Here is a 57671-nt window from a genome sequence, read left to right as displayed (position 1 = left end):
TCGGACGTCTCGCCTCGAAAAAAATCATCTCGGCGGGGCGTTGGAAGGGGGCTAGACCGTGGAGTGGGTGGAGGTGAACTCGACCGGAGCGGCGAGCGACCCGGAATCGGATCGACGCAGAGCAAAACACGTTAGGTGATGCATTCTAGCGCCGAAATTCCCGACTCGCAAGTCGCCCGGAGGAGACGACTTCCGCAATCGGCCGCAGCGCCAGAGACAAAAAAACGATGCTCGACGCGGTTAGGGCCGAGAGAGCCGAAATCGCTGTCCGTCCAGCCGGACTGAGCCAACTCTACCCGACCAACCGCGCGGCGGCAAACCGGCCACACTGTTCAGACGACCTTCCGAGCGATTTGGTTCCGACACGTTCGGCATCGGCGGCAAGAACCGTACAACCGGCGGCCCGGCGGAGATTCTTTTTCGAGAAATCGTCCAGAAAGCCGACGCCTGGGCCGATAACTGATCTGGTCCTTCGTGCCCGCTCCGAGTAGAAAGAGGCCCGCCAGCCGTGAATGAGCCCTCGCGAGTTTCTCGATTGCTTCCCCGGCCGTCCTTCGCAGGGCAATCACGGGGAGATCGAGCGCGCAGGGGTTTTGACCCGGCGGCGCCGAAGCCCGACATGAGGTTGGGCTGCGGGGTCAGTGACCTGGGGCTCGTCCAAGGAAGGGCCGGATTCTCCATCCGGCATGCCGCACCCCCTCTCGAATTATCCCCTCTTTCCTCGGCGCATCGCACCACGGCCCTTGCCGTGGTCGAACCCGCCCCCCGGTTGATCGTCCGGGCCCGAGTGGCTCGGGAGCAGATCGACGCGAGGGAACGGGTTGTGGATGCGATCGCCTCTCGTCTCACGTCCTCGCACTCGGTGGTTTCCCGGCGCCGGCCCGTCAGGTCGGTGCCCCCCGCGTCGGGCCGCTTGCCCGACGGCGAGGGAACAATCGCGGCCGATCTGCCCCTTCGATCCGGATCGATCCTGACCCCGCCCCACGAAGGCGGCCAAGGATGGCTTCCGAGAAGACTGAGGTGGATTGCTGCCCGGGAAGAAGGAGTCCTCGCGGCATGACCACCGCCCCCTTGCTGCTGACCTTGGTGCTTGCGATCGTTCCCGGCCCCGGCCCCTCGGCCTCCGCCGTTTCCGGCGGATCGGCCCAAAGTGCCCGAGGACCGGTGATTCTCGATTTTCATGCCGACTGGTGCCCACCCTGCAAGCAGATGCGCCCTCGGGTCGAGACACTGGTCAAGAATCGTTATCCCGTTCAATCCATTGATGTCGATGAGCACCCCGAACTGGTCGAGCGGTACGGGATTGAAGGCGTTCCGACCTTTGTGATCGTCGATGCCGAGGGTCGCGAACTGTCGCGACGCGAAGGACTGGTCGAAACGCGAGAACTCGCCGACCTCTACCGAGACGCCGCGCGTCCGACTCCGGTTCGGGGGGAGACCAATCCTCCGGTTCGGAACGTGTCGAACGCCTCGGCCGGTTCCTCGCGATCGAACCCCGATCCGTGGGCCACGGTCGTGCGGATCACGGTCAAGGACCGCGGATCGCTCGGATTCGGCTCGGGAACGGTGATCGAAAGTTCGCCGGAGGAGTCGATTATCCTCACCTGCGCGCACATCTTCACCGTGAAAGGGCGTCAGCCGAGGCCCGATCAGTTCAATCTGCCAGTCCTCGTGGAGCTGTTTGACGGCAAGCTGGGTGGTCCAGGAGGGCAGACCGTTCGCCCGCTGGGCAAACCGATGCCGGGAGAGGTGATTGACTACGACTTCGACCGGGATGTGGCCCTGGTTCGGATTCGTCCAGGAGCGGTCGTGCCGTCGGCCCGCGTCGTGCCGCAGCACTGGCAGGCGAAGGCTCGGATGAGCATGTACACGGTCGGTTGCTCGCACGGCGAGGACGCGACTGCCTGGAACACGGTCATCTTTGCCCCGACGTCGCGGTATCAGGTGCCGGGCAAGCGGAATTACGAGGCGATCGAGTGCCAGCACTCGCCGAAGCAAGGGCGATCGGGCGGCGGCCTGTTCACCGAAGACGGCTATGTGGCCGGCGTCTGCAACTTCGCGTTTGATCCGTCGGTCGGGCGGGGACTGTATGCCTCGCCGAACTCGATCTACGCGATTCTCGACCGCAACAACATGTCTCATCTGTACGAATACCGAGCACCTCGCGGTCCTCAGCTCTATCTGGCCGACAACGCGAACGAGTCAGGGAATCGCCAGGATTCGCAACAGGATTACACGTACCGCTTGCAAAACGGCGGAGAAGACGAGGCCGTTGCGAGTGCGAACTCAGGGCGGAACGACCGAATGCTGAACGTCGATCCGATCGTCGTGCCTCGGCCCGAATTCCTCGGCATCCAGTTGCCGGAGGAGTCCCTCGAACCGGCCCGAGAGGCCCGACCTCGTCCCGCCGTGAAGCCCGAGCTGGCCACGGGACGCGCTGAGCGTCCGGGCCGATCGGCCTGGACGCCGGTCATTCCGGGCAGTTCGTCGAGCGGGCAGGTCGCCTCAAGCGGCTCCGGGACGGCTCGGCAGTCCAATCGGCCTGCATCGAGTGGCGAGGCAGCCTCGAATCCGTCGGGATCGAAGACCGATTCGCGGCGAGCCTCCTCGCGAAGCGGCTGGTCGACCATCGGCAGCCGGGGTCGATGATCCGGACCGTCGCGCCTGGCCTCGACAAGTTCCCTCGCTGGGTATGATCGGCCGACCCACCAGCCGCGGAGACACTCACTCCGCGGCTGGTGGGTCGGCCGTTGGCGTGGAGAGAAACTGGCGCCGAGCGGCTTCGGAGATGGCCACGACTGCCGGATGTTTTAGGCGGCGATCGATCGAGATGGCGTAGAACTGTTCGCGCACCGATTCGATCTGCCCCACGAGCTGGACACCGTACTGATTGCAGACTTCCCGGGCGATGATGGCCGGGGCGGGAAAAAGGCCAAAGCCGGAATGGCCGAAGGCTTTCATCAAGGCGCTGTCCTCGAACTCGCCGACGATCCGCGGTCGGAGATCCTGCGACTCGAACCAGTGTTCGAGGGATCGGCGGACGGCGGTGTGCTCGGCCGGTAGGAGCATGGGAGCCCCGTCGAGGGATTGGGGAAAGCCCGCGGTCAGTTCGTCTGCGAGCCCAGGGGGGCCGAAGATGGCCACGTCACTCTCACCGAGCTGGTGGTTGTAGGCACGGACCGCCGCCCCGGGCGCCAGGGGAACATCAGACAGAACGACATCGAGCCGGTGACGGGCCAGGTCGCCGATCAGTTCCTCGACCGACCCCTCGGAGCAGATGATCCGGACCGGCTCCTCCAGTCGCAAGGCCGGTTCAAGCAGTCGAGCAACGACGAGCTTGGTCATGGCGTCGATGACCCCCACGGCGAGCCGCAAGGGGTGGCCAGCCGGTCGCCCGGAGATCGTGTCGCGCAACTCCCGACCGAGCGAGAAGATCTCGTCGGCGTAGCGATAAGCCACGCGACCGGCGTCGGTGAGGACGAGGCCCCGCCCTTCCCGGGTGAACAAACTGAGGCCCAGCGAGCGCTCAAGAGCACGAATCTGAGCACTGATCGTCGGCTGGGAAACGTCAAGCTGTTCACAGGCCGCGGCGATGCTGCCCTCACGGGCGACCATCCAGAAGTAGAACAGATGGTGGTAGTTGAGCGTTTCCATTGATCCCAGATTAAACGAAGAACCCGATGAATCACAGAGGATTCTTCGACCAAACCAATCGACGATCCATCGAAAATTTCGATGAATCGTTCTCGAAAGTTTCTCTTGTCGTTTGGATTGTGGAGTCCCACAATACGTCAGGATTGAACAATGCGGGTTATCACCCCGTTATCGAACCCGAGCGTCACGAGAGGCGCCATGAGAGTGCTGGTGCAGGGATTGGGGATCGCGGTCGACCCGGCGTTGCGATCGCATGTTGAACGTCGGGTGGGATCGGCGATCGGGCGGTTTAGTCCGAAGGTCGAGCGGGTAACGGTGCGCCTGTCCGACGCGGCCGATTCGGCGGTGCCGGGGGTCCGATGCGGTGTAACGTTGTCGCTTCCCGACGGCCTGGTCAAAGTGGAGGATAGTGGCGACGAGCCGTTCGAAGCCGTGTCTCGGGCCATCGAACGGGCCGGTCGCGCGTTAGTCCGGGAGGTCGAGCGTCAACACGAGGTTCGCGAGGGACTCGGAGTGACCAAGGCATGACCAATCACTGTCGATCGCGAATCAGACCGAAGGCCGTCGACACCGGGTCGGCCGCGTCGGAAGCCAACCAGAGCGGGAGACGACGATGAGCTGGGCGACCGACGACGTGCTCGACGCCTGTACCGAGGCTGCGGGCCTGGAATATGACCCGGTCCTGGGCCGGCAACTGTTTTACCAGTCGGAACGGGAATTTCCGGGGTCCCCCGACCAGGCCTGGCTGGCTCGCCTCTCGATGATGGGCAAGCATTTCGGCCTGCGCATTACACCCTCACAGTGGACAATTCGGGAAGCGATCGCCTCGGCTCGGCCGGACATGCCGGTCGTGACCTTCGTCCCCGGCCAGAACGGCGAACTGGGATCGTGGGTCACCCTGGTCGGACGGAAGGGGAAGAAAGCACGGCTTGCCGCTCCCGAGCGGGGCGGAACGGGTCCGGTCCTCTCTGAGAAGCAACTGGCTCAGCGCCTGAAGCTCAGCGACCCGAAGGCGGTCGTCTCGTGGGTGATGGTCTTGCCTCTCGCTCCATGTCACCCCCTGCGTGATCCCGACGCCGATGAGATGTACGCTCACGGTCACGGACACGGACATGGCGGGGGACACGGGCATGGCGGGGGACACGGACACGGACATGGTCAGGAGATTTCACCGGTTCGTCGTCTGATCGGTCTGTTGCGGATCGAGGCGAAGCGGGACCTCTGGGTGATCGTCGCCTACGCGGTGGGGGTTGGCATTCTGTCGCTGGCGTCTCCGCTGGCGGTCGAGGCGGTCGTGACGACCGTGGCGCTCAACCTGCTCCTGCAGCAACTGATCGTCCTGACCCTGATCTTGCTGGCCTGCCTGGGGCTGGCGGCGATGCTGCGAGCCTTGCAGACCTACATGGTCGAGATCATGCAGCGTCGGATTTTCGCCCGGGTCACGGCCGACCTGGCGTATCGGTTGCCTCGGGTCCGGATCGATGCCTACGACCGCAACCACGGACCGGAACTGGTCAACCGCTTCTTCGATGTGTTGACGGTCCAGAAGGTCGCGGCCCTGCTGATGCTCGACGGCATCTCAGTGGTGCTGGGCGCGGGGATCGGCCTGATCGTTCTGGCCTTCTACCATCCGTTCCTGCTCGGGTTCGATCTGATCTTGCTCATTGCCATGACCGGCATGATCTTTCTGCTCGGCCGCGGGGCGATCCGGACGAGCATTCAGGAGTCGGTGTCCAAGTACGAGGTGGCCGGCGGCCTGGAAGAAATCGCCCGGACCCCTCTGACGTTCAAGGTGGATGGTGGCGCCGACTTTGCGATGGATCGGGCCGATGCGGCCACCCGGCGGTATTTGTCGGCCCGTCGTCGGCACTTTGCGATCGTGATGCGTCAGGTCATCTTCGCCCTGAGCCTGCAAGCGATTGCCAGCTCGGCCTTGCTGGGCCTGGGCGGCTACCTGGTGATTCAGCAACAATTAACCCTCGGGCAGCTAGTGGCGGCGGAACTGATTATCGCCACCGTCTTGCTTTCGTTTAGCAAGCTGGGCAAGCACCTGGAAGCCTGGTACGACTTGATGGCAGCCATGGATAAGCTGGGCGTTCTGGTCGATCTGCCGTTGGAACGGCACGACGGGGAACCCCAGCGAGAGATTCCGGAGCAGGGGGCGCATTTGGTCCTCCGTCATCTGTCGTATTCGTACGAGGGTCACCACTCGGTCCTGCACAACATGGATCTGGAGGTCAAACCCGGCGAGCGCCTGGCGATTATCGGGCCGAGCGGCTCCGGCAAAAGTACCTTGCTCGACCTGATTTACGGCCTCCGCTCCCCGACGCATGGCGCGATCGAGCTGGACGGAACGAACACCCGAGACCTCCGGCTCGAATCACTCAGGGCCGAGGTGGCGATGGTCAAAGGGCTGGAGATCATCGAGGACACGGTGCTCGAAAATGTCCGGGTCGGTCGGCTCTGGCTCTCGCTCAGTGATGTCCGCCGGGCGCTTGACGCGGTGCGGTTGCTGGAAGAAGTGATGGACCTTCCAGACGGTTTGCACACGATTCTTTCGAGCACGGGCGCGCCGCTCTCGCTCGGTCAGTCGCGTCGGGTCATGCTCGCTCGGGCGATTGCCGGAGACCCCCGATTGCTGGTCATCGACGAGGGGCTGGACAGCATCGACCTCGATGCCCGCCGAAAGGTGGTGGAAACCCTGTTCGACCGAAGCGCCCCCTGGACCCTCTTGATCGTCTCGCACGGGCAGGAAGTGGTCACGAACTGCGACCGGGCGGTCATTCTGGCCGACGGACACGTTGAACACACCCTTGAGATGGCCGGCGGTCAGCGTCGAGACCTCGAAGACTGGTTGAAGGAGACGCAGCTATGTCGTCTGAGCTAAGACCCCAGGAGACGGCCGGCGCCACCCGAGCAACGGCCACCCGAACCCTCGACGGGGGCCTGCTGGCGACGGAAGCGACGATGCTCCCGGCCGAGCTCCCGACCCGACGCCCACCGATGCGCCGACCCGCGAGCGGCTTGCCGGCGATCCGTCCTCGACCGGGCCTGCCTGCCAGAGCGTTCGACGCCGGCTCGCGGATGCCCGCCCTGCATCAGGTCGGCACGCCGAAAACCGCGCGCAGGGTCGGGCTGGGGGTGATCCTCGTCTGCGTCGTCTTGCCGTTCGTGATGATCTGGGTGCCCTGGCGTCAGTCGGTCTATGGCGACGGCCAGGTGACCGCCTTCCACCCGCTTGACCGGGAATATCAGGTCTTTTCGCCGATTTACGGACGGGTCGTCGAGTTCTACGTCAACGAAGGGGATCGGGTCGAGGAGGGTCAGATCATCGCCCGGGTCGAGAACATCGACCCGCAGTACATCGAAACCCTGGAACAGCAGAAAGAACTGGCCGTTCAGCAGCTTGCCTTCGCCAAGCAGAAAGTCTCGACGTACGAAGCCGCCCTGGTTCAAAAACAGGCCGAGAAGGAACAGTCGATCTTTGAAGCCGAGGCGATGATCGATGGCGCCGAGGAGAAGATCAATGAGTCCAGGCAAAAAGTCGCCGAAACCGAAACGGACCTGAAGGGCTACAAGTGGAAGTACGAGCAGGTGCGCGCCCTCTATGAGCGCGGCCTGGAGGCAGGCCAGGCGGTCATTGTCGCCGAGCAAACCTATCGGACCACCGAACAGAAGCTCAGGCAGGCCGAAGCGCTCCTGGAACAGGCCAAGCAGGCGCTCGAAGGTTACCAGGCGAAGCGAAACGCCGTGGAAGCCAAGGCGGAAGCCGAGGTTGAGAAGGCCCGAAGCGACATTCAGAACGCCCAGGTCGAGGTGCAGAACTACGAGAACAAGGTTCAGGAAATGCTGGTGAAGATTCGCCAGCAGGAACAGGGGACCAAGGTGGTCACCTCTCAACCGGGGACGGTCCTGCGTATCTTGACGAACGTCGGAGCCGGTGCCCAGGTCAAGGATGGCGACCCGCTGGCGATTATCATTCCCGATACCCCTCGGCTGGCCGCCGAGATTTACTTGCCCGGCCGCGATGTTCCGCTGGTCCACGCAGGCGATCCGGTCCGGTTGCAATTTGAAGGGTGGCCCGCCTTGCAGTTCATGGGCTGGCCGTCGGTCGCGGTCGGCACCTTCCCGGCGAAGGTGGCTCTGGTCGACGCCAGTGAGTCGTTGAAGGGCAGGTTCCGCGTCCTGGCGGTCCCGGATCTGTCGGGTCCGGAAATCAATGTCTACGACCTGAACCAAACGGGCTTTTCGGTCGGCAGCACGGTGACGGGCCTTGAGTCGGGAGCGACCGCAACGGTCTCGGCGGTGGAGGTCAATCCGGACGATCCGAGCGAAGGACGTTTGACGATCAGCGGGATGAGTGGCGAATTCCTGCCTGACGAGCCGATTCAAGATGAGCGGGATGGGCTGGCGAGGGTTCAAAGCCCCTGGCCGTCTCGCGAGTACTTGCGTCAGGGGGCTCGGGCCAATGGTTGGGTGCTCTTGCGAGAGGTCCCGCTCGGCTTCGAGATCTGGCGGCGGCTCAACGGGTTTGCTCCGGTTGTGGCCGATCAGGAGCCTTCCGCCAAGGACGGCGGAGGGGCAAAGGACGACAAACCCAAGGTGAAGAGGCCGAAATGACCCGCAGGATGCGGAGGCTCTTCGTCAGGATCGCGGCCGGAATGATCTCGATCGTCCCGGCCGCGATCGCGCAAGACTATCCAGGGTTCCAGGGACCAGTCGGTTCGCCTGGATCGCAACTTCCCTTTTCCCTTCAGCCCGACCAGACGCCTGGCCCCCCACAGGCAATGGGCATTTCTCCCTTCGGTCAGCCCTTGCCGCCGACCATGCTCTCGAACCCGATGAGCGGGCCGCCTCAGGCGATGGGAGAAACGTTGTTCCGCCCCGGTCAGCAGGGAACGTTCGTCCCCTTCATGCCCGGTGTCGCTCCCGGAGGAGCCTTTCTTCCGGGCCTGTTCCCGGGAATGCAGGCCCCGTCTCCCCCGGCCTTGGGGTCGCAGGATCAAAACCTGCTGCTCCTTCCCGGGCTGTTCGGGAGAGGAGATGAAGCCCCGGGCGAGGCTCCCCCTTCCGACGAGCCGTTCACCTTACCCGAGGTCGATCGGCTTGAAGTCGGCTCGGCAGAAATTCCTCGGGGAGCCCCTCGCATCGACAACCAACCGCCGGGGCCTCCGTTGATGCTTCAGGAGGTCCGCGTGTCCTCCGAGCGTCTCTATCCGCCGTTCCTGGCGGTCTTGGAGAACCGGAACAAGGCCGATGGCTCGGTGCAGTCGTCGATGGGAGCGTTCGACCTGGCGATCAACGCCGACTCGCGCAACTATCCCCTCGGTTATTATGATCGGGCGGTGCATAGCGTCTTCCTGACACAGCCGATCATGAATTCCGGCGGCAAGGCGTTCACCGGCTACCGCCTGGCCTACGGCGATTACCCGACCTATTACAACTACCTCAACACGCTGGGCGGTGGTGCCTTCGTCTCTGGGTTTGAACAACCGCTGTTGCAAAACCTTCGCCTCGACTCGCGGCGAGCCCGACTCTTTCAGGCGGAGATCGAACGGCGACGGGTGGAACCGAGCATCCTTCGAGAGCGGATCACCCTGCTCCGAGACGCGGCGAAAGCCTACTGGACCTGGGTGGCGGCCGGTCAGGTTTACGCGATCAATCAGAACCTCCTGAAGATCTCTCAGACGCAAATGGCCACGTTGATGGAACAGGCCAGGCCAGAGATCGGCCGGGTGTCTCAGATCGACGTGATCGCGTTTCAGAACGTCCTGATCCGGAGACAGCAACAACTCGTGGACGCAAGGCGCAACTTCGAGCAGGCGTCCATCACGCTGTCGTTTTACCTTCGAGACGAGCGTGGGCTGCCCTCCATTCCCGCCGCGGAGAATATCCCGCTGGCCTTCCCCGACGCTCAACCGCCCGATGCCTCGCAGGTCGAGCAAGACGTTGCCGTGGCCCTAAATCTGCGGCCGGAGGTCTTCGATCTCTTGCTCCAGTACGACCGAGCCCGGATCGACCGCGATCTGGCACGAAACCTGATGCTCCCGTCGCTCAACTTCTATGTGTTCACGGAGCAGAATGTGGGTGATCGACAGGTCTCGCTCCGAGGAGACTTCCGGCCGTTCATCCTGGAAGCCTCGATGTTCTTCGAGGTTCCTCTCCAGCGCCGGATGGCCCGGGGTCGTGTGCGATCGGCCGAGGCGGAGATGCGGCAAATCTCGGCCCGAACGCAGTTTGCCCGAGACACGATCCAGAACGATGTTTTGCGAGAAGCGGCCAACCTCCGCGCGGCGTACGAATCGCTGCAATATCTGCGAAACGTCGAGATCGTCACCCGACAACTGGCCGAGGCGGAGCGGACCCGCCTGGAGATCATGGCCACGTCGCCGCTCTTGTTTTTCGTGATCCTGCAACAGCAGGTCCTCGATGCTCAGGTGAATCGCGTCTTGGCCGAAGGGCGGTACTTCTCGGCTCTGGCCGATTACCGAGCCGCCGTGGGCCTCGACGCCGTGACCCCTGAGGTGGCGATGGTCGCTCCGCCGACGATCCTTCCGGAAGTCGATTCGGCCCCCGAGCCCCCCTCGATCCCCAACGCCGCGCTCGGTGCCGACCCGATTCCCGCGCCTCCCGAGTTCCTGCGAGAGGAAGGGGAGATGGTCCCACCCGACGCAGGTGAACCGAACCCGCCCGCGGCCCCCAATCCGGCGGCCCCGGGGCAACCTCCGCAGCTTCCCGACGCCCTTCGTGACCCTGAACCGAATCCTGCCCCTGATCCGATTCCTTGAGGGTCAGGATGAAACCTCGGCTCGACGTGCTTCGAGCGCTTCCCAGCGCTCGAAGCACGAGGCGAGTTCCTGTTCCAGGGTGTCAAGCTGGGCCTTGGCCGCGGCGATCTGCTCACCGTCCTGACGGTAGAACTCGGGAGACGCCATCGCCTCGTGAAGCACGCCGAGTTGGGCTTCGAGTTTCTCAATCTGGGCGGGCAAGGCGTCCAACTCGCGTTGCTCCCTGGAACTGAGCTTCCGAGGGCGAGCCGGACGCGATGCAGCCGCCTTTGACGAGGACGACGACGAGGAGGAAGGACGAGCCTCCTCGGCCGGACTGTCCACCTTGCGCTGCCGGACAAAGTCGTCGTAACCGCCGTCGTACTCGCGGACGATCCCGCCGGCCTCGATGGCCAGGGTGCTGGACACGACGTTGTTGAGAAACGCCCGGTCGTGGCTGACCAGCAGGAGCGTTCCCGCGTACGAAACGAGCAAACTTTCGAGTAGTTCCAGGGTTTCGAGATCGAGGTCGTTGGTCGGTTCGTCAAGCACGAGGACGTTTGACGGCCGGGTAAAGAGCTTCGCCAGGAGCAACCGGCTTCGCTCTCCTCCAGAGAGGACCTTGACCAGCGTTCGGGCCCGGTCGGGGGCAAACAAAAAGTCTTGCAAATATCCGAGGACGTGACGCTGACGGCCATCGACGGTGATGGTCTCGTACTCGCTGACGTTTTGCTGAACCGTCTTTTCCTCATCGAGCGTGGCCTTGAGCTGGTCGAAGTAGGAGACTTCGAGGTTCGTCCCAAGGCGAATGGCCCCGGATTGCGGCGCCAATTCGCCGAGCAGGAGCCGCAGCAGGGTGGATTTGCCCGCGCCGTTGGGGCCAATGATGCCGACCTTGTCGCCTCGCATGATCGTGGTGGTCAGGTCCTGGATGACCGGGCGACCGTCGAAGGAGAAGGAAACGTTCTTTGCCTCGATGACGAGGGCCCCGGAGCGGTCGGCCTCCTGGGCCTGAATCCGGGCAACGCCCTGACGATTGCGACGGGCGCGATGAGCCTCTCGCATGGCCTTCAAAGCCCGGACGCGACCCTCGTTGCGGGTGCGGCGGGCCTCGATCCCCTTGCGAATCCAGGTTTCTTCCTGGGCGAGCTTCTTGTCGAACAGGGCGGCCTGCTTCTCCTCGGCGGCGAGCTGTTCCTCGCGTCGCACGAGGTAGGTGGGATAGTCACAGTCGAACACGTAGATGTGACCGCGGTCGAGTTCGACGATTCGGGTGGCCAGGGTTTCGAGCAAGGCACGGTCGTGGGTGACGAACAGGATCGTTCCTCCCCATCGGAGGAGGAAGTCTTCGAGCCATCGAATCGACTCGATGTCGAGATGGTTGGTCGGCTCATCAAGCAGGAGGATATCAGGGTCGGCCACGAGTGCCGCCGCGAGCAAGGTCCGACGCTTCATCCCGGACGACTGGGAATCGAACGGGGCGTCCGGATCGAGGCCGACGCGGGAGAGGATCGCCAGGACCCGGTGATCGAGCGGGCCGAGGGCGTGGTCATCGTCGGGGAGCCCCTCCGCCACCAGCTCGGCGACCGTGCCGGCGCGTCCCTGGGGAACCTCCTGCGGCAGTCGAGCCACACGAAGGCCCGAGGCCCGAATGATCTCGCCCGACTCGGCGTCGAGGTCGTTGGCAATGAGGCGCAGGAGGGTACTTTTTCCCTCGCCATTGCGGCCGAGAAGGCAGACGCGGTCGCCTCGCTCGACGGACAGATCGACGCCGTCGAGCAACCGAGGACCACCAAAGGACAGCACCACGTTGCGCAGTTGAAGCAAGGGCATAAGGGACTCGGACCCGATCGGCCAGTGAGACGCTTGGAAGACTCCAGCGTATCAGATCCGGGGGGCCGGCTTCGAGGTGAGCTTGGCCAAAGGGTCCGCGACCGATGCCTCAGCTTTCGACTGCGGCGGCGATCCGATCGGGATGCTCGGCATGCGATTCCATGAGATCGCGTCGATCGACCGCACGGCCCCCGGCCAGTCGGACCGCGCAGCCGAGCCCGAGCGCCGCCAGGACGAAAATCTGGAGAAAGACGTCTCGGAGCGAGGCGTTCATGGCCAATCGGACGAGGTTGAGTTGCTCGGGGGACAGCTGCGCGTGGGTCTCGGGCCGGAGGGCCGCGGAAACATCGAGGCCCGAAGTGCCACCCAGCCGCCAGGCCAGTTCGTGGCCGAGGGTCGCGCCCAGCAGACCCACGATCACTGCTCCTCCGATCATCCGAGAGAAGATGACCGCGCCGGTCGCTGCCCCGCGTCGCTCCCAGGGCACCGAGTTCTGCACCCCGAGGATGTAACTCAACGAGGTTGGTCCCATCCCCAGGCCAATCACCGCCATGCCGACGAAGAAGGCGAGCCGACTCGATTCCGGCCAGATCGCTCCGGCGACCAGGCCGAGCGACCCGACGGCAATCAGGATCGAGCCGAGCACCGCCGTCTTGCGGAACCCCCACCGGGGAACAAGCTTCGCGGCGATGAAGACACTGATCGACCAGGCCGCAAACAACGGCATGATCGATCGGCCCGCGTCGGTCGCCGAACCACCTCGGACCCCTTGCACGAACAGCGGAACATAGGTATCAATGCCGATCAGCAAGCCGCCGATCACGAAACTGCCGAGAATCGAGGCTGCGATCGCCGGCTGAGCCAGCAGGTCGATCGGGAGGATCGGGTCGGCCGCTCGGCGTTCGTGGCGAATGAAGACGGTAATCAGACCGGCCGCCAGGACGAGCAAGAGCAGCTCTCCCTCCCAGGATCGGCCCTCACCGCCAAGCACCGCAATCAAAAGGGCGGCCGTACCGCCCGTCAGGAGGGCGGCCCCCGACCAATCGAGCGGCTTCGGGTGCCTCTGTTCGGCGACCGACTCGCGGACCCGGGTCGCCAGAATGAACATCGAGATCAGGCCGAAGGGAACCGAAACGAAGAAGACCCACCGCCAGGAGAGATGGTCGGTCAGCACCCCGCCCAGCGCCGGCCCCGCAATGCTGGAGATCCCCCAGACAGCGCTGAAAAGCCCCTGGACCCTGGCTCGCTCCTCCAGCGAATAGAGATCGCCCAGCAGGGTAATCACGATCGGTGCGACCGCCCCGGCGCCGATCCCCTGGAGCGTCCGCATGGCAATCAACTCGGGCATGCTCCGGGAAAGTCCCGAGAGCATCGACCCCAGCGCGAAGACACCGAGGCCGAAGAGCAACACGCGCTTGCGCCCCAGTCGATCAGCGAGCTTGCCATAGAGCGGCGTCGTGATCGTCGAGGCGAGCAAGTAGGCCGAGAAGACCAGGGCGTAAATCTCAACCCCGTTAAACTTTGCGATGATCGTGGGCATCGCCGGGGAGACAACCGTCTGTTCCATCGCCGCGACCGCCATGGCCAACATCAGGGCGACGGTGATGATCCGACGATTGGGAAACTGGGCTTCCCCGGAACTCGGGCTCGGCTCCGCCTCGCCTTCCACATCCGCAGACATCGTTGCATGCTCCCCTTCGGTCCCGTCCGTGACGTTTCATCATTCTAGGACCGAGGCCAAGGGGGGAAGGTTCAGAAGCGGAGAATTTTCGGAGTGAGGACCAACTGCCGGGACGGCACCGTCCCGATCGAACTGGTGGCGCAGGCAGGACGAGCAGATCACGCCTTGCTCGGGAAACAAGACGGTTCGCTCCTTCGGGGCTGACGATCAGTGAGCCGGGTCGATGAAGAAGCCGAAGACGATGAGAAGGACGAGGAGGATCAGTCCGAACCAGGCGAGGTTGTACTGAAGACTGACCAGGCGGCGAAGGTTCTCCAGGGCTCGCATCAGATGAGGGATGTCGGCCCCTTCGGTCTGGGCGACGAGGAGGAACTCCCGACCGCTTCGCACCGACCAGAAGCCGACCGCCACCAGGAACAGGGCGGACAGGGCGGCCACCAGTGTCCCGCCGGTCCACAGGGGAGTTCCCGGCGGACGATTCAGGAGGCCCGAGAGCAAGGCGATTGCACCAAGAAGAATCGTCAAGATTCCGACGAAGTGCAGCTTCGAACCGAGATCGGCGATCAGATGCCCGTGATCGGGTCTGAACTCGAACGGCTCACGATCAGCGGGTGGCGATTGATCCATGACGGAACCTGTCTCGATCGAAGGAGGCTCGGCCGAGGGTCACGGGTCCGTGAGGAGGCCCCGGACCTGTGATCCCTCGGCATCCGTCGAGTCTTCCGGTGGGGTGCTTCGGACGAAGCCGTCAGAAGTCGAGGGTCCAGGGAGAGCGCATCTCGCGTCGGAGCAAGCCGTTCGCCTCGTCGTCGTCCACGAAGCGCTCCTGCTCGGGGTCCCAGGTCAGCTCGCGACGGAGATTCAACGCAATGTTGTCGAGGTGGCAGACGGAGACGGAGCGGTGGCCGATCTCAACGTCGCAAATCGGGGTTTCCCGGCTGCGGACGCAGTCGAGGAAGTTCCCCATGTGATCGTTCGAGACGTAGAGGCGAACCGCGTCGTCGCCGAGCGGCTCGTCGATCAATGCCTGGTCGCTGGCCTCGATCTTCCCACGATTGACGAAGATCCAGCCGTTCTCGCCGGTAAAGAGGTTGCCGTTCTCGCCGTCGCTCATGGTTTTCAAGACGGTGCCGTTGTCGTAGGTGGCGGTGCAGACGAACCGCTCGGGCATGTCGTACGAGTTCGGCAAGACGGGCCAGGGAGAGCCGTCGGCATCGACCTTCACCGGGCCGGAGCCGTCGTAGCCGAGCGCCCACTGGGCGATGTCGTTGTGGTGGGCTCCCCAGTCGGTCATCTTGCCGCCGGAGTAGGCCTGCCACCAGCGGTACTCGTAGTGGCATCGCTCGGGAACGTAGGCGACCTCGGGGGTCTGGCCGAGCCAGAAGTCCCAGTCAAGCTCGTCGGGAACGCGGGCTTCCTTGAAGGGACCGCCGACCGGGTTGCGGCCGATGCGGGCCTCGACCTCCTTGACCTTGCCGATCCGACCGTTGCGGACCAGTTCGCAGGCCAGGCGGTAGCGGGCGTCGGAACGTTGCTGGCTACCGACCTGGAAGACCGTGTCGTGTTCCCGGGCGGCCTTGACCAGCACCTTCCCCTCGTCGAGGAACAGGGTCAGGGGCTTTTCGCAGTACACATCAACCCCCGCCTTGATCGCGGCCAGGGCGGGCAGGGTGTGCCAGTGGTCGGGCGTGCCGATGGTCACGGCATCGAGTTCTTCGTTGGCGAACAGCTCGCGGTAGTCCTTGTAGACCTTGATGTCGCCGCCGCCGAGGTCCTCGACCGCCTGCTGGGCATGGCTGGAGTCCACATCACAGACCGCAACGAACTTGACCCCCTCGCGCCCGGCAGCCGATCGCATGATTCCCCGCCCCTGGCCGCCGCAGCCGATGGCAGCCATGACGATCGTGTCGTTCGGGCCAATCTTCCGCTTGGGCTTGCTCGTCGCCTCTTCACGAGCGGCCACAACCTCTCGGGCGTACCAGAGGGGCAGGCCCGCGGCAAGAAGCGCGGTGGTCGAAGCCCTCAAGAACCCTCGACGCGACCAGTTGGCATAGCTCATGGGGTTTGATCTCAATGCGGGTCGGGAAAAAGAAGGGGTCGAGTCCCGGATCGGAACGACACAGAGACCGCTCGAAAGTCCCACCTTAGCAGCGCGAGCGGGCCGACGAAAGCAAGCAACGTCCCGCTCGCTTTGGCAGATCAGCGATCGCTCCGACCCTTCAGCCAACGTTTCCGAGCGGGTCGTTCCTTCTCGATCGGTGCACCCTCGCCGGGTTCAACCACCATCGAGGAAGAGCCGACGGCCTCGAAGGTCGCGGGACGCACGGCCGGATCGACCGGAGCAGAGGCCGAGGCGACCGACTCGGCCGACCGAGCCTCCTCGACCTGAAGCTGACCGAGGGCTTTCTGGGCCAGCGCATTGGCAGGATTGACCTCAAGGACGCGCTGGTAGCGCGAGCGAGCCTCGTCGGTGCGGCCGGTCGCGGCGAGGATGTAGGCCAGGTTTGCCTCGGCCGCGCTGGGACCACCGGCTCGGGAGAGGATGGTCATGGCCTCGTCATCCTGGCCCGAGGCGGCGAGGGCCAGGCCAAGATTGGTCAGGACGCGGGAATCGTTCGGTTCCAGCTCCTCAGCCTTGCGAAGCATTTCGATGGCCTCGTCCCAACGTCCCTGAAGATAGGCGCTGTAGCCGGCGTCGTTCCAGGTCCGGTGGTCCTTGGGAGCGATCTGGGTCGCTTGCTGATAGTGGGGAGCGGCGTCAACAAATTTTCCCTGTCGATCGAGCGCGGCGGCCAGGCGGCGGTGGGCGAGGGCCTGGGTCGATCGGTCCACCTTGCGGTCGATCGCCTCAATGGCCCGTCGATACTCTCCTTCGGCCGCCGGGAACTGCCCCCGAGCCTCGAAGACGCGGCCCAGATCGAGATGGACGTTGACCGTCCGCTGCGAGGTCAGCTCGGGCATCGGCTCGGGGTTCGTCGGCGAGTTGGCATTGGAGGACGTGGCCATGCTGTTCATCAAGGCCGATCCCGCCGCCTCGTCGGTTGAGACGCCCGAATAGGAGGGTTCGTCGGCCTTGCGCATTCGGGAGATGGTCTGGCATCCCGAGGACGCGACCACCGAGAGCAACAGGGTGGCCAACAGCAATCGTCGGCACGAGGAATCACGCCGGAGGGCCCGATCGTTGCCTCGGCGGGCAGGCCCGAGGCGTTCCTGACTCGGCGATCGTCCGATCCCCCAGGGCCGGTCGTTCGAGATCGGCGGCGCGGTGCGGCAGGTCATGAAAATGGCCTCGGGTCAGTTCTGGAAATCCGCGTTCGGGAGCGGGGGAACCGGATAGGTTTCCGGGGCTCGGAGCGACCGATCAAGGACGACTCCGTTGTAAATCTCAGACAGATCTCCTCGACCACCGAGGAAGGGAGAACCGCCGACGATCAAGCGATCCGGGTCAAGCATGGTGCCGTTGCTGGCCGCCAGTTCCAGAACGGCCAGCCGACGGGCCTCGGCCAGACCGGGACGGTTCGGGTCGATCTCGACAAGCAACGGACCGTTGTAGCAATGGAGCAGTGAGACCATGCGGCCGAGCCGTCGCAGGCCGCCGGGGTTCAACTGCTCGCTTCCGGACTGGAAGTCGGTGCGATAGAGGGTGAAGCGGTGGATCTCGGCCCTGGCCTGCTGCGCTCCGAAATTCCGATTCACCGACCAGCCGAGCGGCGGCTCGGCGAAACGCTCGTGCTCACCGATCATTCGGTCCTTGATCGTGTAACCGATGTGATGAGCCGTCCGGGCGATCGGGCCGGGCTGATGGAGGTGTCCCGCTCCGGCGTGTGGCCCCAGAATGGACCCCTGACCGTGCACGTGGATCGGCGCGGGCACCGGTGTTCCCGGAACGATCGGAGGAGGAATCTCCAGGGCTCCGGCAGACTTTTCCATCCGCACCGGGGCAGAGGGAAGAATCGAAATCGATTCGGTTGATCCACTCACCGCGGGGGGAAGCGGAGGCAACGGGTCCTGTGCCCGAACCTGGCTCGTCGAGCCGGTGGCGGCGAGGGCCGCGCCGAGCAGGGCCGCGCCGAGCGTTCGTCGATCATCTCGCATGGGTCTTCTCCCGGCCGATGGAAAAGGGTCTGGTCCGAGGATCAGTCCGCGAAGCCGTGCGGCCCGACGACCCACTGGTCTTCACTCTGGAAATGCTTCATGACCTGGAACGGATCGAGATAACTGGTCGTGGATCGGTGTGGGTGGCGGGTTTTCCCTTCGAGGCGACCGAGGAAGTAGAATTCCAGGTCGTTGGGCTCCTGATACAGCTCTCCGGGGCCGGGAGCGGCCTGGCCGTCGATCGGCTCGACGAGTTCGGGCGTCACGAGCACGATCAGCTCGGTTTCATTCGTTTGAATGACGTTTCGGCTAAACAAGGGGCCGAGGACCGGGAGATCGCCGAGCAGGGGAACTCGCTGGGTCGAGCCGTTGGTCCGTGTCGAAAAGAGCCCGGCGATGGCCAGCGTCTGGCCTTCCCGCAGTTGCACCACGGTTCGGGCGCTGCGTTCGGTCAGGCCGGGAACCGCGGTGCCGGCGACGGCGATGCCGGTGTTCTGGTTCAGTTCGGAGAAGATCGGCTGCACGTCGAGCCGGATCGAATCGTCTTCCATGATCGTCGGCAGGAATTCGAGCAAGGCGCCGAAGTCTCGGAACTCGATCGTGATCGTCGCCACGCCGCCGATGCCGATCTGAGGGACCGGGAAGGGGAAGCTTCCCCCGGCCAGGAACCGGGCAGGCTGACCGTCGAGGGTCATCAGGGTCGGCTGGGCGAGAATGCGGACCAGATCGTTCTGCCGCAGAGCATTGAGATAGAGCCGGAAATCGCCGTCGTTGAAGATACCGAACAGTTGCGTGTCGAGCGGGTCGGCAAAGAGCATTTGCTCGATGCCGAGCAACGGCTGAAACTGGGTCACTCCGGCCACGCCGCCGACGACCGAATTGATGTCGGTTCCGTCGGTCATCCGTTGAAAGTTGACACCAAGCTGTCGTAATCCGGTGCGGTTGATCTCGGCGATCTTGACCTTCAGCATCACCTGCCTAGGCCCTCGGACCTTCACGCGGTTGACCACGACCAGGCCCGGCTGAACACCCGAGGGGCTGGCCGCCGCCGGGGGCACGGGGGTTCCGAGCGCTGGTTCCTCAGCGCTAAATCCGAGGTCGCTGGCCACACTGCCGACCGCCGCCTGGCCCGAGAGGCGAAGCTCCGATCGGACCAGTTCCAGCACATCGGCCATCACCTTCGAATTGGCCACTTGCCCTTCGAGGATGACGTTCTGGGCAACCTGACGCACCGTGATGTCTGAGCCTTCGAGAATCGTATTGATCCGTTCTTCGAGCGCCGATTCGTCGATCGACACCACGGCTTCGAGCGTCTGCACGAGGTTCCGTTCCTGATCGATCAGGCGAACGGTCGCCCGGCCAAACCCGACCCCAATCACGTTGAGGAACCGCAGGTCAAGTGCCTCAGGGTCGGTCAGCGGCTGCACCTCGATCACGCCATCGTTGTCGTAACTGATCAACGTGTCGGTCGAGAGGGGTCGGGTGAGCCGAAACAGTTGAGAACGCCCGATGATCAGGTTGACTTCCGAGGGGGGCAGATCCACCGCCTCGATCAGGGTTCCTTGTTCGGGGACCGGAAACGGTTCGGGTTCCTCAGGCTCCTCCAGAACCGAAGGCAGCCCGGCATCTCCGGGAGGAGGGACCGGAGGCGTGTCGGTCTGAATTCGAATCAGGCCGCCCGCCGGCGCTTCGGGAGCGGGGATCACCGGCGGGGCAACGACCGGAGGGGCCGCACTCGGAGGCGCCACCACCGGGGGGACCGCATTGGGAGGCGGAATGTCCGTCTCCTGAGCGTGCAGCCCGGAACCTCCCAGGCAGAGCCCCACCAGGGGGAGCATGACGAAGCATCGCACGGCCCCAAGAACCGGCCGACTTCGGACGTGAGTGTGTCGCACCTGGAACACCCGGTATCCTCCGATGAGTTACCCGGATCGGCCTTCATCGCCATTGATCCGGTCCGGCCGTATGACTCGTGCGGATTCTGTGGACTTTAAGGCCACGATAATCAGTTGATCGACCGGACCTGCTCCCAACTTAAGCCGATCCCGCGCACTTGCCCGACCGGCCCCGAACCCGTCACAATGCGGGACCGGCCTTCACGCGACATCGACCCCGATGGCCGGACTTGACCTTCTCGATCGCATAAAGGCCCGCTCGTGTTCCGGGCCGAGGAATGTTTCATGACCGGTCAGCAGCGGCTTGGGTTCGGAATCGACACACTCGACGCGTTACTCGGCGGCGGATTGCTGCCAGGAACCCTCACGGTGATTGCCGGGGCCACGGGAGTGGGCAAGACCCAGCTCGGCCTTCGCTGGGCCGATCAGGGACGCCTGGCCGAAGGTCATCGCGGCGTCCTCTGCGATCTGACCAGCCGAGGCGACGCACAAAACCACGCCGCCTACGCCCGATCGCAGTTCGACTGGTCGATCACCCCCTACCGAAGCGACACGAACCTCGATCTCGCCTCGGTCTGGGACTTCGACCGCGAGCTCGGCGACTACTTCCACCCGTTCTCGAAAACCGGCCGCCGCGTCACTCGTCGCGACCTCGAATACGACGACTGGCACGCCTGGAAGACCGACCTGGCCCGCGTCTTGCGCAAGTCGGTCGAGTTCTTCTATGCCCAGTTTGTCCGAGGAGTGCGCCGTGTGGTCATCGACGGAATCGAACCGAGCGACCGCATGAGCGAGTCGATCCAGTTCGAGTTCTTCGAGTACCTGTATCACCAGATCCTCCGCAAGGAGGACGACTGGGCTGCCCGCGAGCTGTTCCGCGAACACTATCGGGCCAACGAGCCGAAGGTGATGGCCCACCGCTACGACCACGCCTCAATCGGCTGCCTCTACCTCTACACCACCCCTCACGTCCTGCTCGACGACCTGATGACCCAGCCGATCGGCGAAGGGGACGTCTTCTCCAACGCCAATACGATCATCCTCATGGGCCGCACCCGCCACGAAGGGCGGATGGGCCGCTCGCTTTACGTGGCCAAGCACCGAGGGAGTGCCTGCTCCGACGCCATCGTGCCGTATCGGATCACCGATCACGGGCTGGAATTCGAGCCGAGTTGATCCGATCGATCGGGAAGTCTTCTCAGCGCCGAAGGGGCATTGAGCGAGGGTCCTGGGCAATGACCGCATCCGCGATCGACTCGGGCAAGAACTCGACGACCCAGTAGCGGCCCACCTTCCAGTCCTTTTCGCCTCGATCGGCGTTCACCACGTAGGAATCGAGCCGGTGGAAGCGGTGGTCCTGAGCCGTCGCTTCCATCCAGCGCTGAAACTCGGGCGATTCGAGCGGCGAGTCATACGAATCGACGTGAAAGAGCACGTAGCGAAGCGGTCGATCGGCGGGAGACGAGTCCGCCGGTCGACGGGGAGCGTAGATGGCCTGGTTGCAGAGATAGCTGGCGGAGATGCCGGTGATCCACTGCTTCGGCTCAAAATCAAGGCCGAGGTCGGCCTTCAAACAGGCGATCTCGGCCGATCGCGCCTGCTCGGGCCAGAACCAGCGGGCGAATTCACGGTCGCGGGCGGCGCTGATCATATGATAGGGCGAAGTGACTGCCTGAAGCAGGTTGCCGGCGCCGATCACGAGCAACACCCCCACCGCCAGAACCCGCAGGCGAACGGCCCGCCGATCCGATCGAACGAGCCCCACCAATCGGCCCGCTCCCAGTCCTGCCAGCAGACAGACCGCCGGCGCAAGATGCTGGGCGATCCGGGCCTCTCCACCATAGGGGTAGCGTCCCAGACCCGCTGCCAGCAGGTTCAAGGCAAACGGCAAGGCCAGCATGGCGGCCAGGGCATAGCGCTTCCCTCGAATGAGGGCCAGGAGGCCGACGGCCACGGCGAGCAAGGTGAGAACGCTGCCGCCGTCGTCTCCGCCAATCGGGTAGGCAAGCAGGTTCCCGGCGTGAATCCGGGCGAGCCAGATCACGGTCGCCAGCACGCCCTCGCTCAAGGGAGGGAAGGCGTTCGACCAGTACGGAATCAGATATTCCGTCCGCAGCCATTCGCTCTGCGCCGTCGCCAGATGGAAGTGAAACAGGGCCAGAAACGTCAACGCCGAGGACAAACCCACGCCGACATATGCGGCCCAGATCCGACGGGATCGAGTCTTCCAGACGCTCGGAAGCAGGGCCAGGGCGACCCCTCCGACCACAAACACGGCTGTGAGCGAACCGGCCAGGGCGATCGGCGCCACGATCGCGAGCAACCAGAGCCGGCGCGATCGGTGCGGTTCCTTCAACCAGAGGACCGCGAGCAAGAGAACGGCCGTCGCCGCGAGCAGGTCGGTGGCGTACGACTTCACCTCGTTCCCGTGCCGAATCGGCGAGTAGGCGACCGCCATGATGCCGACGGCAATCGGATACCCCCAGCCGGGAACGCTTCGCTTCACCAGCCGATCGAACAGGACCAGGCCCCCGATCGCGCACACCGTCGGGAACAGGCGAAGCGTCCACTCGTTGTACCCGAGCAGCTTGACGACCGTCAGCTCGGCCCAGAGAAAGAGGATCGGGCAGACCTGCAAGTAGTCGAGTGGCCCGGCCAGGTCGCGGTAGCCTCGGCTGATGAAGTTGACCGCGACGAACGCCTCGTCGTGCCAGAGCGGATAGCGCAGAAGCCATCGGATCAGCCGCAAGGCAATCCCGAGTGCCAGAAACCCGAGGGCCCATCGCCGGATCAATCGGGGATCGGCCAAGGGCCTCTCGGAATCGGTGGGGAGTGACGAACTCACAGGACGACCCCTCCGGGCAGCAGAAGAATCCAGACCGGATCACGCTTGCATTGAACTCGATCAAACCCGCTCGAATCCGAGGCATTCGTTCATAAATTCATCGGAATCTCGGAGTCAAGGCCTTGAACCCTGAGCCGCTGCCGTGATCATGGGGCATCGCGGGTTACCCGTCCTCAAGCTGCCCGGAGGCATCGACGAGGGCCTGCACGGCGACCCGGAACCGTTGACGGGCCTGGGGACCAGCCGAGGCGAAGGCCGAGGCAAAGTCGTCTCCCTCGACCCAGCAAACGACCTCCATCACCTGCCGGGTCATGAGTTCGAGCATCTCGTCGATTGTCGGCGTGGCGACGGGAACCGGCCCGGAGCGCGCCAGGTCGCGAAGCTCGCCGAGAGTGCCTCCCGGAAACGGGGGGACCTCCGTGTTGGGAGACGTGGCACCTGGCTCGGTGTCGGCCTCAGCTCGACCGCGACGAGGAGGGGGGCCGAACCCGTCGTCCTCGTCGCTGCGGCGGGCTCGGGGTTCCTCGGGCATGTCGCCGCGACCAGGGAGGCGTTCGTTCGGATCGCGGGGCAGGCCGGGATTGGGGTAGAACTTGCCGTCGGCGCCGACTCGGCCTTCGCCTGGGCCAATTTGACCGGCTCCCACCAGATCGTTGCGGACCCTGGCGACCAGATCGCGACTGACCCCCAGCTCTCGGGCGAGCTGGCGATCGGAGCGTTCGGGATCGAGCCGCAAGCGGATCTCGACGGCCCGGCGACGCTCTTGACGGCGGAGCGGAAGGCCATGCGTCAGGTTCGCCCCGGCGGCGAAAAGGAGCGCCTCGTTGTACGATCCGGCATGAACCTGTGCAGGAATCTTTGGCCGATTCTGCGACACGAAGGCCGCGTGGCGGTGGAAGCCGTCGGCCAGGAGCCACTGGCCGTCCACGTCGAAGACCGTGACCGGCGGCAGGTCTTCGCTCGCCTCGGCGTAGCGTTCGATGGTCTCCGGATCGAGCTGATCGCGCAGGTTCAAGGCGGGATCGAGCACGATCTCATCGACCGGCAATTCACGAGCATCCATGGGCGGCCCTCCCTGGCCGCTCGGGCTGTTCGATTCCGACGGCCCCGCCGAGCGATCCGGAGCGGGGTCGACACGAGGCAGACTCTATCGCAAGATGCCGGGGCTGTGAACCGCAACTCGGGACAGAGCGGGAACGTCTCTCATGCAACTTCGGATTGTCGTCACCGGCGCGAGCGGGCAGCTCGGCGCTTATGTCCTCGACCGGCTCGGGCCTTCGGGTCACGAGGTCATCGGCTGGAGCCGGTCCTCACCCGGCCACCGGTCCGGCTTTCCGATCGAGCAAGTCGATCTGCTTGACCTTGAAGCCATCAGTCGGGCGATCGAACGCGACCAGCCGGATACGATCCTCCACCTGGGCGCGATCAGCTCTGTCGACCAGGCCTTCCGAGACCCCGAAACCGCCTTCGCCGTGAACGCCAGGGCCACCGGCTTCATCGCCGCCCGGGCCGACGTGAGCGGCTGCCGGGTCGTCTATGCGTCCACCGACATGGTCTTCGACGGCGTTCGAGGCTGGCGTGAGGAAGAGGACGACGCCGAACCGATTTCGACCTACGGCGCCTCGAAAAAGGAGGGGGAGCGCCAACTCTTTCTTCCCTACCCCAGCGCTCTGAACAATGCCGTGGTGCGGCTGAGCCTGCTCTACGGCCCCTCCCGAATCGGGAAGCCGACAACCCTGGATCGGGTCTTCGATGCCTTGCGAGCCGGTCAGCGGCAAGCCTTCTTCGTCGATGAGTTCCGCACCCCCCTCGACTACGCCACCGCGGCCGATGCGATCGTCCGGATGGCCGAGGAACGGGAGCATTCGGGGGTCTTCCACCTGGGAGGCATCGAGCGGCTGACCCGGTTCGAGATGATCGGCCGGCTTGCTCTGCATGAGGGCTTGCCCGTGGACCTGATCGGCCAGAACCGCCAGGAAGACGTGCCCGCCCCCGAGCCTCGACCGCGTGACATTTCGCTCGATTCGAGCAAGATCGAGGCCGCGCTTCGAGGGCTCTCGCGGCCAACCCTCGAAGCCGGGCTCGACCGTTGCCGCGCCGAGCCCTGAGCGACCCTCGACCGGCGGTTCAACCGCGAAGATGGCCGTTGCCGAAAACGACCCACTTGGTCGTGGTCAATTCTCGGAGCCCGCAGGGGCCTCTGGCGTGGAACTTGTCGGTACTGATGCCGATCTCGGCCCCAAGGCCAAGCTGACCGCCGTCGTTGAACCGGGTGCTGGCGTTCACGAGGACGGCCGAGCTATCCACCTCGGTCACGAATCGGCGGGCCGCGCGGAGGTCGTCGGTCACGATCGTCTCGGTGTGCCCTGAGCCGAATCGGGCAATGTGGCTCATGGCGGCGTCGAGGTCGTCCACGACACCGACGGCGAGAATCAGATCGAGGTACTCGGTGTCCCAGTCCTCGGCCGAGGCGGGAGTCATTGACGGCACGATCGCGCGGCTGGCCTCGTCGCCGCGCAGTTCGACGCCGACCTTGGACAGGGCTTCGGCGGCATCCGGGAGGAATCGGGAGGCGATGTCGCGGTGAACGAGCAAGGTTTCGGCCGCGTTGCAGACTCCGGGACGCTGGGCCTTGGCGTTGAGGATGATCGAGACGGCCATCGCCGGGTCAGCCTTCGCATCGACATAGACGTGACAATTGCCTTGATAATGCTTCAGGACCGGCATCTTTGCCTCGGCCACGACCCGACGGATGAGGCTCTCGCCCCCCCGAGGGATCGCCAGGTCGATGAATTCGGGCATGCCGAGCAACAGGCCGACGGCCTCGCGGTCGGTCACGCCGACATACTGCACCGCCTCGCGGGGCAGGCCCGAGGCGTCAAGCTGATCGGCGAGCACGGCATGCAGGGCCAGGTTTGTATGGCGAGCCTCCTTGCCGCCGCGAAGAATGACCGCGTTGCCGCTCTTGACGCAAAGGGCCGCGGCGTCGGCGGTCACGTTCGGTCGGCTCTCGTACATCATGAAGATGACGCCGAGCGGCACGCGGAGCTTTGTCACGTCCAGACCGTTCGGGCGCCGGTAGCCTTCGATCACCTCGCCCACCGGATCGGGCAGGGCGGCCACTTCTTCCAGGGCGACGGCGATCTGATCGACGCGGGCCGGGTTGAGTGTCAGGCGATCGACGGCCGCCGAGGTCAGGCCGAATTCGGGAGCGGCCGCAACGTCCCGGGCGTTGGCGTCGAGAATGGTCTCGACGTTGGCGCGCAGGGCCTCGGCCGATCGCGTCAGCCAATCATTCTTTGCGGCCCCCGACGCCGAGGCGAGCGATCGGGAGGCGGCCTTGGCCCGGCTTGCGAGCGATCGGCACTGGTCGAGAAGGGACTCGGACATCACCTGTGAAGCCATCGGATTTCGTTCCGTCGTTGAAGCGTAAGTGAGCGTGGTTCGATCAATCAACGCGAGGGTCGCATCGCCGACCAGACCTTCACGGCATCGGCCATCGGCCCCACGTCGTGGACCCGGACGATGTCGGCCCCCGCCTCGATCGCCAGCAGGGACGACACGACCGAGGCGGTCGTCCGCTCCGACACGTCCCGGCCGGTCAGGGCTCCCAGGAACCGCTTGCGAGACGTGCCGATCAGGATCGCGCAGCCCAGCCCGGCGAATCGATCGAGATGGCGGAGCAACTGCCAGTTGTGGTCGGCGGTCTTGCCGAACCCGATGCCAGGATCAATGGCGATCCGCGATCGATCGATCCCGAATGACTCGGCCCGGTCGATCCGAAACGCCAGAGCGTCGTAGACCTCGGTCACGACATCGGCATACGTCGGGTTCGCTTGCATCGTTCGCGGAGAGCCTTGCATGTGCATCAAGACGACCCCGGCCCCGGACTCGGCCACCACGCGGGGCATCTGGTCGTCACCGAGCAACCCCTGGATATCGTTGATCACCGCGGCTCCGGCCCGGAGCGCGGCCTGGGCAACCTCGGCCTTGGTCGTGTCAATCGACAGGGGGACCCCGATGCGGCTGGCAAGGGCTTCGACGACGGGAACCACCCGGCGGATCTCCTCGTCGATCGAGACGGGATCGGCGCCGGGTCGGCTCGACTCGCCGCCGAGGTCGAGCAGATCGGCCCCCGCTTCGACGAGTTGCTCGGCCCGACGCACGGCGGTCGGGAGGTCGGGAATCAGGCCGCCGTCGGAGAAACTATCGGGGGTCAGGTTCAGGATGCCCATGATCGCCGGACGACGAACGACCCGGCCGGGCAGCGACCAGTCGGCCAGGCCCGGCAGGATTCCCAGCACCACGAACGCGATCAACAGCAGGAACAGGTCAGACGACACCGGCAGAGCTTCCGATCCGAACCGATGCCCCGGTGACGGCGAGGCCCCCGGCCGATCAATCGGCCGGACTGGGGGCTCCCCGAGCGATTACCAGGGCTCCTCCATCATATTAACGATATCGACCGCCGCGCGGCGAATGGCTTCCTGGTAGGCTAGAAAGGCGGTCTCGCCCGGCTCGGGGAAGAAGGGGACGGTCTGCGTGAGCGTGACCTTGGGAGGTTCCTTGTCGGGATCGGTCGGATTGCGGAGGTCTTCCCAGCTCACCTCGATGGTCAGGTCGGCGAACAACTGACGGGGCAGGTTGTTCGGGCTGACGACGGCGTTGAACTTTGGTGCGTAAAGCACGGTGCCGGAGAGGATCGTATCGGCCTTCTCGGCCGAATCGACCACCCGGTAGGTAGTGCGGTCCTCGATCTCCTTGATGAGTTCTTCTTGCAATCGGATGTTGAGATCATCCCGAAAGGAGTAGGAGCGAAAGATCGGCACGTAGACGGTGCGAATCGACTCGTCGAACGGGGCCCGCAGCGTGTAGCCGCACCCCCCGCCGATCGTGGCCAGGGCGGCGATCGCGGCGAGCAATGCGCAGGGGCCGGGGCCGCATCGGGGTTTGGTTCGAGCCATCGCCATCACGGGACCTCCTGTGCCGGCTCTCCGCCGGGCGCCTCGGGGCGCGTCCTTGATTCTGATCGGGTCGTGTTCGGGACGATCGTCACCTGATCAGGGGCCGATCGACGTGCCGGGACCGAGCCCGCCGGGGTTCCCCGAGCTGATTCCCTGTGCAAACGGGTCGTTGCCGCCGGGCTGAACCATCATCTTCGAGGGGGCGGTTTCCTTGCGCGGCATCTTGGCCAACTCGGCCAGCTGGACGCGGGCCTTCTCGGCCCACTCGCTCCGAGGCCACTTCTGTACGATGCCACCGAAATAGTATTCCGCCGAGATGACATAGCCGGCGCTCCGATACCATTCGCCCATCGTGTAGTCGCGTTCGGCTTCCTGATCGGCGATCAGGTCGAGGGTGTGGTAAAGGTCGTCCGAAGTGCTGGTCAGGCGTTCGGGGAACAGTTGCATGGCCCGCTTCGCGGTATCGCGGGCCTCGGCCAGGCCGGTAAAGTCGTACTCGGGACCAATGTAGGCGTTAAGCTTCGAATCGACGCTCGACATCAAGGCATCGTGAAGCAACGGGCTCTTGGGGTGATCGTTGGCGAGCTGATCGTAATAAAAGCCCGCGGATTCGTGATCACCGGCGCTGGCGTAGTGGTCGGCGATGAGCTTCACGGCGTCGTCGGCCAGCGGTCCGGCCGGGTCGTTCTGCCGAACGTGTTCGAGCACGGAGACAGCATGGCCGCCGGTGTCGATCAGCGGCAAACCCCCGCGGAACCGGGCATGCCAGGGCAGGGGGGGCTGGTCGTCGGCGGGTCGAACCTGATTGAGCCAGGTCTGCGCGATCTGGAATTCCCGAGACACCGCCTCGTCGAGGTGCGGGGTGCCCGGATATTCCTTGAGCAACTCTTCAAACGTGTCGTGTGCCCCGACGTAATTCCCTTTCTTGAAGCGAATTTCGCCCAGGTAGTAGAGCGACCGCATCCCCCAAGGCGATCGGCGGCGGTCGAAGTCGTCGAGCCCCTCCAGTTCCGTGAGGGAGTCGGCAAATCGCTTGATGCCTGACGGCCGCTCCTTGCGGGCGATCCGGGCGAAGGCCCGTTCGGCGGCGTCGAGATCGCCTTGCAGATAGAGTTGTTCGGCCGCCTCGAACTCGGCGGCTCGCTGGTCGTCGGTGGGAACTTCCTTCGAGGCCCAACCGTCGGGCTGAAGGATCAAGCCTCCCACGCGGCGCACCCGATCATCAGATCGAGGAGCGCCGATCCAGCGGGACATCAAGGCCTGGCTTTCGGGCGCCTCGACGTCCGCTCCCCGCTGGGCGGCCGGAAGCACTCCGCGGAGCCCGGGAGACGAGCCGCCCCGGCAGCCGACCGTGGCCAGCGCGACCGCCATCGCCAGCACGGCCACCGCGAGGTCCGGGGAAGGGAAGGTCCAGGATCGGGACAGGGGCTCGGACATCCGTGTCTCGCTCCGACTGACTGAGTCGGCTCAGAAAGAGGCCGCGTCGACCCCACCGGCCGACCCGCTTCGCGTCCATCCTCACACCAACCGGTTGCGGGCGCCGTTCCTGGCGGCGGCCCGAGCCGATCAGACGAACGAAAGGAGGCGTGGCCTTCGGCCCATCAGATGGCTGATGATCGCCCCGACGGTCGACCGCACCGGCCCAAGCACTTCCGGATGCCCCCAGGTCGCTTTCCAGGCATCGCCGGGAGACGCGAGGGCTCGGATCGCGTCGAGCGTCGCGGCCGAGAGGGTCGCAACGTGCGGCTGACCGGGGCGGCAATCGGCGCACAGGACACCGCCGGTGGCCAGGCCGAAGGCAACCCGATCGTCGAAGGCCGTCGGCGGTCGGCCGCAGTGAACACAGGTATCAAGTGCCGGCATCAAACCCAACTCCCGGAGACAGGCCAGCTCGAACCGGAGTGTCCGGCTCGGGCGAGAGACGGGATCGCCCAGGTGACGAAGGGTCACTCGGGCCGCGTCGAACAGCTTCGGGTGCGGGTCGTGGCGGTCGGTCAGGGCGTCGAGCAACTCGGCGACGTAACAGCCGGCGTAGAGGGCCGCGAGATCGCGGCGAAGTGGTTCGAAGTGCTCGTCAAGCACGGCCTCGGTCAGCAGGTCGAGGGCATCGGACGCCTTGTGAAGCACCACGATATCGCAGACGCTCAACAGGTCAAGCCCGGACTGAAACGGCGACTTCAGCCGCCTTGCCCCCTTGGCCAGGGCCGAAACCTTCCCCAGCTCTCTCGTAAAGAGCGTCAGGACCCGACTGGTCTCGAAAACCTCGACCGATCGGATCACCAGGGCAGGGGTGCGAATCGCGGCCAAAGGGGGAAGTTCCGTCGTTGGTTCAATGTCCCGGATTAGCCGACCGAGTGTTCCAGGCTCTCCCTCGGCCGCAGGTCGATCCGAACTCTCCGGATCGAGTGATCCCCCACTTCGATCACGGTGAACTCAACCCCGCGATCGAGGAACGAAACGCCCGGCTCGGGCAAGCGGCCGAGGGCATTGAATGCGAATCCGCCGATGGTCTGGTAGTCGGCATCGGTCGGCAGGTCGAGGTCGAGCCGTTCGTTCAGGTCATCAAGACTCATACCGGCATCGACCTCGTAGAGCGACTCGGCAATCAGAACGACCGGATCTTCCGGAGTCGGATTATCATATTCATCGTCGATCGCCCCGACGATTTCTTCGAGCAGGTCTTCGAGCGTGACCAGGCCGGCGACACCGCCGTACTCGTCGAGCACGACGGCCAGGTGAACACGCTGTCGGCGCATCTCGTCGATCAGGTCCGAGGCTCGCTTGGTTTCCGGCACGCGGAGCGGCGGTCGAACCAGGCGTCGCAGCCGGACCGTGTCGAGACTCGATCCGTCGAGGATTTCGCCAAAGAGATCCTTCGCATAGAGAATTCCAACGATGTCGTCGCGATTCTCTCCAAAGAGGGGGATCCGGCTGTGGCCCGACGAGATGATCGTCCGGGCCGCTTCGGCCGCGGGGGTACTCGCGGCCAGGGCGACCATCGCGGATCGGGGAGTCATGATCTCTCCCACGTCACGCCGTTCGAGCGCGACCAGGTGTTCGATCCGATCGCGGGTGGCCTCGGTCAATTCATGCTCCGCCTCGGCGGCGGAGCGGAGTGACCGGATCTCGACCTCGACGCTCAGGGGGCGAGGCCGGGTGGTGCGACGCGGGCCTTTCCGTCGGCGATGAACGGCGGCCTCAAGGGCAGCACCCGCCGAGAGAACCGGCACGGCCAGGCGGTTCAGCACCTGGATGATCGGCCACGACCAGTCAAGCACCGCCTCGGCATGCACGCGACCGGCAACCCCGGCGATCACGCGAAGAATCAGGCCCGCCACGATCCAGACGGTGATCAAGGCCCAAGCGTTGACGATCGCCGGATGATTGGCCTCGGCGACGCCGAGCAGAGCGAGCAGCAGCAAGCCCGAGGCCGTGGCATGGACGGCGCACGAGCGTTCGGTGCGTTCCCAATCGGCCTCGATCGCGTCGGCCCGATCGGGCCGGCCGTTGGCCTCGCACTGCGCTTCCAACTGACTGCGAGAGTAGGTCAACAGGGCTCGGGAAATCAGGACCGCCAGGCCGTGCCAGGCGGCGATCAGTAGAGCCGCGACCAGGATGATCCCGAAGGCCAAGGCGCTCAAGAACCTGCCTCCTGTGCCGATGCCTTGAACTCGCTCCCCTCAAGGTCGCGAGGGGGACGGGCGATGCCCAGAACCTCGAGGATCTCGTCCTCCCGACGCCGCATCCGAATGCGTTCCTGCTCGGAGAGGTCGTCGTAACCACACAGATGAAGCAGTCCGTGAACCAAGTACAACGCGAATTCCGCGTTGGGGTCAAGGCCGCACTGGCTTGCGACCGAGACGGCCATCTCGGCCGAGATGACCAGATCACCGGAGAACTCGGGCGTTTCCGGCTCCGAGAGGAGGAAGCTGACCACGTCGGTCGGCCAATCGTGATCGAGGTGGCGTCGATTGACCTCGTGAATCGTCTGGTTGTCCACGACGGCGATCGACAGGCAGCCCTGGTCGACCCCTTCCAGTTCCAGGGTGCGGCGAGCCAGAGAGCGGACGCGGTCGGGATCGAGGCGGAGGTGCCTTTGCGTATCGCTCAGGTCGATCTCCAGCGTCGGCCGGTCAAGATCGTCGGGGGATGCGGTCATCGGGGTGTCAGGCAGTTCGTTGCTGGGGGTACTTCACGCGGCCGTGGTAGATGCCGATGAGGGATTTGGTAATGCTGTCTCGGATGGCGGCGATCTCTCGGATCGTCAGCTCGCACTGGTCGAACTGCCCATCGCGGAGGCGCTTGTCGATCAAGTCCTCGACCAGCCCTTCGAGCCGGGCGGGGGTCGGGTCGGACAGGGCCCGGCTGGCACTCTCGGAGGCATCGGCCATCATCAGGATGGCCGCCTCCTTGGTTTGCGGTTTCGGGCCGGGATAGCGGAAGGCACTTTCGAGGACGATCGAGGCGTCGGGGTTGCCGTCTCGTCGGCGGTTGGCCTCGTGGTAGAAGTATTCGACCAGGGTCGTGCCGTGGTGCTGCTCGATCAGGTCGATGATCCGGGCCGGCAGATTGTGCTGGCGGCCCAGTTCGACGCCGTCTTTCACGTGACCGATAATGATCAAGGTACTCATCGCCGGCGCCAGGTTCGCATGCCGGTTGACCGTGCCGGGGGTCTGGTTCTCGATGAAGTAGTTCGGCTTGAGCATCTTGCCGATGTCGTGGAAGTAGGCCCCGACCCGGACGAGTAGGCCATCGCACCCGATCTTCTCGGCAGCGGCCTCGGCGATCGTGCCGACGGTGATCGAGTGATTGTGCGTGCCGGGAGCGCGTCGAACCAGTTCTTGCAACAACGGGTGGTTCACATCGCCAAGTTCCAGGAGACTGATGCCGGTGACGATCCCGAACATGCGCTCGACATAGGGAAGGCTGCCACCGAGGAGGAACCCGGTCAGCAGTCCCCAGCCGGCCCGAATGCCGCTCTCGGCGGCAATCAATTCCACGGGTTGCTCTTGCCAGAGTCCGGCAGCGGCCGAGAGCGCCGCATAGCCGAGGGCCGCCACGGCTCCGACCTGAATCGGCTTGGTCCGCGTGCGGACCTCCCCGAGCAAGAGGATCCCGGCGGCCGTTCCTCCCATCAGCATGATGAAGTAACCCAGGCCCGTCCCCAGCGCGAGGCTGATCAGCAGGCTCGTGCCGAAGGTGAAGACCAGTGCCGTCATGGGAGTATAGGCCACGGCGAGCATCAGAGCCGCCAGGGCGATCGGGATCAACTCGGCCCCCCAGGGATGAATGGCGATCAACCGACTCAGCCCCAGCGCCAGCACGGCAACGAAGCAGAGGGCCGAGATCCGAATCGGATCGCGGGCGATCCTGGGGTCGAACCGCTGAAGCAAGGCCCCCGTCAAGCCGTACAGGCTTGCCACCAGAACGACAAAGGCCCCGACCCGCTTCAGGCGGTCGGCCGAAGTCATTGAAGCCAGCGAGGCCTGATGGTCGAGCCGGAGCAGTTCCAGTTGATCCTCGGTAATAATGCGACCCCTCTCGACGAGCAACTGCCCCCGAGTATAGGTGTCGTAGTAGTCTCGGACTCGATTCCGAGCCCGCTGTCGAGCCTCGGCTGTGGCTTCCTTCTCGAAGTGGAGGGTCGTCGTCTGGGCCAGGCGTTCGGCGACCAGGCCGAACAGAGTCTTACCCAGCTCAGGGGAATTGAACGTGGCGATGAAATCCTCGGCGACCAGGCCATCGGGACGCACGAGGCGTTCGGGGAAGACGCGGTCTCGACTCACCGAGACGCGGCGATCATCCTGCAAGACCTGGATCATCGTGCCCGATTCTTCGTCGAGCGGAAGCAGGCCCCTGCCGAGGACACCGTGGCGGATGATCGGCGCGAAGGCCTCGGCGATCGAGCGGCGGAGGTCGTCGCGACGCAAGGGAGTGTCGCTCGCCTCGCGGAGATCTTCGAAGATATTCGCATCAAGGCCCCAGGATTCAACCACATCGGGGGGCAACGATGCGATTGTCTCGCGTCGAGCGTTGGCCACCGTTTCGACGAGGTCTTCCAAGAGTTTCTGGAGTTCGAGAATCGGCGCAGGGTCGTTCGAGAAAATTGGAGAGATCTGCCGGGCGGCTTGCTCTCGGAGGCGGTTGGTCTGAACGAGGTTCAAGCGCTGGAATTCAGGGACGTTGACCCGAAGGTCTCGCGTCGCCCGCTGGCCGACTCGGTACGGGAAGGCCGGCCCGGAGCCGCAGACGATCGCCGCGCTGATCAGAGCCGCGAGCACGGCGGGGATCAGGCAGGCGAGGCGCTGGCGCTGCCGGGTGAGTCGGCTTTTGCGGAGGTCGATCAACTCGGCCCCGCGCAATTGCGCGCGGACGGGCTTGGGCTTGCGTTTACCAGGCGTCATGGGGAGAAGCTCCGCCGGTCGGCCGGCATGGCGTCAGAACCGTCGCTCACGGATGCTCCGGGGCAAGGCCCGGTTCGGATCGTGGAGAGTCGCCCGGTGAGCCCGCCGAGTCGAGCGGGGAAGGGGCGGCCATCATCCCCGGCTCGATCGGAGAGCCGGTACGCTCGTAGGCATTAACGATCGCCTGGACCAGGGGGTGACGCACAATGTCGGAGCGATCCAGACGAACGACCCCGATGCCGTCGATCCCTTCGAGCCGCCGGACGGCGTCGGAGAGGCCATCGGGGGTTCCGGGTTCGAGGTCGACCTGGGTCGTGTCTCCGGTGACGACGATCCGGGCGTCGGTCCCCATGCGGGTCAGAAACATCTTCATCTGATTGACGGTGGCGTTCTGCCCTTCGTCCATGATGATGACCGCCTCGTTGAGGGTCCGGCCTCTCATGTAGGCCAGGGGGGCGATCTCGATCAGGTCGTTGCTCATGTAACGGCGAAGCTGCTCGTAGTCCATCAAGTCGCGCAGGGCGTCGAGCAACGGGCGAAGGTAGGGGTTGATCTTCGCTTCCAGGTCGCCCGGAAGGAAGCCGAGGCGTTCCCCGGCCTCGACGGCCGGACGAACCAGGACGATCTTCTTGATCTCTCCCCGACGCAGGGCTGCCACGGCGGCGGCGACGGCCAGGTAGGTCTTGCCGGTGCCGGCCGGACCGATGCAGAAGACCAGCGAGTTCTCCAGCAAGGCTCTCAGGTAGCGGGTCTGCCCGTCGGTCCGAGGGCGGACCAGGCGGTTCCCTTCCCGGATCTCGACGTTCGAGACGCCTGAACCGCCGTCGATGGGAGTGACCGCGTCGATGGCGTCGGCAACGTCCTGAGTGGTGATCATCCGCTGTCGTCGGTAGCGGCGGCGCAAACCTTCGAAGACCCGGGAGGCACGATCCACCCGATCCGATTCTCCCTCAAGCCGGATCTCTCCGTTCCTGGCGAGGACCTTGACTCCCAGCGCATCCCGGACCTGGCGGAGAAACTGGTCACGGCTGCCGAAGATTGCCAGCTCCTCGTCGTGATCGGCCAGGCGAATCGTCACTGCCTGCATTCAAGTTCCTACCTTGCCACACAGCGATGCCAGGCGCTCTGAACACGAGAAGGCCGGCCCGCCGAATCACCCGTATTATTGGACAATGGAGCCATCGAAGGCAACGGTCCTTCCAGACACACCGGATCGCGCCAAGGTTCCGACGGATCAGGCCGGCCCGAAGATCAGCCAGTAGCCGTAGGCCACAGGACCGGCAAAGAGCAACGAGTCGAGCACGTCAAGCACTCCGCCGAATCCGGGAAGGGTGGCCGACGAGTCCTTGCGTTCACAGTCGCGTTTGATCATCGACTCCATCAGGTCACCCAGTTGAGCCGCACCTCCCACCAGCACGCCAAAGCCGATGACCGCCGGCCAGCTCAGGACCGAGGTCTGGAACAAGAACCGGGTCAGACCGAACACGATTAGGGCAAAGATTACTGCAAGAATCAGGCCGCCGATCGCCCCTTCGATGGTCTTGTTCGGACTGAGTCGGGGCCAGAGCTTGTGCCGCCCGGCGGCTCGACCGGCGAAGTAGGCTCCCATGTCGGCCCCCTTGGCCGTGGCCACCAGGGCCGCCAGGGGAACGAGCCCCTGATACGGGCTTTCGAGCCATCGGATCTGGACCAGGAAACTGCCGAGCAGACCGACATAGGCCACGGCCAGAACCGTGCCGGAGATGGTCGCCATCGATCCGCCGGGATGCTCGAACCGGGCACTTTGCGTGATGAAGGTGGTCATCACCACGGCCACGAACGCCCAGAGCGGCCAGGCCAGGGCTTCGACGGCGGCTCCGGGCCGGGCGTCGAGGTCCATCAGGGCTCGGGAGACGTGCGGCCCCCAGTTCGAGAGGACGACCACCAGGACGCCTCCGAAGACGACGACCCCGTCGGGCCGGGCGCTGGTCTGCTCAAACAGGTTGGTGATCTCTCGGGCCGCCAGGCCCATCGCCACCAGCATCGCCACCAGCCAGAGGGGGAACCAGGGGGCGAGATAGAGGGTATCGATGAGCAGGATGGCCACGAACCCTGCCGCCATCGGGAGGCCAATGAGCAACCGGGTCAGGAGCATGATACCACCGAAGTCGACATCACTCGGAATCCTTGCTCACGCGATGGCCGGGCAGGCCGACAAGACAGACGCCGCACACGCAACAGAGGATCAGCCGATGGGAGTGGGCTCTGGGGCCGGAGCCCGACCGGGCAAGCCCCCGAACTTCCGCTGGCGACGGGCGTAGTCGAGCACGGCCCGCTGCAGGTGCTCGGCCCGGAAGTCGGGCCAGAGAACCTCGGTGATATACAGCTCGGCATAGGAGATCTGCCAGAGCAGGTAATTGCTCAGCCGAAGCTCGCCGGCGGTTCGGATCAGGAGGTCGGGGTCGGGCATACCGGCGGTCGTCAGGTAGCCGGAGAAGGTTGCCTCGTCGATCCGATCGGGGTCCAGCCGCCCGGCCATCGCATCCTGGGCGATCCGGCGGGCGGCCTCGGCGATCTCGGCCCTCGCGCCGTAGTTGACGGCCAGGCAGAGGGTCATGCCGGTGTTCGGGGCGGTCATGGCGGCCGTGCGGTCGAACTCGTCGAGGACGTCCTCGGGCAGCCCTTCGCGACGGCCGATCATCGTCAGGCGGACGTTCTGCTCCATCAGCTCGGAGCGTTCGACGATGAGGAAGTGCCGGAGCAGGCGGAACAGGAAGCGCAGCTCGCGGTTCGGCCGCTTCCAGTTCTCGCTGGAGAAGCAGTAGAGGGTCATCTGCTCCAGGCCGATCCGGCAGCCTTCCTCGACCACCGATCGGACGCTGCGGATGCCGGAGCGATGGCCGAAGATCCGGGGAAGCCCCTGAGCTTCGGCCCATCGGCCGTTGCCGTCCATGATGATGGCGACGTGCCGAGGCCGTTGCTCGGGGGGCAGGACCTTGGGGTCGGTCATGGTCGCGATCGCCTTTGAGGTCGCGGTCGGAGTGCTCACGCGGGGCGTGCTCCATCCCCGGATACGGGCGGGTCAGTCGGTGTTACGAGCGGTCGGTTGCGGAATCGATCCAGATGGTCTGGTCGCGGTCCGGGCCAACCGAGACGATACGCACCGGAACGCCGAGTTGTTCTCCCAGGAACCGCACATAGCGCCGGGCGTTCTCGGGCAGGTCGGACCAGGAGCGGACCCCGGAGATGTCCTCGGACCATCCGGGAAGCTCGTGGAAGACCGGGCGGCACTGGGCCAGCCGGTCGAGGTGGGCCGGGAAGGCCGAGACGCGGGCCCCCGACTCGTCCTCGTAGGCGACCGCGACCCGAAGCCGGTCGATCCCGCTCAGCACATCGAGCAGCATGACGGCCAGCTCGGTCGATCCGGAGACCCGGGCGGTGTAGCGACCAGCCACGGCGTCGAACCATCCGCAACGCCTCGGGCGGCCGGTCACGGTGCCGAACTCTCGCCCAACGCGGCGGATGCGCTCGCCGACCTCGTCGTGCAGCTCGGTCGGGAAGGGGCCTTCGCCGACCCGGGTCGTGTACGCCTTGACCACGCCGATCCAGCGGTCAACGTGACGGGCCGGAACCCCCGAGCCGGACCAGATGCCCGCGGCACTGCTGTTCGAGCTGGTCACATACGGATAGCTGCCGTGGTCGATGTCGAGCAAGGTGCCCTGGGCCCCTTCGAACAAGAGGCGGCTGCCCGAGTCGATCGCCAGGTGGAGCCGGTCGGTAGCATCGCCCACGTAGGGCTTCATGCGATCGGCCAGGGCCAGGTACTCCTCGGTGATGGCTCGGGCATCGAGGGGAGTGAAGTCGTGCAGGAGGGCCGAGAGGGAGCGGTTCTTGAACTCGACGGCGCGGCGGACCTGCTCGCGGAACGAGTCGGGGTAGTAGAGGTCGGCAATCCGGATGCCGTGGACCCGGCCGACCTTGTCTCGGTAGCAGGGGCCGATCCCGCGACGGGTCGTCCCGAGCTGCTCGGCGGCCTCGGTCGATTCCTCGGTGAGGCGTTCCTCGACGAGGTGGTAGGGCATGATGACGTGGGCCCGGTCGCCGACCAGCAGGCGGCCGCTCACGTCGATCCCCTGACCGGCCAGCCGCTCGATCTCCTCCAGCAAGGTGGGCGGATGAATGACCAGGCCGTTGCCGAGAACCGAGGTGATCCCCTCTCGCAGGATTCCCGAGGGCAGCAGCGAGAGCTTGTAGGTCACGCCGCCGGTCACGACGGTGTGGCCGGCATTGGCCCCCCCCTGGTAGCGGACGACCATGTCATGCCGGTCACAGAGGGCATCGACGATCTTTCCTTTGGCCTCGTCTCCCCACTGCAACCCCACGACGCACGTCGATGGCACGGCCATCCTCCTGATGAAGGTCTTTTTTTCGCGTAACGCGTTACGGAGCAAAGGAAATACGATACGAATGCCAATCCGATCCGTCAAGCGATTCGCCCGAGGCGAGGCCTGGCAGAGCGGCGATCGGATCAGCGATCCATCAAGCGTCGGAACTCGCCGAACAGGTGCCCGCTGTCGTGCGGCCCGGCCGACGACTCGGGGTGATACTGGACGGCGAAGATGGGGAGCCGGGTGTGCCGGAGCCCTTCGAGGGTGCCGTCGTAGAGGTTCGTGTGAGAGGCCTCGACCTCCTTCGGCAACGACTCGGCGTCGATGGCGAAGCCGTGGTTCTGGGTCGTGATCTCGATCTTGCCGGTGCGTTCGTCGCGGACCGGGTGGTTGGCCCCTCGGTGGCCGAACTTCATCTTGAAGGTCCGGGCTCCCAGGGCCTGGCCGAGCAACTGGTGGCCGAGGCAGATGCCAAAGATCGGCACTCCCCGATCCTCGGCCGCCGACCGGACCAGGGTCCGAAGCGCATCGATCGCACCAGGGAGGGCCGAGGGATCGCCGGGACCGTTGGAGACGAAGATACCGTCGGGCTTCTGTTCGAGGATCGCCTGGGGGGGACTCGAGCCGGGCACGACCGTCACCTGGCAACCACTCTCGACCAGAAAGCGCGGGATGTTCCGCTTCATGCCGAAGTCGAGCGCGACGACATGAGGCGTGGTGGCCTGATGCCGTTGCAGGCCTTCGGTCGCCCGGAGGCCCTCGGCCGAGGGGCCTTCGAAGCCAAGGTCCCAGCGGGCGATCTGCTGGGGCATCACGTCTCGGGTCAGATCGCGGCCGACCAGGCCGGGGCTGCGGCGGGCCTTCTCGACGAGCGAAGCGTCGTCGAGATCGGTCGTGGAGAGGTAGCCCTTCATGGCGCCGACCTCTCGGGTCCGGCGGACGAGGGCCCTGGTGTCGATCCCCTCCACCCCGATGACCCCGTGACGGGCCAGGTAGCTCGGCAGGTCTTCGCGCGATCGGTAGTTGCTGGCCAGGCGGCTCAGCTCTCGAACAACGAAGCCGCGAACCCAGGGGCGGGGGCTCTCCTCGTCCTCGGCGTTGACGCCGTAGTTGCCAATCAACGGGTACGTCATGGCGACGATCTGGCCGTGATAGGACGGATCGGTCAGGATCTCCTGATAGCCGGTCATGCTCGTATTGAAGACGACCTCGCCGTCGATCTCGCCGGATGCTCCAAAGGAGCGGCCGGTGTAGACCGTGCCATCCTCCAAGGCCAGTTTCGCAATGCCCATTGCCGTCGCGTGACTCCCGTTAGCGCGTCCAGAGCGACCGTATCGCCGGAATGACCCGGCTCAATCGTAGCAGCCTGATGGGTCGGGAAACCAGGGGAGTTCGTCACCCCCTCCGAATCGGCGCCGGATTCCCCAGCCCGGTCGGCCGTCGCCTCCGCCTCGAACCGAGGGAACCTCCCTCACCGATTCCCCCCCGAGTCTCGGCGGATCAAGCGAGACAACCAACCCGGAGACCGCGACACATTCACTTGCGTTGCAGAAGTTTACGTCAAAACACCCATCCGGTTGAACACGTTCGACCATGAGGATTGGGTTTGTTTGGTCAAGACCATTGGGTTTGTTTCGTCGGGCCATTGGGTTTGTTTGGTCAAGATCATTGGGTTTGTTTCGTCGGGCCATTGGGTTTGTTTGGTGACGCATTCGAGCTGCCAGGAAGAAAGACATGCACACAAGCAAACAAGAAGTCCTTCGAATTGGTCGAGCGTAATCGCTGACCTGGAACCAGGGGAGGCCGGCTGGAACGAAAGGGGGGAGTTGCACCGGGGGTGATCGCTTTGCCTGAACGAGTCGGGGGTGCGTGTCGGGATCACTCACGCTCATTCTTACATCATCGTGATTTTCGGGAGCGGCAGTCACACAATCTGGTCGGGCGAAGGCCAGGGGCGGGCAAGCGGGATCGCTCCGAAATTGCTCCGGCAGGGGGAGTGAATCGCTTCAATGGCGACCGCCTGAGTCGCCCGAAGTCAAAAAAAGATTGGAGAAGACGATTCGTTGATCGTAAAGTGCGGCTGATCTGCGAATTCCTCGAAGCGAGGCGAGAGCAATTGTCGTTCGCGTGTCATGATTCCGTCGTGGGTGACTGGAAGCGTGATGGCGTCCTGCGCAGGTCATTCGTGCAAACGATGATGCTGGTGTGCCGACTGATCGGATTGGAAAGGAGCCTCGAAGAATGGACCCCGTGATGCCCGAGTTCCAGGCGTTGGATTGCGTCCTCAACCCCACCGATGGATCAACGAGCACGATCATGTTTCGTCTCGGTCAGATTGGCCTGGCGACCGAGGGGTTGAGTGTTCAGATCGTTTCACCGGCGGGGGCGGCGGACGATTGCGCGGAGGTCGTCTGGTCCGATGGTGCGGCGGTCGCGGTGGAGAAAGGGAGTGAGACGTTCATTATTGCAACACTTCAGGCCAGCGTGAAACAGGTCGTCGAGTCTCCTCTGGTGGGTGAGCGGGACGTGACGGTGATCCTCAAGGCTCCCGAGGAACCGACGCTGAATCCCCTGGAAACGGTCCTGAAACTTGCGGTCGCGTTTCCCTTGCGGTCGAAGGGTGTAGTGAGGACCGCGCCGGGGACCACCTCGTGGCTCGCGATTCAAGGGCCACCGGGTTGGTTCAATCGCGGCACGCCGCCCACGATCCGGGCGGTCGAGGACCCCAGAGGCCAGGTTCCCTGGAGTCTCCGCAGCGCGACGCCCGGCCTTCGAGGTCCGGGAACGCTGATTGTCGCAATCGAAGTCCCTGGTTTGGCGGGCCGAGGCAAGGATCCGGAGGTTGAGTCGCCGACCGATGGGACGATCGTGGTGACGTTGGACCCGATTAACATTCCTGGAAGGCCAACGGTCGAGGTCGAGTACGACGACGAAGAGGAACCCCTGACGGAACCGCAACCGGAGCCGGAACCGGTCAAGGGGTGATCGAACGCGGGTTCGGCACGCCTTGGAATCGTCGCGGATCAAGGAAGGGCGGCCCGGACCTCGTCGAGGGCCTCCCGAGCCACGACGACCTCGGGGTCGGCCTCAACGGCGGCGGCAAGGTGCTGCTCGGCCTGGCGGAGCCGATCGAGGCGGCGATCGGGGTCGTCTCGGGTGGTCTGGGCCAGGCCCAACAGGCTCTTGCCGAGCAATCGGAGGTATTCGGCCACGTCGGGGTGCTGGGTGACGAGACGATCGGCGACGGCTCGGGCTCGTTCGTAATCGTCGAAGGCGTCGGGGAAGCCGACGGCGGCCTTGGCGTCGGCTCGGGTGAGCAGCGCCTCGGCCAGTCCGGACGAGTAGCCGATGACCCAAGGGAAGCCGGCGTCGAGCTGTTCGAAGGCGCTGATGGCCGCGTCGAGGGCTCCCCAGGCTCTCGGATCGCGGTCAAGGGCCCAGGTCTTGCCCCGTTCCAGGCGGCAGAGGGCGACGGTCCAGGCCACATCGGCCTGAGTGACGCCGTAAGGGGTCGATCGGTTGGGGGCCTCGTAGGCCCGAACCGCCTCGACGTGGATTTCTTTGGCCCGATCGATCCGGCCGAGGTCCCGCTCTCGGGCGGCGACGAGGGTCAGGGCTCGGGCGAGCATCAAGGGGTCGTAAGGGTGGCGGTCGGCCGGGGGGGCGTCGAGCAGCTCGGCGAACAGGTCGGCGGCTTCCCGGGCGGCCGCGAGGGCGGCGGCTTGATCCGCGAGATGGTCGAGGCTGACGGCCTGGTTGACGCGAATCCGGCCGAGCGAGCGTCGGACCTCGGCCCGTTCGTCCTCCGGCCCTCGCAGGGGCTCCAGCGCGTCCCTCGCCCGCTGGTAGAGGGCGAGGGCATCGGCCTGGGGCCCGGTTCGGGTGTGGAGGACGGCCCAGTCCTTCAGGGCGTTTGCGAGCCGGAGCCGAGGGGCGGGGTCGGCCGGATCGGTGGCGATCAGGCGTTCGAGTTGCTCGACGGCCTCGCGGTAGAGGGTGTCGGCGGTGGCGTCGTCTCCTTCCAGGCGGAAGACGTTGGCGGTGTAGAGGAAGACGGAGGCGGCCTGAGAAATGGTGACGGTGTCGTCGGGATCGCGGGCGAGATGGTCGCGGAAGGCCCGGCTGCCGGAATCGAGCAGGTCCTTGCGGAAGCGATGCAGGGGCTCGGTCGAGGCGAGAACCCACTCGACGTTCTGGACGAGGGCCAGGGCATCGGCGCTGACGGATCGGGCAAGCTCGGCGTTCTGCTCGGCGACGATCTGTTCGGCCTGGGCACGCCGGGCGTTTTGTTCGGCCCGTGTTTGTTCCTGCTGGGCACGCTGAGCGTTGCGTTCGGCAAGGCCCCTGGCGGCCTCGGTCTGCTGTTCCTCCTGCCAGAGCAAGACCGCGGCGAGGGCGGCGACCAGCGCGGCGGTCATGAGAAAGATGGCCACCGCGATAACCGTGGTTTTCCGACGCCTGGCCCAACGGGCGAGACGGATGCCCCAGGGTTCGGCGTAGGCGGTGACCGGCTCGTCGGCGAGCCATCGACGGACCTCGGTGGCAACCTCCTCGGCCGAGTCGTACCGATCATCCGGGGTACGGGCCATCGCCTTCTGGCAGATGGCTTCGAGCGGGGGGGGGACCTGGGGGTTGATCGACCGGATCGGCTCGGGATCGGTCGCGAGGATCTTGCGCAAGACCTCATTGACGGACGATCCGGAATAGGGTGCCTTGCCGGTCAGGAGGGAATAGAGGACCGCCCCCAGACCGTAGATGTCGGACTGCTTCGTGGAGCCGGCCCCCCGCGCGACCTCGGGGGCCATGTAGCCGGGGGTGCCGACGGCGGAACCGGGCGCGGTGTCCTCGCCGCCGAGACCGCCGTCGATGGACGCGGCCCCGACCGGATCGACCAGATCGCCGACGTGCTTGGCCAGGCCCCAGTCGAGCAGAAAGACCTCGCCGAACTCGCCGACGACAACATTTTGCCCCTTCAAATCGCGGTGCAAGACATCGTGCCGGTGGGCGAAGGCGACCGCTCGACAGACGCCGACGAAAGCGTCGAGCAGGCTCACCAGATCAAGCGGGCCGACCTGATCGGCCTGTCGGCGGCGGTGATACTCGGCCGAAACCTGAGACAGGGTCCGGCCGGAGATGAACCGCATCACATAGAACGGGTCGTCTCCGCTGCTGGAGAGATCATACAGCGGAACAATGCTCGGATGTTCAAGCTGGCCCGTAACCTGGGCCTCTCGAACAAACCGAGATCGGGCGGTTTCGGTCGCAGCTCGGTCGGGACGGAGGGTCTTCAGCGCGACCTCTCGGCCGATCACGGTATCCCTGGCCTTCCAGATGAGGCCCAGGCCACCTGTCTCGTGCAGTTCGAGGATCTCGTAACGTTGAGGGGGGACGAAGGGTCCGCCCCGTCCGTTCGATGGGGCAGACTCGCTCCCGGATTCAAAGGGAATCGTTTCACTCCCCGTCAGCGGGTCGCCCGCGGTCGTCGCGTGCGGGCTCAGAGGAAGCGATGGCAAGGCGATCGAGGAGGCAGACTCTGTGCCTTGAGCCCCGGGGAAGGTGGAGAGGGATTCGAGGCGTTTCAGGTCGTCGGGGGTGAGCGCTCCTCGACCGACCAGGAAGGACATGAAGCCGTCGTCCGAACCCAGGGGAGCCCAGTCGGCAATCACTTCGGTCAGCAGGGCAGGGTCGATCACGTGTTTCTGAATCGCCAACAACAAGAGGTGCAACTCACGATCGGCATTCATCACACACCTCGACATCTATGAGGAATCCTTGTCCCCCGATTCTGAAGCTACCACCAAGGTCGTGTGACACGCGAGTTTTTTTAACCTGAACGAGCCTCGGTGCGGTCATCGGGAATGTGAGCCCGCCGGGGGGAATTCGGTCCCCTTTGGAAGAAGACTCAGCTCCGGAGGATCGTCAGGGATTCTGGGGCTCGATCCCGACGCAGCAGCAGCAACCCACCGAGCATCGGGCCCACCAGAGTCAGGAGCATGGCCGGTCCTGCGATCGGCTCGTGGATCGCGTCTCGAACGACCCAGGCGGCTACCGGTCGGAAGGGTTCCAGGGGGGTCAGCACCAGGGCCGGTGAGAGGCCGGACGCCGCAAGCAGGACCATCCCCAGCGCGGGCACGACGCAGCGCCGCAGCGCGATCGGGAGAAAGAGCAAGGTCCGGCTGAAGGCCAGGCGACGACCAGCCACGCGGGCCTCCTCTTGAAGGGCCGTCGCGTCGAGCGATCGCGCCGATCGGGCGGCCTCGACGGCCCAGGGCAAAAGGACGAGGGCCGTTCCCCAGGACACGAGGAGCCAGGGGAAGCGGTAGGGATCGAGCCAGAGGCCGAGCGTCGGGAGGACCGCACCGACCGGATCGGCTCCAGTCGAGGTCCACGACCGGGCCATCTGCCAGATCCCAAGCAACCCAACGCCGATTGCCAACGGCGGAACCGCGTTGAGCAGGCTGACGGCCGATCCGGTGCGTCGGAAGGCCGAGAGGGGCCAGGCCAGGGTCATGGCGAGGAAGGTCGAAGCCCCCCCTAGCGCCAGCGCCCCTCCGAGCAGGGGAGCCAGCTCTCGCCAGATGGCTTGTGCAGCGGTGGCCGACCCAGCAAGGACTTGAGGGGATCGGAAGCACTCGATCGCCAGCGCCACGGCCGGGCCAAGGGTGATTGCCGCCCAGCCGATCAGCGCGACGACGGCGGCGAAGGATCGGAAACGGCCCCACGGGACGATCGGCTCGGCAGGATCACTGGAGGATCGAGGGAGGGAGGCCAGGTGGTCGGGGCCTCCCCAGCGTTTCAAGGCCAGACGGACCAGCAGTGAGAGCACGAGGGCCAGGGCCGTCAGAATCGCAGCCCGAGGGGCGTCGTTGCGGGAGGTCATCCAGAGGGAGCCGACGATTTGAGCGCCAAGGGTTTGGCGAAGGCCAAGCACCAGAGGCGCTCCCGGCTCGATGAGGAGGACGGCGAAGACCGAGGCCGAGACGCGGGCGACCGTCGGCCGGACGAGGGGCCAGATCGAGGTGCGCCAGACCCATCCGCGACCGGCTCCGGAGATGGAGGCCACCCGCTGCCACTGCGGCCCGATCCGATCGAGCGCCCGGCCGGTCCACCAGGCAATCCAGGCCGAGGCAAACCCGAACTGCGCCAATCCCAGCAGGAGCCATCGGCCACGGTCGCCGTCGAGCCATTCCCAGCGCGGGAAGGAACGGATCGATGGGTCAAGGCGTGAAAGAACCATCATCCAGGCCATTGCCATCACGAAGGGGTGGCATCCGGCGCCGAGGCGAATCAAGGTGAGGGGGATGGCCCTTCGCCACCCTCGGCATCCCCAGGCGATGCGGGCGAGCGTGATACCGGTGAGTGTGGCCAGCGCGACGACCACGACGGTGATCGCCAGGCTGTGACCAAGGCAGTCGCGCGCAAACGGATCGGAGAGGGTCAGCCCCCAGTGGACGACGGTTGCGCGGAGGTCGTCGGCCGGCTCGACGGCGAAGATCGAGGCCAGGGCCAGGCCGATCACCGGAGCGATCATCACGGCCAGGGCGAGCAGGGCTCCGAGGAGCCTGACGAGTCGGGTCATCGGCCTCTCCAAGAGCGTCACGAGACCGCTTCGCCGGACTTCGGCACGGTGGCATAGCGACCGAGCAGGACCACGACATGATCGGGGGTGACGGCGACGGTCAAGGGCTGGCCTTCGCGGAGGTCGGGGGCCTGCGGATGCAGGGCCGAGGCCACCAGTGGCCAGTCGCCGGGGCCTCGCAGGTCGATCGACCGCAAGGCCCCTTGAAAGACCTGGCGCTCGACGGTCACCTGAAACCGGTTGGCATCGACCGGCAAGTTCGGACCGAGCCGGATCGACTCGGGCCGGATGGCCACCGTGACCGGCGTGCCGACCGGAGGCTCGCCGCGGGTTGCCAGGCGGCCGACGAGGCGGCCGATGGTGGTGCGGACGAACAGCTCTCCCGACATCGAGGCCCCGGCCACCTGTCCTTGTAACAGGTTGACCGGCCCGAGCAACTGGGCAACGAAGGCGTCGGCCGGAGTGCTGTAGACCACCTCGGACGAGCCGACCTGAACGATCCGCCCCAGGTCCATCACGGCCAGGTGATCGGAGAAGGCGAAGGCGTCGTCGCGATGCTGGGTGAAGACGACGACCGTTCGATCCCAACCGGCGCGGAGCCGTCGCAACTCCTCTCGAAAGGCGGGGCGATTGCGCGGTTCGAGGGGCTCGGTCGGCTCGTCGAGGATGAGGATGCGGGGGTCATCGACGATCGCTCGGGCCAGCTCGGCCCGTCGGCGCTGGAGGTCGTCGAGGGCGGCAGGGAGCCGATCGGCCAGGGTTTCCAGGCCGATCGTCGTGAGGGCTTCCTCAACCTTGCGGCGTCGGTCCTTGCGAGCGATTCCCCGGGCGCGGAGCCCGTGGCCGACATTTTCGGCAATCGTCAGATGAGGCCAGAGGGCCTCGGACTGCCCCAGATAGCCGAACCCGCGCTCGTGGGGCCGGGTAGACTGGATCAAACGATCGTCAACGAAAATCTCGCCGCGATCGGGACGGTCGAGCCCGACGATCAGGCGGGCGAGGGTCGATTTGCCCGATCCGGCGGGACCGAGGACCGAGAGCCATTGTCCGGAGCGGACATCGAGGCTCACTTCATCGACGACCGCGATCCGATCGTAGCGTTTCGAAAGCCCTTCGCAGAGCAAGCGGCTCATCGGGCGGCCTCCTCGGCTTCGGCGGCCAGTTCCCGAGCAAGCTGGGAGAATCGCTGTCGAGCCCACGCCGTCCATTCGGCGCGGAGCCAGGGCAAGACCCGAGACGACTGCAGCAAGCGGCCGTCGTTGGCCGTCGCCAGGGCATCCAGCAGGGCACGATCGACGGGGCGAGGGGGTGTCTGCCAGGAGTCGAGCAGCCAGGCCCTCGACTCGGGATCATCCACCAGGGCCTCGGCCAAGGTTTCGATCATGGACCGAGACGACGGGTCGTTCGTGGTGAGCCGTTGGATTGAGTCGGGAGGCCAGGGGGGAGGCTCGGCGAGGACGGCTCGACCGAGCTGAGGGTTCGGTGATTGCTCGATGGCCTGAAAGGCTCGACGCAGCTCAGGTCCGGCGTCGAGGATCGTGGCCCCGATCAGCTCGGCCGCGAGCGTCCGCTCGGGAGAGGGGGTCTGGATCGGGAGCGGCTCGATGAGCGACCCTCGGCGGAGCCGGTCGAGGAGAGCCTGGACCCCGGAATTCGAAGGAGCGGCGATCGAAGCCACGCTAAAGCCTCGGGTATCGGGATCGATCGAAGGGGAATCGACCGAGCCGGGAATGAACGAGGCCCCCAGTTCGAGGAGGGAGAGGTCCGCGTCTCGGCCTTCGGCCCACGCCAGTTGCCTGGCGACCTGATCGCGGGCGACCGGGTCGATCCGAGGATCACCGGGCAGGATCGCTGAGAAACGCCGATCCGCGTCGGACATTGGAAACGATTCCGCACCTTCGAGACCGAGGCAGCGGAACGGAGCGTCTTCGGACTCGTCGAGAAGGTTGCGATCACCGAGTTCCTGGAGGGTCGCGGTCGGCCAGCCGAGGAGCAGATGGACAGTTCGTCCCGCGTCGAGCAGGTGAGCGGGGTCGTCCCAGCGATCGAGGCGCACCCAGCGGATCGGGGGCATCGGATCGCCGGGAGACTCGGCGAGGAGGGTGGTGAACTGCCGGCAGGTCGCGCGACCCCAGGGGGTCGCGATCACGACCGGGGACCGATCGTCCGAACATCCCGAGAGAATCAGGAGAACGGCCGGCAGAAAACCGAGGAGTAGCGTCGATGATCCGGTTCGAGTCATGAGGGGGCGGTTCTGGGATCGGTTCCCCAAAGGACGCGATCGCCGGAAATCGAGTCAGGACGGGAGAGAGTCGAAGACGACGAACTGATCGGCCCTAAGCCTCAGCGCCAGCCAGCTCGGCCTCGCTGACTGGGGTCATCATCCGACCCCAGCCAGAGCCGATCCATTCGATCAGTCGCCGTGCCCTTCTCGGGGGGCGGAGGCGTCGAGGACGGCTTCGAGGGTCAGGGTTTCGTCGCCTCGGCGGATCTCGATGCTCACGCGGTCGCCGGGCTTCGACTCGTTGAGCCCTTCCATGAAGTCGTAGATCGTGCCGACGGGCTTGCCGGCGAAACCGATGATAATGTCGCCCCCGGTCAGGCCTGCCTTGTCGGCGGCGCTGCCTTCCCGGACGCCGTTGAGGCGAAGCCCTTCGACGCTCTCATCATAATCGGGGATCGTGCCAAGCGAAGCCCCGTTGCCGGCAGCCATGCGGCGAGGCTCGGGCTCGGCCTCCTCGCTGACGGAGAAGGCGGGGCGTTCGGGTCGTCGGGCAACATCGAGGACGAGCAGTTCCGCGTAGTCGGCAATGCGAGCCATCCCTTCGTAATTGACCTTCTCGGCCGTGTCGCTGGGACGGTGATAGTCGGTGTGGGTTCCGGTGAACAGGAAGGCCACGGGGATGCCGCGATCGTGGAACGGGGCGTGATCGCTGTTGCCGGCCACCTGGGCGTTCGGTCGGATGTTGAACCCATGAGACGAGCCGATCGCCATGACCAGATCACGCAGGCCGGGGGTGGAATCAACGCCGAAGACGGTCAGATCGCTCGACTCGCTCAGGCGGCCAACCATGTCGAAGTTGAACATGAAGACGGTCTGGTCGAGCGGAACAAGCGGCTGATCCTCAACATAGAACCGCGAGCCGAGCAAGCCGCGCTCCTCGGCCGAGAAGGCCATGAAGACGACGCGACGAGGGAGCGGATCGGGACGAGCGGCCAGGCGTCGGACCATCTCCAGCATCATCGACGTGCCCGAGGCGTTGTCATCGGCCCCGTTGTGGATGTCTCGGGAGAAGGGGGCGAGCGATCCGGCCCCCCCTTTGCCGAGGTGATCATAGTGAGCACCAATGACCACCGTCTCGTCGGCCAGCGGGCCGGAGCCTTCAAGCACCCCGACCACGTTCTTGGCCACGATGGTCGGCTGTTCCACGTCGATCGACGCGGTCAGGGAGACACCGTCGAGCAATCGGCTGGCGGGTTTGGGCTGGTCGTCGGCGTTGATTGCGGCTTCGAGTTCCGACAGGCTCGGGGCGTCGGCGGCCTGGAGAATCTGATCGACAAAGGCTCGCCGGGCCATGACAAAGGGAATGGTCGTGATGCGATCGGTGCCGGCGGAGGTGAACAGCAGGAGTTCATCCTCCTCGCCCTTCAACCCGGCCTCGTCGTTGACCATGAAGACGGCCCTCGCGCCGTGGCGGAAGGCGTTGATGGCCTTGTGGCGGAAGGTGGCTACATCGACCGGCCGGGCTCCATCGGGAGCGAACGGGCTTCCCGGAACGTCGTACTTCGGCGCCCGTCGGAGCAGGATGACGACCTTCCCGTCAACGTCGATCCCGGCGTAATCGTCGTAGGAGAACTCGGCGTCGTCGGGAGTCGTGATGCCGTAACCGACGAAGGCGATGGGGAGGGATTCGAACGAGCCGGCGCCGCCGATGCTCAACGGCATGAAATCGCGCCGGAGTCGGCCCTCGATCGTCTCGCCGTCGTCCCCGGTCGCGGCCAAGCTCTGAGAGCGGCCGAGCCGGGCCGAGCCGGTGATGGTGAAAGGCTGGTAGTAATCGTCGAGGCCCGGGGCAGGAGCCAGGCCCGCCTCCTTGAACACCTTGGCGATGTACTGGGCCGCGCGTTCGATCCCGGCGGAACCGGGATCGCGTCCTTCCTGCGCATCGTCGGCGAGGAAGGAGACGTCGGTCTGGAGCCGGGCCAGCGCAGGCTCAGCCTCCTGGGATCGAGCCGTCGTGACCGTCCCGAGCAGCACGACCCAGGGAATGGCAATCGCAAGAGGACGAGCCACGGTTTGAATCGAAGCACGAAGGATCGAAGACATCGGCCGGTTCCATCAGAGCGAACAGAAAAAAAAGGAACGAACACCACGATCCAGGAGACAACGGATTGTCGGTCGATCGGCTGGCGAGCGTCAAGGGACCTGCCGACCCCGAGGGCAGAAGGAAGATGGGCAAAAGAAATCGGTGGGAACGGTTTGCGGGGTTCGCTCGTCCAACGAATCGAGTCGTCACGGTCGCTCCAGATCGTTCTGTGTCGACCCTGCCGGTCAGGACGGCAAGCACGTTCCAGCCGCTCGTGGTTGGTTTGACCGGCGCCGGAATGGCTCCTAAAATCTGGAAGTGATTGCTCTTTCGGATGCTCCTCTCTTCTCGCGATCCGGTCCGAATGATCCCGCGATCGCCGCCTCTCGACCCCATTCGACCATCTTACGCACCAGCGGACAGCCTGGACCGGCCACCCCCGAGGATCCGGCCCGGCCGGCGGGAGATATTGATCCATGGCATCTGCCAACGAATCGCAGGGACTGAAAATCGCCGTCGCGATTTTCGTCTCACTGACGGTGATCCTGGCGGTGACGTCGTACTTCCTGTACTCCGAGTACAGCAAGGCGAACCAGGACGCGACCACGGCCCGGAACGAAGCAACGCAGGCCAACACCAAGGCCAGCCAGGCCAACAATAACCTGATCTCGGTCCTCGACCGGGCAGGATATCAGGTTCAGTCGGATACGGCTGCCGTTCTGACGACCATCGACACGGACCAGCAAGCGCTGGTGGCCTCACTCAGCGAGCAACTGGCCGAGGCAAATCAAACCATTCAACAGGCCCAGCAGGATGGAGCGACCGGCACTGAGGTCGCTCGCTACCGGGAAAACCTGACCGGGCTGATTCAGACCTTTACTGATGAATCGACTCTGTCCCCGACCCTCAAAGGATCGCTGGAAACCCTCGCCGCCCTGACGGCCAATCAGTCTCGGCTGGCCACGGCCCTGGCTACCGACAATGTCCGGCTTCGCCGGCAACTGGAAAACGTCGACAACGTGAACCAGGCGGAACTGAACCGTCAGCAGCAGGCCGCCCAGACCGCGCAGACCGACCTTCAGAACGAGCACCAGAAGTACGAAGGTCTGTTTGAAGAACAACGCGATCAGTTGAGCCAGCTTCAGCGTCAGGTGGCGGAACTTCGGGTCCAGAACGACGGTCTGACGACCAATCTGGCCTCGCAGAAAGCGGATTACGAGGACCGGATTTCCGACATTCTCGAACAGATGAAATACTGGCGAGATCAGTCGGAAAAGACTGAGGTCGTTCTGGACAACGCGGACGGGTACGTGACCTTCGTGGACTACACGACGCGGAGAATTCGGACGAACCTGACCCGGAGTATGGGTGCCCGGCCTCAGATGATCCTGTCGGTCTTCGACGCCGACGCCCCCGGCCTACCGAGCGATAAGCCGAAGGCTCGGATTAAGCTGATCGACGTGGGCAATCAGGAAACGGTCGCCTCGATCGAGGAACAGTTCGACAAGAACAACCCGCTTCGCGTGGGAGATCAACTGTACTCGGCCGCCTGGAGCCCCGACGGGCCGCAACGGTTCGCCCTGATCGGCAAGATCGACATGAACCGCGATGGCGTCGACGATCGCGAAGACCTGAAGCGCCTGATTCAGGCTGCCGGTGGCGTGGTCGACTACGACTTGCCCACCCCTTCCGTGGGACAGGAACAAGGTGAGCTGAACGCGAAGATCAGCTACTACATCATCGACGAACGCGACCCGATCCGGACGCCCTCGAACATGCGGTCGGTTCAGGAAATGAACCTCGATGACATGGCCTTCGCCACCACCCGGACCGAGGTTATCGAGGAAGCTCGTCGCCTGGGGCTTCGTCCGCTGCCGGTCGAACGGTTGCTCAGCTCGCTCGGCTACTCGTACGGCATGACCATTCCCGGCGTGGTTGAGGCGGCCGACACCGAGGCCATCGAACGACTGCTGAACCCCGAAGGAACGACCGTTCCCTTGCCGGGGACCGAGGAGTTCGAACGCCGTCGCCAGGAGGCCGAGGCAAACTCGCCCTTCTGATCGTCCCGATCGAGTCTCAGTGATTCAGAAGAAGAACAGGCCACGCCCGTCGACACGATGGGCGTGGCCTGTTTGCATCGATCGGATCGTCGGAAGTAGCACCATCTCAGGCGGTTGGGGGACGCTGCACTCCATCTCGAGGCGGGTGTTCAGGGCCATCGGCCTCAGTCGTGGCCGAAGCGGAGGGGGCCAGATCGAACAGGTAGATGACCGCCGGAGGTGAATCCTCGACTCCGTCCAGCGATTCGTAGAGGGCCCGAGCGGGGTGATTGTCGACCTCGGTGGCCACCCAGGCCTCGGTGCAACCTCGTTCCCGAGCCTGATCGAGCAGGGTGGAGACGAGCCGCTTGCCCAGACCGCGACGTTGGTAAGGCGGAGCCACTCCGACCTCGTTGACGAACAGCTGGTTCGGCTTATCGGGGTGAACGTAGACGAGCCCTGAGGCCATGCCGACGATGACCTCGGCGTCCAGGGCCACCGCCATCAGGCTGCGGGGATCGTCCAGAAAGGCCCGGACGAGATCGTCACGGACCTCATGATCGAACACGTCGTCCGCCACACGCTCGAACAGGGGGGCATCGGCGGCGGTGACGAGCCGAACGATGAGGTCGGTCATTTCGGGGGGGCCATCAACGGGTCGAGTCAGCCGAGGACCACTCGATCGGCCACCACGCCCTCGTTGAGGGTGGCCCGTTCGGGGCGTCCCTTGTGAAGGAAGACGAGGCGGTCGGGGTCGAGGCCCATAAGGTGCAGGATCGTGGCGTGCAGGTCGTGGACGTGGATCCGGTCCTCGATTGCGTGCAGGCCGAAGTCGTCGGTCTCGCCGATCACGCGACCACCCTGGAGACCGGCCCCGGCCATGAACATGGTGAAGCCGTAGGGGTTGTGGTCGCGGCCGTCCCCTTTCTCGGACATGGGAGTACGGCCGAACTCGCCACCCCAGACCACGAGGGTCGAGTCAAGCAGGCCGCGGCGCTTGAGGTCCTTAATGAGACCGGCGACGGGGTAGTCCATCGACCGGCAGTTCTCGGTGTGGTTCTTCTCGATGCTCGTGTGGGCGTCCCACTTGCTGCCGGCGCCGTGATAAAGCTGGATGAAGCGGACGCCTCGCTCGACGAGGCGGCGGGCGAGCAGGCAGTTGCGGCCGAACTTGGCCGTTTCCTCGCGATCGAGGCCGTAGAGGTGCTTCGTTTCCTCGGACTCGGCGTCAATGTCGACCGCCTCGGGGGCCTCGGCCTGCATGCGGAAGGCAAGCTCGTAGGAGGCGATCCGGGCATCCAGCTCGGACTGATCGGGGCGGTCGAGAGAGTGGCGCCGGTTGTACTGGTCGAGCAAGGCGAGCTTGCGACGCTGGCGGGCGTCGTCGATGCCGTCGGGAGGCAGGAGGTCGGGGATCGGCTCCTCACCAGACGCGAGCTTGGTTCCCTGATAGACGGCGGGCATGAAGCCGGCCCCCCAGTTGCGGGGACCACCGGCGACGGTGGCGCGTTCGTTGTCCTGAAGGACAACGTAGGAGGGAAGGTTCTCGTTCTCGGTGCCGAGCCCGTAGGTCACCCAGCTTCCGAGGGACGGGCGACCCCCTCGGATCGAGCCGGTGTTCATCTGGCAGACGCCGTTGACGTGGTTCAGACCGTCGGAGATGCAGGAGCGAACGACCACCAGGTCATCGGCACAGTCGCCGATATGGGGGAGCCAGTCGGAGACCCACATGCCGCATTCGCCCCGGCGCGACCATTTGCGTTGCGAGGCGAGTAGGGGAGATTCCATCTCTCCCATCGGGAGGATGACCCGCTTGATGCTCGACGGCAAGGACTGGCCGGCGAAGCGGTTGACCTCGGGCTTGGGGTCGAACGTGTCGATCTGGCTCGGGCCGCCTTCCATGAACAGGAAGATGACGCTCTTGGCGCCGCCATCGGGCCGTTTCCAGGCGGAGGCGTCGGGCAGGAGGGACGGGCTGTCGGCCGAGGCCGAGGCTGACGGACCGCCGAGCAGATAGGAGAGGCCCAGGGCTCCGAATCCAGCCCCGCCGCGGAGGAGCATCTCGCGGCGGGAGAGGGTGTGGATTCGGTGCGGGATCGGGTTCGGTCGTGATTCGAAGGGGGTGGTCATGGGTCGACCTCTCGGCTCGGCGGGGAGGATATCGGAGGTTCCGATCGGGACCGGCTAGGAGCGAGGCCGATCCGCCGGGGGCCTGTGTCTTGGGTTAGTCGACATAGAGAAACTCGTTGGCGTTGAGGAGGACGTGACAGAAGTCGACCCAGGTGGCGCGATCGACCGGGGCCTCGGTCCCATCGTCGCACGGCAGGCCGGCGGCGGCCAGGTCGTCACCGTCGGGGGCAGGTCCTCGCAGGAAGACGAGGGCGGCGGCAACCTCGTCGGAGTCGGGGGACCGAGCGTAGGCGAGCCGGAAGGCGTGACGGACGCGGTCGGCGTCGGTGTGGTCGGGCAGATCGAGGAGGCGATTGGCGAAGGCCTCGGCCCGTTTCAAGGTCCAGGCGCCGTTGATCATCATGAGCGACTGGGTGGGGGCGGTCGTCACGTTGCGCTGGGCGGTGCTGAGGTAGCCGTCGGCGATATCGAAGGCCCCCAGGACGGGGTCTTTCTCGTTGCGGATGAACTTGGTGTAGATGGACCGCCGGGGTTGGTCGGCCGAGACGCTGGGGCCGCCCAGGTCGAGGTCAAGCTCGCCGCTGACGGCGAGCATGGCGTCTCGGATCGGCTCGGCTTCCAGGCGGCGCGGGGGGAAGCGCCAGAGCAAGGTGTTCTCAGCATCAACGGCCTGGCACGATTCGAGGTCGTCGCGGAACGAGTCCTGGCGGTAGGCGCTCGACGTCATCATCATGCGGTGCAACGACTTGAGGCTCCAGCCCTCGTCGATGAAGGTCGAAGCGAGCCAGTCGAGCAGCTCGGGATGGGTGGGCGTTTCTCCCAGGCGGCCGAAGTCGCTGCTGGTGGCGACGATCCCCTTGCCGAAGTGGTACTGCCAGAGGCGGTTGACCATGACTCGGGGGACGAGCGGGTTGCTCGGGTCGGAGAGCCAGGAGGCCAGGGCGGTGCGTCGGCCGGTGGAGTCGGGCCAACCAGGCGGGGGAGCGATCGAGGCTGGTTCGGGGTCGAGAATGGAGAGGATGCCGGGGGGGATGTCCTCGACGGAGCGGTCGCCGGGGATTGTGGTGGGAGGGGCGACCGGGCCGACGTCGGCGATGGTCTCCACGTTCGGCTCGGCCGGGCGGATCGCGTCGAACCGCTTCAGGTCGGCGACGAGTTCTTCCCAGCGGGCTTTCTCGTCCTTGAGCTGGTTCGGGACCTTGTTGTACTCCATGATGACCTGGCGGAAGGCCAGGGTGGCGAGCTGCTGCTCTCGCGGGGAGAGCGCGTCCCTGTCTTCCCGAATCAGGGCCTGCATCTGGGGCTGAAAGAGCTTGATGGCCGACTGGGCGGCTCGCTCGCGGTAGCGGGCTTCCAAGTCGGCGATCTCGGCGCGGGTGGCGGCGGTCAGGGCTTCCCAGGCGGCCCGGCGCTCGGCCTCGCCGGTGGCGGGGGCGTCGGGAACGACATGAAGCTCGTCTCGGGGGATGAGCGCGGCGAAGTAGGAGCGGAGCCGGTAGTAATCCTTCTGAAGGATCGGATCGTACTTGTGGTCGTGGCAGCGGGCGCAACCCATGCCGAGGCCGAGGAAGGCGTCGGCAGTAACGTCGGTGATGTCGTCGAGGATGCCGTCCCACTGGCCTTCCACGTCGCGCTGATTCGACTCGTAGACCCAGAGGCGGAGGTAGCCGGTGGCGACGCGGCCGACGGGGCTTTCGGGGTCCAGCTCATCGCCGGCGATCTGCTCGCGGATGAACTGGTCGTAGGGCAGGCCGCGGTTGAGGGCGTCGATGACGTAGTCGCGGTAGCGCCAGGCGAAGGGGCGGAAGGCGTCGGCCCGGTAGCCGTCGGACTCGGCGAAGCGGACGAGGTCGAGCCAGTGGCGGCCCCAGCGCTCGCCGTATCGGGGGGATTCGAGGAGGCGATCGACGAGGCGGTCGAAGGCGTCGGGGGCGTCGTCGGCGAGGAAGGCTTCCACCTCCTCGGGGGTCGGCGGCAGGCCGTGCAGGTCGAAGGTGGCGCGACGGATCAGGGTGCGGCGGTCGGCCTCGGGAGCGGGAGAAAGGCCAGCGGCATTGAGTCGCTCGAAGATGAACTGGTCGATCGGGTTACGGCTCCAGCCGGAGTCGGAGACAGCGGGGGGTTCGACCTCGGCGACCGGTTGGAGGGACCAGTAGGAGCGATCGGCGTCGGTGAAGGTCTCGGGCGCTTCCCGGATGGCGGCGGTTTGGTCTTCACCGGGCCAGGGGGCGCCGAGTTCGACCCAGCGGACGAGGGCCTCGACCTCATCGGCAGGGAGCTGGCCGTCGGGGGGCATCTCGAAGCCTTCGTAGCGGACGGCCTCGACCAGGAGGCTCTCGACCAGGTCCCCCGGGACGACCGCCGGGCCGGTTCGACCGCCTCCGAGCAGGTGGGCGAGGGAGTCGACCCGCAGATCCCCTTTTTGCTTCTCCTCGCCGTGGCAGCGCTGGCAGCGGTCGATCAGGATGGGCCGAACCTGGGATTCAAAGAGCTGGAGCCCTTCGCGTTCGGCGTCGTCGTCGGATCGGGCGAGGGCCGGGGCGGCGAGCAGGCCGATCGTCAGGAGAATCAGGATCGAGGAAGGAGCAGGATGGCGGGAGGGGGAGAGGAGGGCCCTGGTCATTGACGAACACCTCGCAGGGGTGGGGAGCAGTTCGTTGCCCTCTGGGGGGACGATCAAACAACCGTTGAGCTTATCAGATCGGGTTCTCCAATGCGATCCATTCTTCATCGACTTTTTTTGAAGTGCTTCGCCAGTCGCGTCGCGGGCCGCTCGTCGTTCAGGGGAAACGGCCGGATGTACCGGATGGTGAGCCTCTGGGAGCGTTGAGGGTCGTGTCAGGCTGGAGGTGCGCTGGTCGGTGCGCACTCCGGTGCGCAAAGGATTCTGAGCAATTGGTGTTCTCCGAAAAGGAGTTACGTCGATCAGACCCATTCGTTTCGGGAAATCGTGCCCAGATCGCCCCAATGCGGGAAGCCGTGCGGGCGGGTCGTCCCGGCATGGCGAGAGGACACCCGCCCGCCAGTGGCCCTGCTTGGTGGATCTGACAGCCGCCGAGTGCCGCTTCTCGTACCAATGGGTGGACTCTGGGTGCCCCGGGTTCCGCGCCA

General features: G+C 65.3%; 40 protein-coding genes. 9 read left to right on the top strand and 31 right to left on the bottom strand.

Annotated elements, in window-relative coordinates:
* The first annotated feature begins 1056 nt into the window (after positions 1–1056).
* The gene (locus GA615_RS25110) at positions 1057–2649 is read left to right on the top strand and encodes a thioredoxin domain-containing protein (RefSeq protein WP_161602555.1); all 1593 of its coding nucleotides are present in this window, start codon (positions 1057–1059) and stop codon (positions 2647–2649) included.
* 75 nt (positions 2650–2724) lie between these two features.
* On the opposite strand, the gene nhaR is transcribed toward GA615_RS25110, so the two are convergent.
* Entirely contained in the window at positions 2725–3654 is a 930-nt protein-coding gene (nhaR, locus tag GA615_RS25105; RefSeq protein WP_152054094.1) for a transcriptional activator NhaR, read from the bottom strand.
* Between the two features lie 198 nt (positions 3655–3852).
* Between nhaR and GA615_RS25100 the strand changes: the two genes are divergently transcribed.
* The 4 genes from GA615_RS25100 (at position 3853) to GA615_RS25085 (ending at position 10442) form a co-directional block, all read left to right on the top strand.
* Positions 3853–4182 carry an HPF/RaiA family ribosome-associated protein gene (locus GA615_RS25100; protein ID WP_161602554.1) on the top strand — a complete coding sequence of 110 codons (330 nt, stop codon included), beginning with the start codon at positions 3853–3855 and terminating at the stop codon, positions 4180–4182.
* A gap of 85 nt (positions 4183–4267) precedes the next feature.
* The gene (locus tag GA615_RS25095) at positions 4268–6541 is read left to right on the top strand and encodes a peptidase domain-containing ABC transporter (RefSeq protein WP_201750311.1); all 2274 of its coding nucleotides are present in this window, start codon (positions 4268–4270) and stop codon (positions 6539–6541) included.
* Positions 6526–8274 (top strand): HlyD family secretion protein, encoded by a 1749-nt coding sequence (locus tag GA615_RS25090; RefSeq protein ID WP_152054092.1) that lies wholly within the window; start codon positions 6526–6528, stop codon positions 8272–8274. Before GA615_RS25095 ends, GA615_RS25090 begins: the two co-directional genes overlap by 16 nt.
* 41 nt (positions 8275–8315) lie before the next feature.
* Positions 8316–10442, top strand: a complete 2127-nt coding sequence (locus GA615_RS25085; protein WP_161602553.1) for a TolC family protein — start codon at positions 8316–8318, stop codon at positions 10440–10442.
* Between the two features lie 3 nt (positions 10443–10445).
* Here GA615_RS25085 and GA615_RS25080 read toward each other — a convergent pair whose 3' ends face one another.
* The 7 genes from GA615_RS25080 to GA615_RS25050 form a co-directional block, all read right to left on the bottom strand.
* On the bottom strand, positions 10446–12254 hold the full coding sequence (locus tag GA615_RS25080) for an ATP-binding cassette domain-containing protein (protein WP_152054090.1): 1809 nt from the start codon (positions 12252–12254) through the stop codon (positions 10446–10448).
* 109 nt (positions 12255–12363) lie between these two features.
* A complete protein-coding gene (locus GA615_RS25075; RefSeq protein WP_152054089.1) occupies positions 12364–13935 on the bottom strand; it encodes an MDR family MFS transporter in 1572 nt (523 codons plus the stop codon).
* A 207-nt stretch (positions 13936–14142) separates the two neighbouring features.
* A complete protein-coding gene (locus GA615_RS25070; RefSeq protein ID WP_152054088.1) occupies positions 14143–14562 on the bottom strand; it encodes a hypothetical protein in 420 nt (139 codons plus the stop codon).
* Positions 14563–14683: 121 nt separating this feature from the next.
* A complete protein-coding gene (locus GA615_RS25065; RefSeq protein WP_152054087.1) occupies positions 14684–15994 on the bottom strand; it encodes a Gfo/Idh/MocA family protein in 1311 nt (436 codons plus the stop codon).
* A 140-nt stretch (positions 15995–16134) separates the two neighbouring features.
* On the bottom strand, positions 16135–17214 hold the full coding sequence (locus tag GA615_RS25060; protein WP_152054086.1) for a tetratricopeptide repeat protein: 1080 nt from the start codon (positions 17212–17214) through the stop codon (positions 16135–16137).
* Between the two features lie 15 nt (positions 17215–17229).
* Entirely contained in the window at positions 17230–18030 is an 801-nt protein-coding gene (locus tag GA615_RS25055; RefSeq protein ID WP_152054085.1) for a hypothetical protein, read from the bottom strand.
* A gap of 41 nt (positions 18031–18071) precedes the next feature.
* Positions 18072–19934 carry a type II and III secretion system protein family protein gene (locus tag GA615_RS25050; RefSeq protein ID WP_161602552.1) on the bottom strand — a complete coding sequence of 621 codons (1863 nt, stop codon included), beginning with the start codon at positions 19932–19934 and terminating at the stop codon, positions 18072–18074.
* A gap of 276 nt (positions 19935–20210) precedes the next feature.
* Between GA615_RS25050 and GA615_RS25045 the strand changes: the two genes are divergently transcribed.
* Positions 20211–21101, top strand: a complete 891-nt coding sequence (locus GA615_RS25045; protein ID WP_152054083.1) for an RAD55 family ATPase — start codon at positions 20211–20213, stop codon at positions 21099–21101.
* A 22-nt stretch (positions 21102–21123) separates the two neighbouring features.
* Here the strand turns inward: GA615_RS25045 and GA615_RS25040 are convergent, their stop codons facing one another.
* Entirely contained in the window at positions 21124–22734 is a 1611-nt protein-coding gene (locus GA615_RS25040; RefSeq protein ID WP_161602551.1) for a hypothetical protein, read from the bottom strand.
* 199 nt (positions 22735–22933) lie between these two features.
* On the bottom strand, positions 22934–23833 hold the full coding sequence (locus GA615_RS25035; protein WP_152054081.1) for a transcriptional regulator: 900 nt from the start codon (positions 23831–23833) through the stop codon (positions 22934–22936).
* Between the two features lie 142 nt (positions 23834–23975).
* Here GA615_RS25035 and GA615_RS25030 point away from each other — a divergent pair, with 142 nt between their 5' ends.
* On the top strand, positions 23976–24878 hold the full coding sequence (locus GA615_RS25030; RefSeq protein ID WP_152054080.1) for an SDR family oxidoreductase: 903 nt from the start codon (positions 23976–23978) through the stop codon (positions 24876–24878).
* 19 nt (positions 24879–24897) lie between these two features.
* Here the strand turns inward: GA615_RS25030 and GA615_RS25025 are convergent, their stop codons facing one another.
* From GA615_RS25025 to carA, 13 genes are all read right to left on the bottom strand, one after another.
* On the bottom strand, positions 24898–26160 hold the full coding sequence (locus GA615_RS25025) for a glutamate-5-semialdehyde dehydrogenase (protein WP_235905673.1): 1263 nt from the start codon (positions 26158–26160) through the stop codon (positions 24898–24900).
* 62 nt (positions 26161–26222) lie between these two features.
* Positions 26223–27113 carry a dihydropteroate synthase gene (folP, locus tag GA615_RS25020; protein WP_235905672.1) on the bottom strand — a complete coding sequence of 297 codons (891 nt, stop codon included), beginning with the start codon at positions 27111–27113 and terminating at the stop codon, positions 26223–26225.
* An 87-nt stretch (positions 27114–27200) separates the two neighbouring features.
* Positions 27201–27740, bottom strand: coding sequence for an LPS assembly lipoprotein LptE (lptE, locus tag GA615_RS25015; RefSeq protein ID WP_152054078.1), 540 nt, complete (start codon positions 27738–27740; stop codon positions 27201–27203).
* Between the two features lie 90 nt (positions 27741–27830).
* Entirely contained in the window at positions 27831–29171 is a 1341-nt protein-coding gene (locus GA615_RS25010) for a tetratricopeptide repeat protein (RefSeq protein ID WP_152054077.1), read from the bottom strand.
* A gap of 129 nt (positions 29172–29300) precedes the next feature.
* Positions 29301–30041: a DNA repair protein RecO gene (gene recO, locus GA615_RS25005; RefSeq protein ID WP_152054076.1), complete on the bottom strand. Its 741-nt coding sequence runs from the start codon at positions 30039–30041 to the stop codon at positions 29301–29303.
* A 35-nt stretch (positions 30042–30076) separates the two neighbouring features.
* The gene (locus tag GA615_RS25000) at positions 30077–31375 is read right to left on the bottom strand and encodes a hemolysin family protein (protein WP_152054075.1); all 1299 of its coding nucleotides are present in this window, start codon (positions 31373–31375) and stop codon (positions 30077–30079) included.
* Entirely contained in the window at positions 31372–31893 is a 522-nt protein-coding gene (ybeY, locus tag GA615_RS24995) for an rRNA maturation RNase YbeY (RefSeq protein ID WP_152054074.1), read from the bottom strand. Before ybeY ends, GA615_RS25000 begins: the two co-directional genes overlap by 4 nt.
* 7 nt (positions 31894–31900) lie before the next feature.
* Positions 31901–34138: an HD family phosphohydrolase gene (locus tag GA615_RS24990; protein ID WP_152054073.1), complete on the bottom strand. Its 2238-nt coding sequence runs from the start codon at positions 34136–34138 to the stop codon at positions 31901–31903.
* Between the two features lie 46 nt (positions 34139–34184).
* Positions 34185–35225, bottom strand: a complete 1041-nt coding sequence (locus tag GA615_RS24985) for a PhoH family protein (protein WP_152054072.1) — start codon at positions 35223–35225, stop codon at positions 34185–34187.
* Between the two features lie 147 nt (positions 35226–35372).
* Positions 35373–36272, bottom strand: coding sequence for a phosphatidate cytidylyltransferase (locus tag GA615_RS24980; protein WP_152054071.1), 900 nt, complete (start codon positions 36270–36272; stop codon positions 35373–35375).
* Positions 36273–36362: 90 nt separating this feature from the next.
* A complete protein-coding gene (locus GA615_RS24975) occupies positions 36363–37127 on the bottom strand; it encodes an isoprenyl transferase (protein ID WP_152054127.1) in 765 nt (254 codons plus the stop codon).
* 82 nt (positions 37128–37209) lie between these two features.
* Entirely contained in the window at positions 37210–38517 is a 1308-nt protein-coding gene (locus GA615_RS24970; protein WP_152054070.1) for an adenylosuccinate synthase, read from the bottom strand.
* Between the two features lie 128 nt (positions 38518–38645).
* Complete coding sequence (carA, locus tag GA615_RS24965) at positions 38646–39797, bottom strand: glutamine-hydrolyzing carbamoyl-phosphate synthase small subunit (RefSeq protein ID WP_152054069.1); 1152 nt, start codon at positions 39795–39797, stop codon at positions 38646–38648.
* A gap of 949 nt (positions 39798–40746) precedes the next feature.
* Here carA and GA615_RS24960 point away from each other — a divergent pair.
* The gene (locus tag GA615_RS24960; protein ID WP_152054068.1) at positions 40747–41490 is read left to right on the top strand and encodes a hypothetical protein; all 744 of its coding nucleotides are present in this window, start codon (positions 40747–40749) and stop codon (positions 41488–41490) included.
* A 38-nt stretch (positions 41491–41528) separates the two neighbouring features.
* On the opposite strand, the gene GA615_RS24955 is transcribed toward GA615_RS24960, so the two are convergent.
* From GA615_RS24955 to GA615_RS24935, 5 genes are all read right to left on the bottom strand, one after another.
* On the bottom strand, positions 41529–44249 hold the full coding sequence (locus GA615_RS24955; RefSeq protein WP_161602550.1) for a serine/threonine-protein kinase: 2721 nt from the start codon (positions 44247–44249) through the stop codon (positions 41529–41531).
* A gap of 158 nt (positions 44250–44407) precedes the next feature.
* Positions 44408–46084 carry a hypothetical protein gene (locus GA615_RS24950; RefSeq protein ID WP_152054066.1) on the bottom strand — a complete coding sequence of 559 codons (1677 nt, stop codon included), beginning with the start codon at positions 46082–46084 and terminating at the stop codon, positions 44408–44410.
* A 17-nt stretch (positions 46085–46101) separates the two neighbouring features.
* Positions 46102–47217 carry an ABC transporter ATP-binding protein gene (locus GA615_RS24945; protein WP_152054065.1) on the bottom strand — a complete coding sequence of 372 codons (1116 nt, stop codon included), beginning with the start codon at positions 47215–47217 and terminating at the stop codon, positions 46102–46104.
* Entirely contained in the window at positions 47214–48233 is a 1020-nt protein-coding gene (locus tag GA615_RS24940) for a hypothetical protein (RefSeq protein WP_152054064.1), read from the bottom strand. The genes GA615_RS24945 and GA615_RS24940 overlap by 4 nt, the downstream gene beginning before the upstream one ends.
* Before the next feature lie 264 nt (positions 48234–48497).
* Positions 48498–50411: a M20/M25/M40 family metallo-hydrolase gene (locus GA615_RS24935; RefSeq protein ID WP_152054063.1), complete on the bottom strand. Its 1914-nt coding sequence runs from the start codon at positions 50409–50411 to the stop codon at positions 48498–48500.
* A 456-nt stretch (positions 50412–50867) separates the two neighbouring features.
* Between GA615_RS24935 and GA615_RS24930 the strand changes: the two genes are divergently transcribed.
* Positions 50868–52451, top strand: a complete 1584-nt coding sequence (locus GA615_RS24930; protein ID WP_152054062.1) for a hypothetical protein — start codon at positions 50868–50870, stop codon at positions 52449–52451.
* Between the two features lie 106 nt (positions 52452–52557).
* On the opposite strand, the gene GA615_RS24925 is transcribed toward GA615_RS24930, so the two are convergent.
* The 3 genes from GA615_RS24925 to GA615_RS24915 all read right to left on the bottom strand — a co-directional run bounded on the left by GA615_RS24925 (position 52558) and on the right by GA615_RS24915 (position 57183).
* A complete protein-coding gene (locus GA615_RS24925) occupies positions 52558–53067 on the bottom strand; it encodes a GNAT family N-acetyltransferase (RefSeq protein ID WP_152054061.1) in 510 nt (169 codons plus the stop codon).
* 26 nt (positions 53068–53093) lie between these two features.
* Complete coding sequence (locus GA615_RS24920; RefSeq protein WP_152054060.1) at positions 53094–54560, bottom strand: DUF1501 domain-containing protein; 1467 nt, start codon at positions 54558–54560, stop codon at positions 53094–53096.
* Between the two features lie 94 nt (positions 54561–54654).
* A complete protein-coding gene (locus GA615_RS24915; RefSeq protein WP_161602549.1) occupies positions 54655–57183 on the bottom strand; it encodes a PSD1 and planctomycete cytochrome C domain-containing protein in 2529 nt (842 codons plus the stop codon).
* Positions 57184–57671: the final 488 nt, after the last annotated feature.

The organism is Tautonia marina (assembly GCF_009177065.1).
GTDB classification, from domain to species: Bacteria; Planctomycetota; Planctomycetia; order Isosphaerales; family Isosphaeraceae; genus Tautonia; species Tautonia marina.
Note: the sequence above shows the minus strand (reverse complement) of the source record. Positions and strands in the feature narration are given on the sequence as shown.

Excerpts from the sequence above, each read along its gene's own strand:
- GA615_RS25110 (WP_161602555.1), top strand. The coding sequence starts at position 1,057 with ATGACCACCGCCCCCTTGCTGCTGACCTTGGTGCTTGCGATCGTTCCC.
- nhaR (WP_152054094.1), bottom strand. The coding sequence starts at position 3,654 with ATGGAAACGCTCAACTACCACCATCTGTTCTACTTCTGGATGGTCGCC.
- GA615_RS25100 (WP_161602554.1), top strand. The coding sequence starts at position 3,853 with ATGAGAGTGCTGGTGCAGGGATTGGGGATCGCGGTCGACCCGGCGTTG.
- GA615_RS25095 (WP_201750311.1), top strand. The coding sequence starts at position 4,268 with ATGAGCTGGGCGACCGACGACGTGCTCGACGCCTGTACCGAGGCTGCG.
- GA615_RS25090 (WP_152054092.1), top strand. The coding sequence starts at position 6,526 with ATGTCGTCTGAGCTAAGACCCCAGGAGACGGCCGGCGCCACCCGAGCA.
- GA615_RS25085 (WP_161602553.1), top strand. The coding sequence starts at position 8,316 with ATGATCTCGATCGTCCCGGCCGCGATCGCGCAAGACTATCCAGGGTTC.
- GA615_RS25080 (WP_152054090.1), bottom strand. The coding sequence starts at position 12,254 with ATGCCCTTGCTTCAACTGCGCAACGTGGTGCTGTCCTTTGGTGGTCCT.
- GA615_RS25075 (WP_152054089.1), bottom strand. The coding sequence starts at position 13,935 with ATGTCTGCGGATGTGGAAGGCGAGGCGGAGCCGAGCCCGAGTTCCGGG.
- GA615_RS25070 (WP_152054088.1), bottom strand. The coding sequence starts at position 14,562 with ATGGATCAATCGCCACCCGCTGATCGTGAGCCGTTCGAGTTCAGACCC.
- GA615_RS25065 (WP_152054087.1), bottom strand. The coding sequence starts at position 15,994 with ATGAGCTATGCCAACTGGTCGCGTCGAGGGTTCTTGAGGGCTTCGACC.
- GA615_RS25060 (WP_152054086.1), bottom strand. The coding sequence starts at position 17,214 with ATGACCTGCCGCACCGCGCCGCCGATCTCGAACGACCGGCCCTGGGGG.
- GA615_RS25055 (WP_152054085.1), bottom strand. The coding sequence starts at position 18,030 with ATGCGAGATGATCGACGAACGCTCGGCGCGGCCCTGCTCGGCGCGGCC.
- GA615_RS25045 (WP_152054083.1), top strand. The coding sequence starts at position 20,211 with ATGACCGGTCAGCAGCGGCTTGGGTTCGGAATCGACACACTCGACGCG.
- GA615_RS25035 (WP_152054081.1), bottom strand. The coding sequence starts at position 23,833 with ATGGATGCTCGTGAATTGCCGGTCGATGAGATCGTGCTCGATCCCGCC.
- GA615_RS25030 (WP_152054080.1), top strand. The coding sequence starts at position 23,976 with ATGCAACTTCGGATTGTCGTCACCGGCGCGAGCGGGCAGCTCGGCGCT.
- GA615_RS25025 (WP_235905673.1), bottom strand. The coding sequence starts at position 26,160 with ATGTCCGAGTCCCTTCTCGACCAGTGCCGATCGCTCGCAAGCCGGGCC.
- lptE (WP_152054078.1), bottom strand. The coding sequence starts at position 27,740 with ATGGCGATGGCTCGAACCAAACCCCGATGCGGCCCCGGCCCCTGCGCA.
- GA615_RS25010 (WP_152054077.1), bottom strand. The coding sequence starts at position 29,171 with ATGTCCGAGCCCCTGTCCCGATCCTGGACCTTCCCTTCCCCGGACCTC.
- ybeY (WP_152054074.1), bottom strand. The coding sequence starts at position 31,893 with ATGACCGCATCCCCCGACGATCTTGACCGGCCGACGCTGGAGATCGAC.
- GA615_RS24990 (WP_152054073.1), bottom strand. The coding sequence starts at position 34,138 with ATGACGCCTGGTAAACGCAAGCCCAAGCCCGTCCGCGCGCAATTGCGC.
- GA615_RS24985 (WP_152054072.1), bottom strand. The coding sequence starts at position 35,225 with ATGCAGGCAGTGACGATTCGCCTGGCCGATCACGACGAGGAGCTGGCA.
- GA615_RS24980 (WP_152054071.1), bottom strand. The coding sequence starts at position 36,272 with ATGCTCCTGACCCGGTTGCTCATTGGCCTCCCGATGGCGGCAGGGTTC.
- GA615_RS24975 (WP_152054127.1), bottom strand. The coding sequence starts at position 37,127 with ATGACCGACCCCAAGGTCCTGCCCCCCGAGCAACGGCCTCGGCACGTC.
- carA (WP_152054069.1), bottom strand. The coding sequence starts at position 39,797 with ATGGGCATTGCGAAACTGGCCTTGGAGGATGGCACGGTCTACACCGGC.
- GA615_RS24960 (WP_152054068.1), top strand. The coding sequence starts at position 40,747 with ATGGACCCCGTGATGCCCGAGTTCCAGGCGTTGGATTGCGTCCTCAAC.
- GA615_RS24955 (WP_161602550.1), bottom strand. The coding sequence starts at position 44,249 with ATGAATGCCGATCGTGAGTTGCACCTCTTGTTGTTGGCGATTCAGAAA.
- GA615_RS24950 (WP_152054066.1), bottom strand. The coding sequence starts at position 46,084 with ATGACCCGACTCGTCAGGCTCCTCGGAGCCCTGCTCGCCCTGGCCGTG.
- GA615_RS24945 (WP_152054065.1), bottom strand. The coding sequence starts at position 47,217 with ATGAGCCGCTTGCTCTGCGAAGGGCTTTCGAAACGCTACGATCGGATC.
- GA615_RS24935 (WP_152054063.1), bottom strand. The coding sequence starts at position 50,411 with ATGTCTTCGATCCTTCGTGCTTCGATTCAAACCGTGGCTCGTCCTCTT.
- GA615_RS24930 (WP_152054062.1), top strand. The coding sequence starts at position 50,868 with ATGGCATCTGCCAACGAATCGCAGGGACTGAAAATCGCCGTCGCGATT.
- GA615_RS24925 (WP_152054061.1), bottom strand. The coding sequence starts at position 53,067 with ATGACCGACCTCATCGTTCGGCTCGTCACCGCCGCCGATGCCCCCCTG.
- GA615_RS24920 (WP_152054060.1), bottom strand. The coding sequence starts at position 54,560 with ATGACCACCCCCTTCGAATCACGACCGAACCCGATCCCGCACCGAATC.
- GA615_RS24915 (WP_161602549.1), bottom strand. The coding sequence starts at position 57,183 with ATGACCAGGGCCCTCCTCTCCCCCTCCCGCCATCCTGCTCCTTCCTCG.